Source organism: Coralloluteibacterium thermophilum (assembly GCF_042654365.1).
GTDB lineage: Bacteria > Pseudomonadota > Gammaproteobacteria > Xanthomonadales > Xanthomonadaceae > Coralloluteibacterium > Coralloluteibacterium thermophilum.
Map to the genome: position 1 here is coordinate 1 of NZ_JBHSGG010000047.1, position 42,962 is coordinate 42,962.

The following is a 42,962-nucleotide window of genomic DNA, read 5'->3' on the forward strand; positions in this document are numbered from 1 at the left end:
CCCTTTCTGTCCGCCACTGTCCGTTAAAGATCAGTGACTTACCGATGGCGCCGAGAACTCAGCGTCCGCCGCCCAGCCGGGCCGGATCGTAGCCACCGACCTCGAAGCGCAGGACCAGCGGCTCGCCGGCGTGACGCGCCTCGATGGTCACCTGGCCGGCGCCGCGCAGCCCGCGGATGAAGGCGGCATCGTCCTCGACGAACAGCGCCTGGAGGTTCTCGCGCGGCTTGTTCGCGGCGAAGGCGCGCGGCTCGGCGTCGTCGAAGGCGATGCGCACGCGGCAGCCGGGCGGGCAGTCGAACTCGCCCTCGTCGATCAGCAGGTAGACGCTCTGCCCCCACTCCGGGTGGCGACGCAGGATCACGCGCACCCGCGGCTGCGCGGGCTCGCTGGCGTAGAGATAGGCGGTGCGCTGCTCGCCGCCGGACACCGGTTCGACGTGGTAGGTCCACAGCGCCTCCAGGCGCCGCGCCTCGCGCTCGGCGGCGGCACGCGCGCGCACCTCCTCCACCGTCGCGGTCACGGCGGCAGCGGCCTCGGTGTTCGGGTAGTCCGCCAGCAGCACGTCGGAGTAGGACTTGGCCAGGCTCCAGTTGCCCTCCGCGCGCGCGGCCTCGTACTGGGCGGCCTGCTGGGCGGCCGCCGCCTCGGCCCGCTGCAGGGCGGCCTGACGCATCGCCTCGCGCTCGGCCTCGCGGTCGCAGCCGGCGAGGACGAGGACGGCGGCCAGGGCGACGGGGATGCGGCGCATGCCGGTCACTCCTGCGCGCCGCGATCGAGCAGGGCCTGCACGCTCATGCTCGTGATCGGGTGGTAGCCGGGCCGCGCGGCGGCGAAGACCTGCTCGGCGAAGGCGCGGTCCTCCGCGCTGCCCATGAGCGCGGCGTAGGTCGGCATGATCAGCTTGCGGCGGCCGATGCGCTTGAGGAACTGGCTCATCGCCGGGCGCGCCTCGAAGTAGCCGCTGCGCACGCTCAGCGGGTACCAGCGCTGGGCGATCTCGCCGTTGGGCGTGCCGGTGAAGCGGAAGGCGCCGTCCAGCTCGGTCATCTGCTGCGGGCTGAGCGATTCCGGCATGCCTTCGAGGAAGTGCACCCACTCCTGCGTGCTCCAGCCGTCGGTCTCCAGTTCGGTCGCGGCCTTGTCGCCCTCCAGCCAGGCGGTGCGGGCGGCGTCCACGCGCCGGAGGCGCTCGGAGACGAGCTGCGGCGCGGCGGGAGGAATGCCCTCGGCGTAGAGCCAGCGGTCGACCTGCTCGATCGAGACGGTGTCCGGATGCGCGTCGAGGAGATGCTCCTTCACGTAGGCGCGGAAGTCGTCGGTGGTGACGCTCTGGAAGGCATGCGCGTCGAACCAGCCGCGCAGGAAGGCATCGAAGGTCTCGCGCCCGAAGCGCTGCTCCAGGAACTGGAGGAACCAGGCGCCCTTGTCGTAGGCCACGGCCGAGAGCACGTCGTCGGCGTCCTCGCCCTCGGCCAGCGGGGGCGGCGCCAGCACTTGGCGTCGCGAGGGCATGTCGCGGATGGCCTCGACGAGCGCGTTGCGGCTGATGACGAACTCCATGTCCGCCTGCTCCTTGCCGAACACCGCCTCGACGATCCGGTTCTCCACGTAGCTGGTGAAGCCCTCGTTGAGCCAGATGTCCTTCCAGGTCGCGTTGGTGACGAGGTTGCCCGACCAGCTGTGGGCCAGCTCGTGCGCGATCAGGCTGACCAGCGACCTGTCGCCGACGATCACCGTGGGCGTGGCGAAGGTGAGCCGCGGGTTCTCCATGCCGCCGAACGGGAACGAGGGCGGCAGCACCAGGATGTCGTAGCGCTCCCAGCGGTAGGGGCCGTAGAGCGATTCGGCGACCTCGATCATGCGCTCGGTGTCGGCGAACTCCTCGGCGGCCCGCTCGACCATGGCCGGCTCCGCCCAGACCCCGGCGCGCTGCGAGATCGGCCGGAACACCAGGTCGCCGGCCGCGATGGCCAGCAGGTAGGACGGGATCGGCTGCGGCATGCGGAAGCTGTACTCGCCGTCGCGCTCGGCGTGCAGGTCGTTGTCCGCGCTCATCAGCGCCATCACCTCGGGCGGGGTGCGCACCGTCGCCTCGTAGGTGAAGCGCACCGAGGGCGTGTCCTGCAGCGGCACCCAGGAGCGCGCGTGGATGGCCTGCGACTGGCTGAACATGAAGGGCGTCTGCCCGCCCTGGGTCATGCCCGGCTCCAGCCACTGCAGGCCGGTGGCCTCGGGCGAGGTGCGGTAGGTGATCCGCACCTGCTGCGGGCGCTCGGGCGCATGGATGGTGAGCTTCTGCCCGTGCGGCGGCCGGGGCGCCGCGAGCTCGTGCCGGAGCCGGCGCCAGCGCGCATCGTCGCTGCGCCCCTCGACACGGGCGATCTCGAGGTCGCGCGTGTCCAGGACCAGTGCCTGCGCGTCCGGGTCCAGCCATTCGAGCGTAAGATCCACGGCCCCACCGAGGCGGCGCGCCTCGAAGTCGACCTCCAGGTCGAGCGCCACGTGGCGCACGACCACCCGCTCCGGCTCCGCATAGGAGGACTCGTCGCTGCGGCGGCTGTCCGGCGTGGCGGTCTCTTCCGGCGACGCGTCCTGCGCCATCGGCGCGAGGGGCAGGAGGAACAGGGACAACGCGAGGGCGGGGACGCGCATGATGCGAACGGGCGAGACGGTGGGCTCACGGGATCTTAACGCATGGCCGTGATCGCGCCGTCGGCGACGGCGCCCGATGCCGGGTCCCGCGACGGCCGGACCTGGGGTGCAGGCGCGGCCGCGCTCCGCGCCCTGCGCCTGACCGTCGGGATCGACCTCGCGCTCGCCGCGGCGCTCTGCTGGATGCTGGCCTGGGACATCGGACACGCCGCCTCCGGCGCCCACAGGCTGTGGCCGTTCGCGGTGTGGGCGGCCCTGCCCCTCACGCTGGGCGCCTTCGGCCTCCTCGCCCCGCGGCGCAGGCGGCGACACGCGATGCACCTCATGGGAGCGGGCGCCGTGCTCGGCGGCTGGGCGTTGACGAGCATCGGGCCGGCCTGGCTGCGGCTGGCCTTCACGGTGCCCGGGCTGGTCTTGACCGCGCTCGTGGTGTGGGCGCTGGTCCGGCTGCGCAGATCGGCCCGGCCGGCGGCGGCGATCCAGGCCCCGATCGGGCGGGCCACGCCGTCGTCCGCCCTCCGCATGCGCTGGCCGCGCCGGATCGCCGCCGGCCTCTCGTTCGCACTCGCCGCCCTCCTGCTGGCGAATGCCGGCGCGGAACTCGCGGAGTACCTCCGGAACTGCACGCTCGCCGCCACCACGCGGATCGAGCCGGGCTGGGCCTTGAGCGGGGGCAATGCAGGCGCGCCGATCGGAACGCTCTCCTGGCAATCCGGCCGCAACGTCTCCCGCACCCTCTCACCCGGAGAGGCGCGCTGGATGATCGCGCTCGGCCTGCTCGCCGCCACGTTCGCCCTGGCCTGCGGCTGGGCGCTGCTGCGCTCCTGGCGTCGCCGCAGCGGACTGTACGCGGGCGCCTACGCGGCCGTGCTCGGCGGGCTGGCCGGCTGGACGGCGGCCGTGCTGGGCGCCGCCGTCAATCCCGGGCTGTGGGTGGCCGGCGCGCTGCTCCTGTTCGTGGGCGAGCACAGCACGTTCGGCGGACTCTACGCGGCGATCCTGCTGGCCATCGGGCTGCTGTCGCCGCTGGCGCTGGCGACGGCGCTGCTCGTGGTCTGGCAGCGCGCGCGCTGGCGCGCCTGGCGGACCCTGCACGCCCCCGGCACGGACGGCGTCCCCGCGGAAGCCCGCGCCTAGAGCGTGTTGCGCCCTTTGAGATGAGATGCGTGGGCCGCCAGCGGTGCGGGGCCGGTGTTGTACGCTCTAGACCCGATAGCCGGAGTGGATGGCGACGATGCCGGCCGACAGGTTGCGGTGGCTGGCGCGGGCGAAGCCGGCGTCCGCCAGCATCCGCTGCAGCTCCGCCTGGGGCGGGTGCCTGCGGATGGACTCGGCAAGGTACTGGTAGCTCTCGCGGTCGCCGGCGATCAGCGTGCCCAGGCGCGGCAGCACCTGGAAGGAGTGGAAGTCGTAGATCGGGCGGAACCACTCCGGCCGCACCTGGGAGAACTCCAGCACCAGCACGCGCCCGCCGACCTTGAGCACGCGGTGCATGTCCGCCAGCGCGCGCGCCTTGTCGGTCACGTTGCGCAGGCCGAAGGCGATGGTCACCAGGTCGAACGACCTGTCCGGGAACGGCAGCGCCTCGGCATTGCACTGGACCCAGTCGAGGCCGCGCACCAGGCCGCGGTCGGTCAGCCGGTCGCGGCCGACGCCGAGCATGGCGGCGTTGATGTCGCCGACCACGATGCTGCCGGCAGGGCCCACCTTCGGATGCAGCAGCGCCGCGATGTCGCCGGTGCCGCCGGCCAGGTCGAGCACGCGGTCGCCGGCCTTCACGCCCGAGGTCGCCACGAAGTAGCGCTTCCAGAGCCGGTGGATGCCGAGGCTCATGAGGTCGTTCATCAGGTCGTACTTGCGCGCGACCGAGGAGAACACCTGGCCGACCAGTTTCTGCTTCTCGCGCGTGGGCACGTCGCGGAAGCCGAAGTGGGTGGTGCCGCCCTGCGCGGGCGCGGCCGGCGTCTCGGCGGGAAGCTGCGGACTGGAGGGCTGGGTCGGGTCGCTCATGGCGGCAAGTATCCCACGCAGCGCCGCGGCGGTGCCCGCACGGCGGCCCGCCCGTTACCATCGCCGGCCGAGACCGAGGAGCTTCCCGCATGGCCGACCCCGACTACCGCGCCCTGCTCGCCACCGCCGTCGCCGAAGCTCGGCGCGGCCTGGCCGAGGGCGGCATCCCCATCGGCGCCGCGCTCTACCGCGACGACGGCGTGCTGCTGGGCTGCGGCCACAACCGCCGGGTGCAGGAGAACGACCCCTCGATCCACGGCGAGACCGACGCCTTCCGCAAGGCCGGCCGGCAGAGGAGCTATCGCGACACCATCATGGTGACGACGCTGGCGCCCTGCTGGTACTGCAGCGGGCTGGTGCGGCAGTTCAACATCGGCACCGTGGTGGTCGGCGAGTCGGTGACCTTCTCCGGCGGCATCGACTGGCTGCGCGAGAGCGGCGTGCGCGTGATCGACCTGGCCGACCCGGAGTGCATCGCGATGATGCGCGACTTCATCGCCGCGCACCCGGCGCTGTGGAACGAGGACATCGGCGAGGCATGAGCGCGGCGACGCCCGCGGCCATGAACGCACGGCCCGCCGTCGTCGCGCTGCAGGCGCAGGACTTTCATCGCGTCTGGCCGCTGGTGCGCAGCGTGCTCGCGGGCGGCGACACTTACGCATGGCGCCCCGACACCACCGAGGCCGAGGCGCGCGCGCTGCTGACGACGCCGCCGGTGCGGCTGTTCGCGGCGGAGGACGCGGACGGCAGCGTGCTCGGCTGCTATTTCCTCAAGCCGAACCAGCCGGGCCTCGGCGACCACGTCGCCAACGCCGGCTACATGGTCGCCCCCGACGCGCGCGGGCGCGGCATCGCCTCGCTGCTGTGCGCCCACTCGCTGGACACGGCGCGGGCGGCGGGCTTCCGGGCGATGCAGTTCAACTTCGTGGTCGCGACCAACACGGTCGCCATCCGCCTGTGGGAGAAGCACGGCTTCGCGGTGGTGGGGCGGATTCCCGACGCCTTCCGGCATGCGCGGCTCGGCCCGACCGACGTCCTGGTCATGCACCGCCGGCTGTGAGGCTCAGGGATCGCGGGAAAGGCCCGCCTGCGCCAGGGCGTCGAGATAGCGCGACCACGCCGTCTCCTGCTCGCGCCCCATCGTGTACAGCCTGTCCCAGGTGAAGATGCCGCTGGCGTGCCCGTCGGAGAAGCGCAGCAGCACGCCGTAGTGGCCGACCGGCTCGATGGCGTCGATGCCCACCTCGCGCTTGCCCGCCACCAGCACCTTCTGCCCCGGCCCGTGCCCCTGCACCTCGGCGCTCGGCGACTCCACCCGCAGGTACTCCGCCGGCAACCGCCACCGCGTCCCGTCCTCGAACGCCACCTCCAGCACGCGGGACGTCTTGTGGAGAATGAGGTCGGTGGGGTGGGGCATGGTCTTGTTGGATGGAGCGGGAAGAGGGAGTCGGGAATCGGGACCTGGGGGTGGTCGCGGGGGAGCTGAGGATGGGGAGCTGGGAGAGCGTCGCGAACCGTACGACTCGCTCGCCCGTGGCGCCTACGACGGACCAGACATCGGCCGGTACGCCCTCCAGGTCCCGATTCCCGGTTCCCTCTTCCCGCCCCACCCTTCCCGCTTCACCTCAAAGGATGTACTTCGACAGATCCTGGTCCTGCACCAGATCACCCAGGTGCGCATCGACGTAGGCGCGGTCGATGGTGACGGCGTCGCCGCTGCGGTCCGGGGCCTCGTAGCTCAGGGTGTCGAGCAGGCGTTCGAGCACGGTGTGCAGGCGGCGGGCGCCGATGTTCTCCTGGCGCTCGTTGACCTCGAAGGCGATGTCGGCGAGGCGCTCGATGGCGTCGTCGGCGAAGGTCAGGGTCACGCCCTCGGTCCCGAGCAGGGCGTTGTACTGCTTGGTCAGCGCGCTGTGCGGCTCGGTGAGGATGCGCTTGAAGTCCTCGCGCGAGAGCGCCTGCAGCTCGACGCGGATCGGGAAGCGGCCCTGCAGCTCGGGAATCAGGTCGGACGGCTTGGCGACGTGGAAGGCGCCGGAGGCGATGAACAGGATGTGGTCGGTCTTGACCACGCCGTACTTGGTGCTGACGGTGGAGCCTTCGACGAGCGGCAGCAGGTCGCGCTGCACCCCCTCGCGGCTGACGTCGCCGCCGCCGAAGTTGTCGCCGCGCTTGGCCACCTTGTCGATCTCGTCGATGAAGACGATGCCGTGCTGCTCGCAGGCCTCGATGGCCGCCTGGCGGATCTCGTCCTCGTTGACCAGCTTGGCCGCCTCCTCCTCGATCAGCTGCGGCAGCGCCGCCTTGATCGTCATGGTGCGCTTCTGGGTCTTGCCGCCGGCGAGGTTCTGGAACATCTGCTTGAGCTGCTGGCCCATCTCCTCCATCCCGGGCGGCGCCATGATGTCCACGCCGCCGCTGTTCACCGCGGTCTCGATCTCGATCTCGCGCTCGTCGAGCTGGCCCTCGCGCAGCTGCTTGCGCAGCTTCTGGCGGGTGCCGGAATCGTCCGGGCGCGCGGCCGGGTCGCCGGCGTCGCCCATGGGGAAGCCGACCGGCGCCTGGCGGCGCGGCAGCAGCGCGTCGAGGATGCGGTCCTCGGCGCGGTCCTCGGCCTGGGTGCGCAGCTTCTGCTTGGCCTGCTCGCGGAACATCTTGACGGCGGCGTCGGCGAGGTCGCGCACGATCTGCTCCACGTCCTTGCCGACGTAGCCCACCTCGGTGAAGCGCGTCGCCTCGACCTTGACGAAGGGCGCGTTGGCGAGGGTCGCCAGGCGGCGCGCGATCTCGGTCTTGCCCACGCCGGTCGGGCCGATCATGAGGATGTTCTTGGGGGTCACCTCGTTGCGCAGCGCGGGGTCGAGCTGCATGCGCCGCCAGCGGTTGCGCAGGGCGATGGCGACCGCGCGCTTGGCGGCCTTCTGCCCGACGATGTAGCGGTCGAGCTCGTTGACGATTTCGCGGGGGGTGAGTTCGGACATGGGATTCTCAGGGTCGCTCGTCGGAGGAGGGCGCGCGCGCAGGCGTCAGTCGCCCAGTTCCTCGACCACGACGTTGCCGTTGGTGTAGATGCAGATGTCGCCGGCGATCTTGAGCGCCTCCTCCGCCACGCGGCGGGCGTCGAGATCGGAGTGCGCGAGCAGCGCGCGCGCGGCGGCCAGCGCGAAGGAACCGCCCGAACCGATGGCGATGATGCCGTCGTCGGGCTCGATGATGTCGCCGTTGCCGGAGATCACCAGCGAGGTGTCCCGGTCGGCGACCGCGAGCAGCGCCTCGAGCTTTCCGTAGCGGCGGTCGGTGCGCCAGTCCTTGACCAGCTCGACCGCCGCGCGCACCAGCTGCCCGCCGTGCTTCTCGAGCTTGTTCTCGAAGAGTTCGAACAGGGTGAAGGCATCCGCCGCCGCGCCCGCGAACCCGGCCAGCACCTTGCCGTTGCCGAGGCGGCGCACCTTGCGCGCGTTGCCCTTCATCACCGTGTTGCCGAGCGTGACCTGGCCGTCGCCGGCGACGACCACCCGCCCGTTGCGACGGATCGAGACGATGGTGGTGGCGTGGACGACGTTGGGGTTCTGGCTGGGATCCATGCGGCCTCCGGGGTGAAACCCGGTAGTGGGGGCGGAGGCCGGGGGGGACAAGGTCTGGTGTGTGAAGCGGGAATGGGGAATCGGGACCCGGAGAGCACGGGAGCGGTGACGCCCAAACTCCGGCCGCGGGCGGCACCGCGAGAGCCGTCCCCATCGCACCGCGCCCCAGGTCCCGATTCCCGACTCCCGATTCCCGGACCCCCTCCCCTCACCCCTCCCGCTTCCGCCTCGCCCTCGGGTGCGCTCCATCGAACACCCGCGCGAGATGCTGGAAGTCCAGGTGGGTGTAGATCTGGGTGGTGGCGATGTCGGCGTGGCCGAGGAGTTCCTGCACGCCGCGCAGGTCGCCGGAGGATTCGAGGATGTGGCTGGCGAAGGAGTGCCGCAGCAGGTGCGGATGCACGCGGGCCCAGACGCCCTGCGCCTGGGCGAGGGCGCGCACGCGCAACTGCACGGCGCGTGGGGTGATGGGGCGCCCGCCGCGGCCGGGGAACACGGGCGCGTCGTCGGCACCGCCGGATTCCGCGCGCCATGCCGCCAGCGCCTCGCGCGCGTGCCGGCCCACCGGCACCACGCGCTCCCGGCGCCCCTTGCCGAAGACGTGCACCAGCCCCTCGGCGAGGTCGAGCTGGCGCCAGCGCAGGCCGCAGAGCTCGGACACGCGCAGGCCCGAGGAATAGAACAGTTCCAGCATGGCGCGGTCGCGCAGGCCCAGCGGCGTGTCGGCAGGCACCTCGACCAGGGTGTTCATCGCGTCCGGGTCGAGCACCTGCGGCAGCTTGCGCGGCGCCCGCGGCGCGCGCAGCCCTGCGGTGGGATCGATGGCGCCCGGCCGGTCGCGGTTGCGCCAGCGGCAGAAGCCGCGCACCGCCGACAGCCGGCGCTGCAGGCTCTTGCCGGACTGCGCGCGGTCGCGGTGCTCGTGCGCGACGAAGGCGCGCAGGTGGTCGGGGCGCAGGGCGTCCCAGTCGTCGATCCCCTGCCCGCGCAGCCAGGCGGCGAGGAAGGCCAGGTCGCGGCCGTAGTTGTCGAGCGTGTGCGCCGACAGCCGGCGCTGGCGCAGGTGCGCCAGCCAGTCCTGGCGCGCGCGCTCCAGCGCGTCGTCGGGCGCCGGTGCGGCGTCCATCGCCGGCTCAGCGCCCGAAGCGCGCCAGCCCGGTCACCAGGGCGTCGGCCATCATGCCGAGGAACAGCGTGCCGACGCCCGGATAGAAGCGGTTGGGCTCGCGGCTGCCGATGGCGAGCATGCCCATGTCCTGCAGCGGCAGCAGGGCCACCGACTGCACGCCATCGTCCGGCCCGAAGAGCACCGCCAGCTTGTCGGCGTTGAGCCGGCCGCAGAGCGGCTCGCCGGCGGCGAGGAAGTCCGCGAAGGGCTGCAGCGATGCGTCCTCGCGCGGGACCACCTGCAGCCAGGCCGCATCGTCCAGCCCGTCGATCGGCCGGAACAGCACCACCCGCACCGCGTCGCCCTGGAAGTCCTCGCCCAGGCTCGCGACCATCGCGCGGAGCGTGCCGGCCGGCGTCAGCTGGCGCATCAGGCCGAGCGTGAGCTGGTGGGTCCGCACCGCCAGGCGCTCGTTCTCCTGCGCGTTGGCGGAGAGCTCCAGCAGGCGGCGGTTGAGTTCGCGGTTCTTCTCGCGCAGGACCTCGAGCTGGTAGCTGGCCAGCGAGGTCGCGGTGCCCTCGCTGCGCGGCACCACGAGGCTCTGCGCGATGTCCGGATAGCCGGCGAGGAAGGTCGGATGCCGGCGCAGCCAGGCGGCCACCTCGGCCGCGCTCACGGTTTCGGTATGCGCATCGGTGCTCATGCGGGCCACTCTCCTTCGAAGACGAATGCGACCGGGCCGGTCATGGTCAGCGGCGCGTCGTCGCGCGGCCAGTCGATCTCCAGCTCGCCGCCCGGCAGCGCCACCACCACGCGGCGCCCGACGCGGCCGCGCCGCATCAGCGCGGCGGCGGCCGCGCACGCGCCGCTGCCGCAGGCCAGCGTCTCGCCCGCACCGCGCTCGTACACGCGCAGCGCGATGCGGTCCGGCGCCAGCACCTGGGCGAAGCCGACGTTGACCGACTCCGGGAACTCCGGGCGCGCCTGCAGGCCGGGGCCCAGCACCGCGACCGGCGCGAGATCGACGCGGTCGACCTCGAGCACCGCGTGCGGGTTGCCCATCGACACCGCGTCGAAGCGCACCGCCTGCCCGTCGATGGTCATGCCGCCCTCGGGGCCGCCGCGGTGCAGGTAGGGCACGTGGGCGGGCTCGAAGTCGGGCACGCCCATCCCGAGGCGGTAGCGGCCGTCCGCGAGCACCTCGACCTCGATGCGTCCCGGCGGCGCGTCGAGCGCGAAGCGCGGCCCGCGCGCGGCGCCGTCGCGCACCAGCCAGGCGGCGACGCAGCGCGCGCCGTTGCCGCACTGCCCGGCCACGGAGCCGTCGGCGTTCCAGATGCGGTAGGCGGCGACGCAGTCGGCGCTGCGCGCCGGCTCCACGGTGATGACCTGGTCGCAGCCGACGCCGCGATGCCGGTCGGCCAGGGCCGCGGCGAGCGCTGCGTCGGGCGCCGGCGTGTCGCCCCGGCAGTCGAGAATGACGAAGTCGTTGCCCGCGCCGTGCATCTTGGTGAAGCGCAGGGGGACGCCCGCGTTCATCGCCGGGCGTCGTCCTCGGCCGGCGCCTCCGGCGGCGGCGGGCGGGTCAGGTCGCCCTTCTGGCCGCAGGCGGTGCCGGCGAGCAGGGCGGCGAGGGCGAGGCAGAGCAGGACTGGGCGCGCGCGGTTCATGCGGCGAGTATAGCGATGGCCGTGGCCGGGACGTTCCCGATGCGGTCATGAATCTCCGCACAGACTGCGCGCAACCCAGCGCCGGGAGCATGAATGACCCCCTTCGTCGTCCTGCTGGCCCTCGCGGCGATCGCCGCCCTCCTCGCCATCGTGCTCGCGGCGGGACGCCGGCGTGGCTTCGGCCGCGCGCTGCGCCTGCTGTTCGCCCTGGCCTTCCTGGTCCTCGCGCTCGGGCTGGCCCTGCTCGCGGTCGGCGTCCGCGGCTACTTCGGCCTGGACGACCGCGAGGTGGCGAGCCTGGCCATCGCACAGCGCGGGCCCCAGCATTTCGAGGTGACGCTGACCGAGGCCGACGGCCGCCGGCGCAGCTTCGAGCTGCGCGGCGACGAGTGGCAGCTCGATGCGCGCGTGGTGCGCTGGCAGCTCCCCGCCCAGCTCGCCGGCGTCCCGCCGCTCTACCGGCTGGAACGCCTCTCCGGGCGCTACCGCGACGTCGCCCAGGAACGCGAGGCACCGCGCAGCGTGCATGCGCTCGGCAGCGACGGCCTGGTCGACCTCGCCGCCCTCGCCCGCCAGTACCCGCGCTGGCTGCCCTTCGTCGACGCGCGCTGGGGCAGCGGCGCCTACCTGCCGATGCACGACGGCGCCCGCTACCTCGTGCGCATCAACCCGCGCGGCGGCCTCGTGGCGATGCCGGCGGACGCGGAGACCGAGGCGCTACTCGACGCCTCCGGCTGGTGACCCGGGCGGCGGCGCGGGCCGCCAGTGCGCCACCGGCAGCTGCAGGCCGCCGGCGACGTAGCCCCCGCCGTCACGCGCCGGCGCGAACGGGAGCCGCGACACCAGCTCCGCCACCTGCTGGTCGAGCACGGCGTCGCCGCTGGACTGGACGATGTCGATGTAGCGCGGCAGCCCGAAGTGGTCCAGGTCGACCCAGAGCACCAGCCGCCATCGGCGCCCGAGCCCCTCGGCCTCCAGGCCGTGGAGGCTCTCCTCGAGGGCCGACATCCCGAGGAACAGGGGTGACCGCCGGGCCCCCGCACCGGGACCCGGCCCCGGGGGCCTGTCCGGGTCGACGCGGGCGGCGCGCGCGACCGCCTCGACGTGGAGCCGCTCGATGGCCACCGCCTCCGCCGCAGTGTTCGGCGGCAGGCCCGCGCGGAAGCGCCCCAGCACCAGCGCGAGCGCGGCGGCCGCGTCGTCGGCGCTGCGCGGCCGCCCCACGAATTCGCCGACCGTGGCGTAGGCGAGCGCGGTGGCGGGCAGGGGAGCATCCTCGCGCGGCGGCCCGGCCTCCTCCAGCGCCAGCCTTGCCAGACCGAACCACCCGGCCGGGTCCATGGGCCTCGACCAGGTCGCCTGCTCCAGCGCGGCGCGGCGCTCGTCGGACCTGCCGTGCGCCTGGGCGAGCCAGGCGAGCATGAGCGCGGTCTCGTGGGCGTAGCGATCCCGTTGTAGCTGAGGGCGCAGGCGCGACGCGGTCTCCTCGTACTCGACGATGGCGGACCGCTCGCTCAGGCGGCGGTGCTGCAGCTCCATCTCGAACACGGCGGCCGCGCTCGCGTGACGGAAGGGCTGGGCGGCCTGCGCACGACGCAGGCGCTCGATCTCGCGGCGGAAGGTGGACCAGTCGCCTTCCCCCGCGGCCTCGGCCGCCAGCCGGACGCTCGCCCGCAGCGCCTCGGCGGGCAGCGCGCCGTAGCCCACCCGGTGGCGGTCGGCCGGCGGCGCCTCGACCTGGACAGGAGCCGGCAGCGCCGCCCTCTCGTGCCGACGCGGCGTCGACTCGACGAACGCGAGGAGCACGAACACCGCGAACGCGGCGAGCAGGACGAGGGCGGCGATCCAGCCAGCGCCGCCGCTGGCCGGCTGTGCGCCGACGCCGCCCGCGGCGGGCGGCAGACCGGCCGGACCGGCAAGCGGTGGCGCACCCTGCTCCTGCACGGCCCGGCGCTGCGGGACGGTCGCGGCGCGGACGCGGACCCGAGCGGACGGCGGCGCCGCGCGCGCCCTCGACTCCAGCCGCGCCGCACGCGCGCAGGCGGCGCAGGGCAGCCCCGCGAAATGCTGGTGCCCGGGGTCGGTCTCGCAGACCACCAGTCCGCCGCCGGTGCGCAGGGCGTAGCCGCGGAGCGCCACCGCCCATTCGCCGGCCGACGGGCGGCCCGCGGCCGGTCCGCGGAAGGCCCGGTCGAACAGCTCGCGCAGCGCCTGCGGCATGGCGGTGTGCCCGCTGCCCGGCACCGGGGCGATGGCGGCATGCCGCTTCAGTCCGTAGGCGTGGAAGCGACCGGCAATGCGTCCCGGGAGATCGGTCGGCACCCGGTCGTGGGCGGGACGCCCGCTGAAGGGGTGGATGCCGAAATTCAGCAGCTGGAAGACGACCACCGCGAGCGCGAAGCGGTCCTGCGCCTCGCCGGCCTCCGGCGGCACGCCGCGTCGGTGGAACTCGGGTGCGAGGTAGTCCGGCGTGAACTGCTCCGCAGGGAAGCGCTCGCCGTCGCCGCGGACGCTGAACCCGTCGCAGTCGAGCATCGCCACGTGCAGGCTGCGGCGGTAGAAGCGCAGATTGACCGGCTTGAGGTCCACCACGTGGTGGCCCTCGGCGTGCAGGGCCGCGAGGACCGCCGCCAGGTTGGCGGCGAGGGTGACCTTGGCACCGAGGCCGGTCGGCAGGCCCGCCGCCCGCGCCTGCCGTTCCTGCAGGACGTATTCGAGGTCGCAGGTGGCCTCGAAATCGAGCAGCGGCATGACGAAGCCGAGGAAGCGCCCCTGCGCGTCCCGGGCCAGTGCGCTCGGCCAGGCCAGCTGGACCTGGGCGGCCCCTTCGTGCTCGATATCCGGCAGCTCCGGCCGCAGGCGCAGCATCGCCTCGACCTTGCGGGCGTAGGTCTCGACGCCGACGTGCGCGTGGTAGAGCTTGGCGACGCTGTCGCCGCGCTCGGCGAGCAGGAAGACGCTGCCGGCACCGCCGCTCTTGAGCAGGCGCCCGAGCGTGAGGCGGCCGCCGTGGTCCGCGGCGACGTGGATCCGGCTGCCGGTGCGCTGGGGCATGTCAGGCCCCGCCGCGCATGTGGGGGCGCGCACGGGGCCGCGCTGGGTACACCCGGACGGGCCGCGCCAGGCCGTGCCGGCGTGTCCTGGCGTGCGGGCCGTCCGCGCACCTCGTCTCGACGCGCATGCGGTGGCCTAGCGCCTCAGCGCGATCAGCAGGGTCTTGTCGTCGGGCGTGATGGCGTCCGTGCGCGGATCCGCGAGCGTGGCCAGCAGCGCCGCGCTGCCGTCGGCCTCGCCGAGCCCGGCGAGGTGGCGCTCGACCGGCCCGATGAAGGCGGGAAACAGGGCCCGCCCGCCGCGCTCCATGGCGAAGGCCGCGGCGCCGTCGGACATCAGCGCGATGCCGCGCAGCGGCCGGCGCAGCGGGGTGATGCGCAGGCGCGCGCGCCACGCCGGGCCGGTGACGAAGTAGGTCTCGTTGGCGTACTCGCCGTTGTCCGGTGCCGAGACGATGTCCTCGCCTTCCGCGGCCATGCCGACGGCGACGCCGTCGCCGAGGTGGAACAGGAAACCGCTGCGCCCGTCGCCGACCGCGCCGACCAGGGTGGTGGCGTAGTCGCCGAGCGCGGCGCCGGCCGCGCCGGCCAGGCTCTGCAGCGCGTCGCGCACCGCCTCGATCACGTGCGCGAGCAGGTCGGCCGCGGCGTCGGGCGCGAGTTCCGCGACCTCGTTGCCGGCAGCCGCGCGCGCCAGCAGCGCATGCACCACCTGCCGCGCGACCACGCGCGCGCCGATGTCGCCGTGGCGCGCCGAACCGGCGCCGTCGCAGACCGTGGCGACCAGCACATCGCCGTGCACGCCGTGCGCGAAGGCGTCCTGACAGGGTTCGCCCCGCGCGCGATGGCCGGCGCCGGTCGCGGCGCCGGCGTGGACGTGCCAGGCCATCAGACCGGGATCGAGGACCAGCTGTCGGTGGGCGGCAGCTGCGCGTGCCCGCCCGGCACGGACTGCGAGACCACCTGCATGCTCGCGCTGAGCCACAGGAACAGCTCGCGGAACTGCAGCCCGGCGAGCTGCTTCACGCCGCGCTCGCCGTTGCGGCAGAACGCGCCGAGCTGCGCACGGTCGGCCTCGCCGACGGCGATCGGGAAGACGGCGACGCGGTTCGCGGCCTCCGCCTCGCGGCAGCGCGCGGCCGCGCCCTCCCAGTCGTCGGTCGCCACGCCGTCGGACATCAGGAACAGCCAGGGCCGCGTGTAGGCCACGCCCGCCGCGCGGAAGCGCGCCTTCTCGTCCTCGATCTCGGCCAGCGCGAGATCGACCGCATGGCCGGTCGGCGTCGTGCCGTTGGCGTCCAGGCGCGGCGCGTGGAAGTCCATGGCGTCGCACCAGGGGCCCATGAGCTCGGCCTCGTCGTGGCCGCCGTAGCGCACCACCAGGATGCGCACGCGCTTGGCGGCGATGACGTCCGCCTTCAGCTCGCGCTCGAGCAGCGCGAGGCCCTCGTTGAGGGCCGCCATCGGCGCCCCGGCCATGCTGCCCGAGCAGTCCAGGACCAGGACCAGCGGCGTCCGCTGCTCGGCGTTGTCGACCAGCGCGACGTCGGGGATCACCGCACTCATGCTCATCCTTGTTGCGTCGGAAAGGGCGGCGGACTATAGCAGCGGGCGTTCCCGCACCGCTCAGGTGCCGGACCCGGCCGGCGCCTCCACGCCGAGCTGGTCGAGCAGGAAGGCGTAGTACTCGGCGATCTCGCGGTAGCGCTGGAAGCGGCCCGAGCGGCCGCCGTGGCCGGCCTCCATGTTGGTGCGGAACACCAGCAGGTTGTCGTCGGTCCTGCGCGCGCGCAGGCGGGCGACGTACTTGGCCGGCTCCCAGTACTGCACCTGGCTGTCCCACAGGCCGGTGCCGACGAACATGGCCGGGTAGGCCTTCTCCTCGAGCTGGTCGTAGGGCGAGTAGGACAGCATGTAGTCGTAGTACTCGGGATCCTCCGGGTTGCCCCACTCGTCGTACTCGTTGGTGGTGAGCGGGATGCTCGGGTCGAGCATGGTGGTGACCACGTCCACGAACGGCACCAGCGAGACCATGGCGCGATAGTCCTCCGGCGCCTGGTTGGCGACGGCGCCCATCAGCAGCCCGCCGGCGCTGCCGCCCATCGCGGCCACCCGGTCCGGTGCGGCATAGCCCTGCTCGACCAGGAAGCGGGTGACGTCGACGAAGTCGTTGAAGGTGTTCTTCTTCCTCAGCAGCTTGCCGTCCTCGTACCACTGGCGGCCCATCTCCTCGCCGCCGCGGATGTGGGCGATGGCGTAGACCATGCCGCGGTCCACGAGACTCAGGACGTTGCCGTTGAACGCCGGGTCGATCGAGTTGCCGTAGGAGCCGTAGCCGTACTGCAGCAGGGCCCCGCTGCCGTCCTTCGCGAAGCCCCTGCGGTAGACCAGGCTCACGGGGATGCGCGCGCCGTCGCGCGCGGGCGCCCACAGGCGCTCGGTGACGTAGTTCGCCTTGTCGAAGCCGCCGAGCACGGGTTGCTCCTTGAGCGTGCGGCGCTCGCCGGTGACCACGTTGAGCTCGTAGGTCGTCGCCGGCGTGGTCAGCGAGGTGTAGGTGTAGCGCACCCACTCGGTGTCGGGCTCGGCGTTGGTCGCCAGGCCCATGGCATAGGCGGGCTCGTCGGCGCGCACGTCGCTGGGCGCGCCGTCGTCCGGCAGGACGCGCAGGCGCGACAGGCCCTCGGCACGCTCCTCGACGACCATGAAGCCGTCGAACAGCACGACGTCCTCTAGGTAGACCTCGGGGTCGTGGGGCAGCAGGTCGCGCCAGGCGCCGCGATCCTCCCAGCTGCCGTCGGCGACGGTCATCAGCTTGAAGTTCTGCGCGTTCCAGTTGGTGTGGACGACCCAGCGGTCGCCCAGGTGGTCGGCGACGTACTCGACATCGCGCTCGCGCGGCGCCACCAGCCGGAACTCACCCGGCGCGGCGGCCTCGGTGCAGCGCTGTTCGCTGGACACGGTGCTGCGCACGCCGATGCAGATGTACTTCTCCGAGCGGGTGCGCATCAGCCCCATGTAGAAGCTGTCGTCCGTTTCCTCGTAGACCACCGTGTCCTCGGCGGGATCGGTGCCCAGGACGTGGCGCTTGACGCGCTTGGTCAGCAGGGTGACCGGGTCGTTCTCGACGTAGTAGAGCGAGCGGCCGTCGCCGGCCCACTCGATGCTGGAGGACACGCCGGGAATGGCGTCGGGCAGCAGCTCCCCGGTCGCCAGGTCGCGGATGCGCAGGGTGTACTGGCGGCGGCCGACCGTGTCCTCGGTGTAGGCGATCAGGGTCTGGTCCGGGCTCACCTCCCAGTTCGAGACCTGGTAGAAGCTCTGGCCCGCGGCGAGCCGGTTGAGGTCGAGCATGACCTCCTCCGGCGCCTCCATGCTGCCCGCGCGGCGCGCGTGCACCGGGTACTCCTGCCCCTCCTCGAAGCGGGTGTAGTACCAGTAGCCCTTGTAGCGGTAGGGCACCGAGGCGTCGTCCTGCTTGATGCGTCCGACCAGCTCGTCGTAGAGGCGGTCGCGCAGGCCCGCGAGCGGCGCCATGGCGGCGTCGGCGTAGGCGTTCTCGGCCTCCAGGTAGGCCAGCATGTCCGGATCGGTGCGGGCGTCGTCGCGCAGCCAGTAGTACTCGTCCTGGCGTTCCGCCCCATGCGGGGCGACCACCACGTGGGGCTGGATCGCGGCGACCGGGGCCGGCGGAAGCGCCGGGCGGCCGGCGTCCGGGGTCGCCTCGGGGCTGCCGCGGTCGCAGGCGGCGAGGAGGCCGAGCGAGAGCAGCAGGGCGGTGGTGATGCGCACACGCGTCATTGGGGGATCCGGAGGTTTGGTGCGGTTCGGTGGAAAGAGTGCGGCCGCCCACGCTCCCGCGGGCGGCCGCACCGGCAGGTCGCTGCGCGTCCCGGGTCAGTCCTTCGGGAACAGGCGCTGCTTGAGGAAGGTGTAGGCCAGGGCCTGCATGTAGGCGCGCTGGCGGTTGTCCGCGGCGCCGCCGTGGCCGCCCTCGATGTTCTCGAAGTAGGTCACGTCGTGGCCCTGCTCGGCCATGCGCGCGAACATCTTGCGGGCGTGGCCCGGATGCACGCGGTCGTCGCGGGTCGAGGTGGTGAACAGCACCGGCGGGTACTCCACGTCGGCGCGGACGTTCTGGTAGGGCGAGTAGCGCTGCAGGAACTCCCAGTCGCTCGTGTCGGGGTTGCCGTACTCCGCCATCCACGACGCGCCGGCCAGCAGCCTGTGGTAGCGGCGCATGTCGAGCAGCGGCACCTGGCAGACCACGGCGCCGAACAGCTGCGGGTACATCACGGTCATGTTGCCCATCAGCAGGCCGCCGTTGGAGCCGCCCTGGATGCCGAGATGCGCGGGGCTGGTGACCCGGCGCGCGATCAGGTCCTCGGCCACCGCCGCGAAGTCCTCGTAGGCCTTGTTGCGGTTGGCCTTGAGCGCCGCCTGGTGCCAGCGCGGGCCGTACTCGCCGCCGCCGCGGATGTTCGCCACGACGTAGACGCCGCCCTCGGAGAGCCAGCCGCGGCCGACCGCGCCGGAGTAGCTCGGGGTCAGCGAGATCTCGAAGCCGCCGTAGCCGTACAGCAGGGTCGGGTTGCGGCCGTCGAGCGGCAGGTCGGCCTTCGAGACCATGAAGTACGGCACGCGGGTGCCGTCCTTGCTGGTCGCGAAGTGCTGGCTCATGGTCAGCCCCTCGGCATCGAAGAAGGCCGGGGTCTCCTTCACCTTCTCCGGCTGCTGGCCGACCGTGCCGTGGTAGAGGGTGGTCGGGTGCAGGAAGTCGGTGACGGTCATGAAGTACTCGTCCGACGCCTCGTCGTCGATGCCCGAGACCGCGATGGTGCCGATCTCCGGCGCGCCGGCCAGCGGCGCGCGGGCCCACCCGCCCTCGCCCGGCGTGAGCACGTAGATGCGGTTCTTGACGTCGTCGAGGACGTTGAGGATCAGGTGGTTCCTGGTCCAGCTGCTGCCCGCCAGCGACGTGGTCTCGGTCGGCTCGAACAGCACCTGGAACGCACGCTCGCCGCCCATGAAGGCGTCGAAGTCGGCCGCGATCAGCGAGCCCGCCGCGTAGCTGCGGCCGCCGACCTCCCAGGGCTCGCGCAGTTCGAGCACCAGCCAGTCCTTGTGCACGGACTTGTTGGCCGAGTTCGGCGCATCGATCTTGACGAGGCTGCCGTCGGCCTTCCGCAGGTACATCTCGTCGTTGTAGAAGGCGAGCGTGCGGCTGACGAAGTCGCGCTCGTAGCCCTCGGTGTGGTCGCGGCCCGCGCCGATGTACATGTCGTCGGGCCGGCCCTCGTAGACCACCGTCGCCTCGGACAGCGGGGTGCCGCGCTTCCACTCCTTGACGATGCGCGGGTAGCCGGACTCGGTCATCGAACCCGGGCCGAAGTCGGTGTAGACGTAGACGGTGTCGCGGTCGATCCACGACAGCGCGCCCTTGGCCTCCTCGCGGAAGAAGCCGCCCTCGACCCAGGAACGGGTCGAGATCTCGAACTCGCGGGTGACGTTCGCATCCGCGCCGCCGCGCGAGAGCGCGATCAGGCAGCGGTCGTAGTCCGGGCGCAGGCAGTTCGCGCCGTGCCAGACCCAGTTCTCGCCCTCGGCGGCGTTGAGCGCGTCGAGGTCCAGCAGCACCTCCCACCTCGGCTGCGGCTTGCGGTACTCCTCCAGCGTCGTGCGGCGCCACAGGCCGCGCTGGTGGTCCTTGTCCTGCCAGAAGTTGTAGTAGTACTCGCCCCGCTTGGAGACGAAGGGGATCTTGTCGTCGGAGTCGAGGATGGTCTGCAGGTCGCTGCGCAGCGCTTCGAAGCCGGGATCGGCCTCCAGCGCGCGCTCGGCGGTGCGGTTCTGCGCGCGGACCCAGTCGAGCGAGCGTTCGCCGGCAACGTCCTCGAGCCAGATGTAGGGATCGTCGGCGGTGGCATCGTTCATGGGCGCCTCCTGTGCGTGTGCGAGCGTGGAGCCGCCGAGGATGCCGGCGACCAGCCAGGCGAGGGTGCTGCTGCGCATGCGCGTGTGACTCCGGAATGACGGTGCGGGCCGGGCACGCTAGCACGCGGCTTCCGCGGCCCACCCATGACCAAAGTCATACGCCGCCGAGGGGCGCCGCCGCCCGCGGTGGCGCCGCGAACGCGTCCGCCTCCAGGCGCAGCACCCGGCCCGGCACCGGGCTGCCGTCGTGGGCGATGCGCGTGCGCGCGGCCCACGGGACGAAGCCGAGGCGCGCGAGCAGGCGCAGCGAGCGCAGGTTGCCGGCGGCGACGTCGGCATCGACGTGGCGCAGGCGGCGCCGGCCGAAGCCGTCGGCAAGCACCGCCTCCAGCAGTTCGCTCGCCAGGCCGCGACCCCAGTGGGCACGGCCGAGCAGGTAGCCGACCTCGGCGTTGCGGCCGTCGCCGAGGAACCACAGCGTGGCCACGCCCACCGCTCGCGCGCCCTCCTCGGCCAGCCAGACGGCGACGGTGCCGCGCGCCGCCGCCGCGCGCATCGTGCCGAGGTAGGCCTCGGCCTGGGCCCGGCTGCGCCACGGCGGATGCGACCAGTGCCGCATGGCCTCGGGGTCGGAGTACAGGGCGAACACGGCCTCAACGTCGTCGGCGGCGGGCGGGCGCAGCACCAGGCGCGGCGTGCGGAGGCGCGGCGTCATGGCGCGGGTGCCGGGAGCGCCTTCTCGAAGCGCAGCGCGTCGGCGCCGTCCTCGTAGTAGCGCATCCGCCGCCCGGCCCCGGTGTAGCCGGCCCGGCGGTACAGCGCCTGGGCAGGCAGGTTGTCCGCCCTCACCTCCAGTCCCATGCGCCGGCAGCCGGCCGCAGCGGCGCCCGCCTCGGCATCGGCGAGGAGGCGCGCACCGAGGCCGCGACCGGCGTGCGCCGGGGCCACGATGATGGAGTACAGCCGGGCGCGCGCACTGCCGGCCCGCCGCAGCACCAGGGCGTAGCCGGCCACCGCGCCCCCGGCCTCGGCCAGGCGCAGGCGCGCGCGCGGACTGCGCAGGTGGTGGCGGAACTGGCGCGGCGAGAGCCGATCGCCCGGGAAGGCCGCCTCCAGCGCGAGCAGCGCGGGAAGGTCGGCGGCGACGGCGTCGCGCAGGCGCAGGGGCGGCGTGGACATCCGGGGATCATCGACGAGGCCGGCGCGGCCGCAAAGCGGCGCCGGTGAACGGTGCCCCAACCGGGCGGGGCCGCATGCGCCCGCCGGCGCGGAACCTGCGAGACTGCGGCATCTTCCGCGACCGCCCCCATGACCCGTCTCGTCATCGTTGTCGAAAAGCCCGCCGACTGGGGCTCCTACTACCCTTCCGACAACGTCGTCGCCGCCGCGGACTACCTGCGCGAGCCCATCGGCGACGGCGAGCGCACCCAGGTCATCAACCTCTGCCGCAACTACCGCTACCTGGGCACGGGCTACTACGTGTCGCTGCTGGCGGAGGCGCGCGGGCACAAGGTCATCCCCAGCGTCCGCACCCTCGCCGACCTGCGCCGCAAGTCGCTCTACGGCGTGGACATCGAGGACCTCAACACGCGCCTGGCGAAGTTCTTCCCCGGCGACGCCAGCGACGCCACCGAGTTCGCCCTGCTGACCTACTTCGGACAGACCCGCTACGAGCCGCTGCAGGACCTCGCGCGCCAGGTGTTCGAGGCCTTTCCCGCGCCGATCCTGCGCATCGAGTTCGAGCGCGAGCGCGGCTGGCGCATCAGCGCGGTGAAGCCCGCGGGCCTGCACACCCTGAGCGACGCGCAGGAGGACGCCTTCGCCGAGGCCCTGGACGCCTTCTCGAAGAAGCTCTGGCGCAGGCCGCGCGCGCGGCGCAAGTTCCGCTACGACGTGGCCATGCTGCACGACCCGGCCGAGGCGATGCCGCCGTCGAACCGGCGCGCGCTGAAGCACTTCGTCGAGGCCGGCGCCGAGCTCGGCATCGAGGTCGACCCCATCGGCCGCCACGACTTCACCCGTCTCGCCGAGTACGACGGGCTCTTCATCCGCGAGACCACCTCGCTCGACAACCACACCTACCGTTTCGCCCATCGCGCGGAGCGCGAGGACATGGTGGTGATCGACGACCCGGTCTCGATCCTGCGCTGCACGAACAAGATCTTCCTGCACGACCTGCTGACCAAGCGCAGGCTGCCGATCCCCCGCACCGAGATCCTGATGCGGGAGGACGAGGCCCGGCTCGCCGCCCTCGGCGACACGCTGGGCTTTCCGCTGGTGCTCAAGATCCCGGACGGCAGCTTCTCGCGCGGCATCAGCCGCGTCGGCGACGCGGCGGAACTGCGCGCGGCCGCGGCCCGGCTGTTCCAGCACACCGCGCTGCTGATCGCGCAGGAGTACATGTACACCGAGTTCGACTGGCGCATCGGCGTGCTCGAGGGCCAGGCGCTGTATGCCTGCCAGTACTTCATGTCGCGCGGGCACTGGCAGATCTACGACCACGCCCGGGGCGGCGGCGCGCGCGGCAAGCCCCGCTCCGGCGGCTTCCGCACCCTTCCGGTCCGCGAGGCCCCCGCCGAGGTCGTCAAGCTCGCGCTGCGCGCGACCGCCGCCATCGGCGACGGGCTCTACGGCGTCGACATCAAGGCGAGCGGCGACCGGCTCGCGGTCATCGAGGTCAACGACAACCCCTCCATCGACGCCGGCATCGAGGATGCCTACCTCGGCGAGGACCTCTACCGCCGCATCATGGAGACCTTCCTGCGTCGCCTCGAACGCAAGCGGCTGGGCGTGCGGGACTGAAGGCGGGCTTCAGCGCACCGCGAGCGCCGCGAGCATGCGGCGCAGGGGACCGTGCGCCTGCCGGCGGATGCGCAGCGGGCGGGCCTGGTCGCCACGGCGGCGGCGTGGGCGCGCGACGAGGAGCGCGCCGCACGCCGCCGCGAGGCGATGCCGGAAGAGGAGGGCGAGGGAGGACGCCGGCGCGACGACCAGCCAGAACGGCAGCCAGCCGATGGCCTCGGCGCTGCCGCGCGCGGCCGGCAGCATCAGCACGCAGGCCAGGCCGAGGGCCAGCCACTGCACCAGGGTGCGCGCCAGACGCGGATCGGGCGCCTGCGCGGGGCTGGCGGGGACGTGCGGAGCAGGCAGCAGCGGGCGGTGCATGGCGGCAACCTCGTCGTGGCGGGCGCGCAGTCTCCGGCGGCCGCGTCTCACGGTTTAGGACGGCGGCGCGCTGCGCGCCGCGCCTCACCCCCATCCCGGCCCTCCCCGCGCAAGCGGGCAGAGGGGCTCTACAACGAGAAGTGAGGCAGGAGAAGTGAGGAACGAGAGACAACGCGACCGCCCGCCTCGTTTCTCACTCCTCTCCACTCACTCCTCAAGCAGCGCGTTGCCCGCTCCTCATCTCCCGCTCCTCGCGCCCTCCGCGTCGTTCTCGACGAGGGTGTCGAGCGCGCGGTGCGCGAGGTCGTTGCCGAGCCCCGCCAGTTCCCGCGCGCGCCAGAACTCGTAGAACGCGGCGCTGGCGCGCGGCACGCGCACCAGGACGTCGGGCGGGTCGAGCGCGGCCTGCAGCCGCGAGATCTGGCCCTGCATGGTGTCCAGCGAACGCAGCATGAGGTCGAAGATGCCCTGCTGCGAGCCGGCCGGTGCGACGCGGCGGCGCTCGGTGAGCGCACTGAGCCAGGCGCCGAGGCGCACGCGCGGGCCGGCGTCGATCTGTACGGGCTCCGGCTCGGGCTCCGGCTCGGCGGGCGCGCCGGGCATCCGCCGCGGCGTGCGTGCGTTGACGTCCACCGCCACCACCAGGTCCACCAGCGCATGCCGGGTGGCGGCGATGGGCAGCGGATCGAGCAGGCCACCGTCGACCAGGTCGCGCCCGGCGATGCGGATCGGCGTGAAGATCCCGGGGATGGCGATGGACGCGCGCACCGCGTCGAAGAGGGAGCCGCGGGTCAGCCACAGCTCGCGCTGGCTCTGGATGTCGGTGGCGACCGCCACGTAGGGGATCGGCAGCGACTCGATGGTCACGTCGCCGACGATCTCGCGCAGCGCGGCCATGATGCGCTCGCCCTTGAACAGGCCGCCCTGCCCGTAGGCGAAGTCGAGCAGCGCGAAGATCTCGCGCTTGTCGTGCCCGAAGGCCCAGGCCTTGTAGTCGTCGAGCCGCCCCGCGGCGTACATCGCGCCGACGAGGGCACCCATGGACGAACCGGCGATCGCCGCGATCTCGTAGCCGCGCTCCTCCAGGGCCTCGAGCACGCCGATGTGGGCGAGCCCGCGTGCGCCGCCGGCGCCCAGCACCACCGCGGCGCGCGGGCGCGAAGCGCCGGAGGGCCGCCGCAGGCCGGGGTCCACCAGCCCGATGTCGCCCTCAGCGCTCATACGCGGACAGCGCGAGCTGCAGCATGGTCCTCGCCTGCTCGCGCAGCGCGGGCGGATCCAGCACCTCGGCATCGGCGCCGTAGCGCATGACGTCCATCAGCAGCTCCTTGGCGTTGCCGTAGGGCAGGCGCAGCTCGTAGCGGCCGTCGGGCAGGAAGCGGCCCTCCTGCTTGGAATGCCAGTGCTCGTCCGCCACCCAGCGCGCGGCCTTGGCCGAGAACACGAGCGTCGCCCACGCCTTCGGCGGCCCCGAGAAGATGCCGTAGCTGGAGGCGAGCTGGCGGTCGAGCTCGGCATCGGGCACGTCGATGGCCGCGTCCTCCAGCGTGCGCGCCTCGCTGATGCGGTCGAGCGCGAAGCTGCGCAGGCCCTCGCGCTCGTGGTCCCAGGCGTCGAGGTACCAGTTGTCGCGGTAGTGGGTGAGGCGCTGCGGCGAGACCGTGCGGCGCGTGCGCTCGTCGGTGGAGCGCGCGCGGTACTCGAAGGCCAGCCGGCAGCGCTCCAGCACGCCGGAGGCGACGGTGCGGAACACGTGCTCGTCCATGCGCCGCACGCCGAAGGCCAGCACGCGCACGCGCTCCACCGGCCAGCGCTTGCCGCCGGCCTGCTGGGACAGCAGCGCCTCGATGCGCGCCCGCAGCGGCGCCAGCGCACCGGAGAGCACGCCGGGGCCGACGTTGTGCAGCAGCTGGTACGCGGCGAGCAGGGCGTGCAGTTCGTCCGAGGACAGCCACAGGCCCGGCAGCTCGAAGCGCTCGGCCTCGCTGGCGTCGTACTTGAAGGCCGACGCGCCCTCTGCCGACTCGATGGGAGCCCCCAGGGCGTCGCGGAGATAGGCGATGTCGCGGTAGAGGGTCGCGCGCGAGCAGCCGAGTTCGTCCATCAGCGTGCGCAGCGCGACCGGGTAGCGGGCCGCCTTGAGATGGCGGTGCAGGGCGAGAATGCGCTCGTAGCGGTCCATGCGCCCGATTATGGCCGGCGGCCGCGACAGAGGGATAGCGCCGCCGGCTAACGAAGCCTTAGCACCGCCCGGCCGGCGGCGCCTTACGCTTCGCCCCCAGCGAGCCAGGGAGGCAGGATGCACGACAGGGGGGAGCACGACCCGCGTGGGCGCGCCGGCGGGATCGACGCGGAGGGCGTGGCGCGCGCCGCGGCGCTGGCGATCTGCATCGCGCTGCACGCCGCCGTCCTGGTTCTGCTCGACGCGCCGGGCGAGCCGGCGCCGCGGGTCGATCCGCGGCCGATCGCCGCGACCTTCGTGGAGGTCGCGCCCGCGCCACCGCCCTCGCCGCCGCCCCCGGCCCCGGCATCGCCCGCACCGCCGCCGGCCGCACGGGCGCCGGCATCCGCCGCGGCACCCGCCCTGCCCGCTTCCGCCTCCGCTCCGGACCCGGACTCGGACCCGGCGCCCGGACCCGCCACGCCCACGGCGGAACCAGGAGGCTGGCGCGACTCCACCCTCGACCGCGGCGTGCGCATCGGCAGCGATCGCCCGCAGGCCGCACGCGGCCTGCCGGGGCAGCCTCCGCCGCATGCGCTGCCCTTCCGGATGCGCAGCCCGCCTTCGCCGCGGGACGTGGTGGAAGGCATCGGCGCGCTGTTCGGCGGCGGCCCGGTGGACCCCTGCCCGCAGTTGCGCTCGCGGCAGGCCGGGACGGATCCCGCCGACATCGCCGAGGCGGCCGCGGCCGCGGCGCGCTGGAACTGCCCACCCTGATCCCGCCGCCTCCACGCGACGGCGACGCGCGGACCGCTCCTGTAAGGTGCGCACCGCGCGCGCCTACCGGAAACCCATGGGTCTCGAAGCCATCCTCGTCCTCTGCGTCCTCGCCGGCGCGATCGTGCTGTTCGTCACGGAGAAGCTGCCGGTCGACGTGGTCGCCATGCTGGTGCTGGCCACGCTGCTGGTGCTCGGCCTGCTCGTCCCCGGGCGGCTGCTGACGCCGGCGGAGGCGGTGAGCGGATTCAGCAGCACGGCGACCATCGCGGTCGCGGCGATGTTCGTGCTTTCCGCCGCGCTGCAGCGGACCGGCGCCCTGCGCGCCGCGGGCCGCCTGCTCGGGCGCATCCGCAACCAGTGGCTGTTCGTGCTGGTGATCATGCTGGCGCTCGCCTCGCTCGGCGCCTTCGTCAACAACACCGCCGCCATGGCGGTGTTCATGCCGATGGCGCTGGCGATCGCCGCGGCCAATCGTTTCTCCGCGTCGAAGGTCCTGATCCCCATGTCCTACGCGGCGCAGATGGGCGGGGTCTGCACGCTGATCGGCACCTCGACCAACCTCCTGGTGCACGCCATGGCGCAGGACGCCGGCCTGCCGGGCTTCGGGTTCTTCGAGTTCACCGCACTGGGCGCGATCACCGCCGCCATCGGCATCGCCTACGTGATGCTGGTGGGTCCCTGGCTGCTGCCCGACCGGCGCGCCGCCGAGCTCACCGAGAACTACGACCTCGGCAAGTACATCAGCGAGCTGCACGTCACCAGCGACTCGCGCCTGGTCGGCAAGAGCGTGGCCGGAGCCGAGCTCGGCAAGACCTACAACGTGTCGGTGCTGGAACTGCTGCGCGGCGACGAGAAGGTCTGGGCGCCCAAGCAGCGGCGCCTCCGCGCCGGCGACGTGCTGATCGTGCGCGGCCATTGGGACAGGGTCAGCGAGCTCAAGGAGAAGGAGAAGCTCGAGCTCGAACCCGAGTTCGAGCTGCGCGATGCGCAGTTCGAGGGCGGCGCGGTGCTGGCCGAGATCATGGTGGCGCCGGCCTCGCGCTACGTGGGCCAGACCGTGGGCGCCATCGCCGCCGCATGGAGCCAGCCCGCCACCCTGCTGGCCCTGCACCGGCGCAGCGAGGTCCTGCGCGAGCAGCTGCGCGGCATCACCATGGAGGTGGGCGACGTGCTCCTGCTGCTGGTGCCCGAGGAGCAGATGGCGGCGCTGCGGCGGGACACCGGCTTCATCGTGCTGAGCGAGAAGGAGCCGGAAGGCGGCAGCCGCAAGGCGCCGGTCGCGGTGGGCATCATGCTGGCGGTGATCGCCGCGGCCGCGCTCGACTGGATGCCGATCATGGCCGCGGCCATCGTCGGCTGCATCGCCCTGGTGATCACCCGCTGCCTGAAGCCGGAGGAAGTCTACGAGGCCATCGACTGGCGCGTGATCATGCTGCTCGCCGGCCTGCTGCCGCTGGGCATCGCGATGCAGAACACCGGCGCCGCGGCGTGGATCGCCAGCCACGCGCTGGCCCTGGTCGGTCCCTACGGGCCGGTCGCCGCGCTGGCGGCGATCTACCTCATCACCTCGCTGCTGACCGAATCCATGAGCAACAACGCCTCGGCCGTGCTGATGACGCCCATCGCCATCGCCGCGGCCCAGGGCATCGACGCGAACCCCATGGCCTTCCTCGTGGCGGTGACCTTCGCCGCCTCGACCAGCTTCACCACGCCGGTGGGCTACCAGACCAACACCATGATCTACAGCGCCGGCGGCTACCGCTTCATGGACTTCGTGCGCATGGGCCTGCCGCTCAACCTGCTGTTCTGGCTGGTCGCGATCGTCTTCATCCCCCGGTTCTGGCCGCTCTGAAGGCGCGTTAACGCCGCGTCAAGAAGCCGTCGCCCTGCCTCGCTACAATCGGAGCCGCAAACGTTTTCACGGCCGCCGCGCCGCGCCCGCCCCGAAAGAGGAGACCCCGATGCGACCGTTCGCCGTCCTGTGCCTCGCCCTGGCCGCCGCCCTGCCCGCGCAGATCCGCGCGCAGGAGACGCTGCCGACCTTCGGGCCCACCCCGAAGAACGAGGCACGCTGGACCGGTGCGGGCGAGGTCGGCCTGGCCTCCGCGCGCGGCAACAGCACCACCGAGAACGCCAACGTGCGGCTGCGCGCGGCCTACGAGGACCACGACTTCCGCCACGAGGTGAACCTCTCCGGCCTGCGCGCCAGCAGCGAGGTCAACCGCGGCAGCGACGACGCGCCGGAGCGGGTCCGCGAGACCACCGCCAACCGCTACCAGTTCGGCGCGTCCAGTGCGATCAAGTACGACGACGTGTCGTTCTGGAAGTCGACCCTGCGCCACGAGCACGACGACTTCGCCGCCTACAGCTGGCAGTCGACCTTCGGCATCGGCTACGGGCGCGTGTTCATGCTCGACGGGAGCGGGCGCTTCCTCGCGATGGAGGTCGGCCCCGGCTACCGCCGCGCGCGCGACGCCGAGGAGGAGCGCACCGAGAGCGGCGCCATCGCCCGCGGCTTCATCGACTTCCGCTATCCGCTGACCGCCAACACCGACCTGATCAACACCCTGCTGATCGAGTCCGGCGACGACAACACCTTCGCCCAGAACGACTTCGGCGTGCAGGTCTCGATGACCGAGCGGATGGCGCTCAAGGCAGGCTTCCAGGCCCGCCACAACACCGACGTGCAGGACGGCCGCGAGCGTACCGACCGCCTGACCACGATGAACCTGGTCTACGACTTCAAGTAGTCGCCCGCACCGCCGGCGATCGCGCGGATCGCCGTCCGGCCGCCGCGTCCGCGACGCGTCAGCGCGGCACGCCCTGCAGCAGCGCGCCCGCGCCGCGCGCCAGCAGGTCCTCGGCCAGCGCCTCGCCGACCCGGGCGGGCGCGTCCGCCGCACCCTCCCCGGCGGCGCGCAGCAGCGCCTCGCCGTGTTCGTCCCCGACCAGGCCGATCATGCACAGCCGCCCGCCGTCGAGCGTCGCGTAGGCGCCGACGGGCGCATGGCAGCTGCCGTGCAGGCGCAGGTTCATCGCGCGCTCCGCGTCGACGCAGGTGCGGGTCGGTGCGTGCTCCAGCGCCGCGAACAGGGCGCGGGCGCCGGCGTCGTCGGCGCGGCATTCCACCGCGATGGCGCCCTGCGCGACGGCGGGCACCCAGTCCGGCGCGTCCAGCCGCGCGCGGATGCGCTCGCCCAGCCCCAGGCGCAGCAGGCCCGCGCAGGCCAGGACGATGGCGTCGTATTCGCCGGCGTCGAGCCTGCCGAGGCGGCTGTTGACGTTGCCGCGCAGGTCGTCGATGCGCAGGTCGGGGCGGCGCGCGCGCAACTGCACCTTGCGCCGCAACGAACTGGTGCCCACCCGCGCGCCCGGCGGCAGCGCGTCGAGCCCGTCGTAGCGGTTGCTCACGAAGGCGTCCGCCGGATCGGCCCGCTCCAGCACCGCCGCCAGGGCGAACGGCGCCTCCAGCGCCATCGGCACGTCCTTGAGCGAGTGGACGGCGGCATCGGCGCGCCCCTCCAGCATCGCCACCTCGAGCTCCTTCAGGAACAGGCCCTTGCCGCCGACCGCAGCCAGCGAGCGGTCGAGGATCTGGTCGCCGCGGGTGGTCATCGGCACCAGCTCGACCTCGAGCCCGGGATGCGCGGCGCGCAGCAGGCCGGCGACGTGTTCGGTCTGCCACAGGGCGAGCGCGCTCTGGCGCGTGGCGAGGCGGATGCGGGAGGGACGTTCGGACATCCGCCTATTGTAGGTGCCGCGGCGGCGGCGTGCCGGCGGCCGGGAGCGGGAGGGGCCCGCGGCCGCCCGCCCTTGCTTCCCGCTCCTCCGGCCCACTCCTCACAGGTGGCGGAACTCCTCGCGCACGCTCGGCAGGCAGCGCCGGCTCACCTCCAGCGCCGCACCGCTGCGCAGCACCGCATGGACGCGACCGTCGAGCCCGCGGCGCAGCTCGGCGATCTCGGCGCGGGCGACCAGGCAGTTGCGGTGGATGCGCACGAAACGTTCGGAGAACTCCTGCTCCAGTGCCTTGAGCGACTCCTCGACGAGATCCTCGCCGCGGGCGTGGTGCACGACCACGTACTTCTCCTCCGCCTGCAGATAGCGGATCTCGTCGATGGCGACCAGGCGCAGCGTGCCGCGCAGGCGGGCGCACAGATGCCTGCGCCGCTGCCCGTCGGCCGCCGGCGGCGCGGGAGCGCGGCGCGCCTGCACGCGCGCCAGCGCCTCGGCGAGGCGCTCGCCGCGCACGGGCTTGAGCAGATAGTCCACGGCCGCAGCCTCGAAGGCCGACAGCGCATGCGCGTCGTAGGCGGTACAGAAGACGACCGCCGGCGGCGCGGGCAGGGTCGCGAGCTCGCGGGCGGCGTCGAGGCCGTCGATGCCCGGCATGGCGATGTCGAGCAGCACCAGGTCGGGCGCGGTGGTCCGCGCCAGCGCCACGGCCTCGCGCCCGTTGCCGGCCTCGGCGACGATGTCGGCGTGGCCCAGATCCTCGAGCAGGGCGCGCAGGCGCGCGCGCGCGAGCGGTTCGTCGTCGGCGATCAGGATCTTCATGCCAGCGGAATCGTCATGCCACCGGGATCTCCAGGCCGCAGCGATAGTAGCCGCGGCCGCGCTCCACCGTCATCCGGGCGGTGCGGCCGAAGCGATGCCGCAGCCGCTGGGCGATGCTGCCCTGGGCGTGGCCGTTGATGCCCGGCCCGTCCTCGGCCTCCGGCACGGGATTCTCGACCGTGAGGTACAGGATGCGCTCGCGCACGTCCGCGCCGATGCGCACGACGCCGCCCGCCTCCAGCCGCGAGACGCCGTGCAGCACCGCGTTCTCGACCAGGGGCTGCAGCACCAGCCGGGGCAGCAGGAGATCGCGCGGCAGGGGCTCGGCCAGCCGCCACTCGACCCGCAGGCGCTCGCCCAGCCGGAGGCCCTCGATCGCGAGATAGCGCTCGGCCAGGTGCAGCTCCTCGGCCAGCGTGGCCTCGCCCTTGCCGGCACCGAGCGCGGCCCGGAACAGCTCGGCGAGGTCCTCCACCGCGCGCTCGGCGGTCGCCGGGTCCACCCGGACCAGGCTGGCGATGGTGTTCATGCTGTTGAACAGGAAGTGCGGCCGGATGCGCGCCTGCAGGGCGCGCACCTCGGCCTCGGCATGCGCACGCACCTTTGCGCGCCATTGTTCGCGTACGTAGAAGTAGCGCAGCAGGGCGGCCGTGGCGAGGGCGGCCAGCCCGGCCGTGCCGAGCAGCGTCCGCGTGCGCTGCTCGGCGGGCAGCCCGAGCTGGAAGCCGATGCCGCGGTCCACTTCGTACAGGACGGCGATGCAGACCGCCGCGACGGCGACCGGCAGCGCGCAGGCAGCCAGCGCGCCGAGCGGCAGCGGAAGACGGTTGATCGGCCCGCGCAGCAGGCAGAGGCCGACCGCCCCGATCAGCGCGATCCACAGCGCCAGCGCGCTGGCGGCGCCGAAGTCCGCGAGCGAACCGTGCGGGAACGCACCCGGCGCCAGCGCGATCACCACCACCACCGCTTCCGCGGCGAGCAGGATGATCGCCAGCCGCCCCGGCCGGCACAGGTCCGGGAGCCAGGGGTCCGTGGGTGCGCGCATCGGCGAAGCCTAGCAGGCGCTCCGCCGTGTCGACGCGGCGGACGCCGGCCTTCAGGCGACGAGGCGGGCCTGCATCCAGGTCGCCAGCGCGTCGATCTCCTCGCGGCAGACCTGGTGCGCCATCGGATAGCTGTGCCAGTCCACCTGCACGCCCAGCCCGCGCAGGCGGTCGCGGCTCATCAGGCCGAGCTGCTCGGGGACCACCGGGTCCTGGCTGCCGTGGGCCATGAACACCGGCGTGCCGCGCCCGGCCTCGGTCGAGGCGGCGACGGTGGCCTCCGCGACCGGGAGGTAGGTCGAGAGGGCGACCACGCCCGCCAGCGCGCGCGGCTGCTGCAGACCCGCGGCCAGCGCGATGGCGCCGCCCTGCGAGAAGCCGGCCAGCAGGATGCGCTCCGGCGGAATCCCGCGCTCGCCCTCGCGCGCGATGAGCTCGGCCACCTGCCCCACCGACTGCGCGACGCCGGCGGCGTCCTGACGGCTGGCGATGTCGAAGCCGGCGATGTCGTACCACGCGCGCATGCGCGCGCCGTTGTTGACCGTGATCGGGCGGACCGGTGCATGCGGGAACACGAACCGCAGCGCCGGCCAGTCCGGGCGCAGCAGCTCCGGCACGATGGGTGCGAAGTCGTGGCCGTCGGCGCCGAGGCCGTGCAGCCACAGGACGCACCAGTCGGGATTGGAGCGGGTTTCGTGTTCGAGCGTCTCGAGCATGCGCGCGGCCTTGCGTTGGGCGGAGCTTCCGATTGTCGCGGAAACGACGCTCCCGCTCAGCCCCTGCGCTGTTCCCCCGCCGGATAGACCGGCACGTCGCCGGTGTCCACCGCGGGCGGCGGCTCGGGAGGCGCCTCCACGGGTTCGGCATGCGCGTTCGGCCGGATCGGACGGCCGCGCACGGCGGCCACCGCCTCGGTCAGCTCCGCGCCGAGCAGCAGGATGATGGTCGAGTAGAAGACCCAGACCAGCAGCACCACGACCGAGCCGGCCGGCCCGTAGGCGCCGCCCACATTGGCGTGGTCGAGGTAGATGCCGATGCCGAACTTGCCGAGCGCGAACAGCGCCGCGGTGAGCAGGGCACCGTAGACGGTGTCGCGCCAGGCGATGTCGGCATCCGGCAGCACCCGGTACATGCTCGCGAACACCAGCGCGAACAGGCACAGCGAGACCAGCGCCTCGACGCCCCGCCACAGCAGGGTCCCGCTGGGCACGAACAGCGCGATCACCGCGCTGGCGAACAGCGAGATGATCAGCAGGAAGGCCAGGGTGAGGATCAGGCCGATGGCGTGCATGCGCGCACGGATGAAGGCGGTGACCGCCCGTCCGGGCTTGGCGCGCAGCCCCCAGACGCGGTTGAGCGCGTCCTGCAACTGCGCGAACACGGCCGAGGCGCCCACCAGGGTGACGCCCAGGCCGATCCAGCCGGCGATGCTGCCGACCGCGGGCGCGTCGTCGGCGTTCTCGATGACCAGGGTCAGCGCCTGCGCCGCCTGCGGCCCGACCAGTTCGCCGAGATCCTCGATCAGCCGGTCCTGCCAGGACGGCGACAGCGAGGTCACGATCCACAGCAGCAGGACGAGCATCGGCGCGAGCGACAGCGCGGTGTAGAACGCCACCGCCGCCGCGCGCGTCATCAGTTCGTCCTCGCCGAAGCCAGCCACGGCGCGCATCACCACGTACTTCGCGCGGCCGAACAGGCCCAGGTTCGCCGTCTCGTCCATGCGCCGGAGGCTAGGCGCGGCAGCGTCAAGGTTTTGCGGCGATGGTGGTGGCCGACGATCTGCGACTATGCTCCCGGCCGCACAACGCCGGAGGGCACCGCGATGTCCAGATGGATCCTGCGCGCCGGCCTGGCCCTTGCCGTCTGCGCGTGCACGGCAGTGGAAGCAGGGCCTGGCCGACCGCCGGGGCTGCCGGTCGACCTCGACCCCGCCGCGGTCGCCGCCGCGGACGATCACCTGCACCTCGAGACGCTGCACGGCGCGGAGGCGATGGCCTTCGTGGACGCCGCGAACGCGCGCGCGCGTGCCCGGCTCGAGGGCGATGCGCGGTTCGAGCCCTTCCGGCAGCGGGCGCTGTCGATCCTGACGGCGGACGACAGGTTGTCGCTGCCGCGCTTCCAGAGCCGCTTTCTGGATGAACTCCGCCAGGGCCGCGACAACCCGCGAGGGCTCTGGCGGCGCGTGCGCGCCGACGCGTTCCGGGGCGCGGACAGCGACTGGCAGGTCCTGCTCGACGTCGACGCGCTGGCGCGCGCGGGAGACATCGACTGGGTCCTCCGCGAGATCCAGTGCCTTCCGCCCGCGGCACGGCGCTGCCTGGTCGGCCTGTCCGTCGGCGGCAAGGACGCCGTCGTGGTGCGCGAGTTCGATGCGGTCGAGCGGCGCTTCCTGGACGAGGGCTTCCGGCTGCCGGAAGCCAAGCAACGCGTCCAGTGGCTGGACGAGGCGACGCTGCTCGTCGCTGCGGACTTCGGCGTGGGCACCCTGACCGAAAGCGGCTATCCCTACACGATACGCGCGCTGCGACGCGGCGAGAGGATGCAGGACGCGCCGATCGTGTACAGCGGCGCGGCCTCGGACGGCGGCTATGGCGTGGCGCCACGGGTCGTGCACGCGGCGGACGGAGCGGTCGAGGCGGTGCTGTTCCTGCGCCCGCTCGACACGTATCGGAGCGAGGTCTGGCAGCAGATCGAGGACCGCAGCGTGCGGCTCGATCTGCCGTCGCGCCTCGAGGTCCACGGCATCTTCGACGGGCGCCTCGTCTTCACCGCCAACGAGGACTGGGCGTGTGGGCGACATCCGATACCGGCGGGGGCGCTCGCCGCCGTGCCGCTGGAGGTACTGCGTGGCGAAGCCGCGCCGTCTCCGACGACGGATCCCGTCGTGGTCCTTCCCGCGCATCACGAGGCGATCTCGGGCGTCGCCGTCGCCCGGAACGCCCTCGTGGTCGCCGTGCTCGACAACGTGTCCGGCGCACTCCGGGCGATGAAGCCTTCGGACGACGGTGGTTGGCAGCGGCAGGACGTGGACGTGCCCGCCCATGCCGCCGTGCGGATCATCGCCGCCAGCCGCGGCAGCGTGGACCTGTTCTACTCGGCGGAAGGCTTCCTCTCGCCCCCGACCCTGTTCCGGCTCGACACGGACACGGCGATTCCGACCCCGGTCCAGCAGCAGGCCCGGCACTTCGAACCCGGCACCCACGTGGTGGAGCAGCACGAAGCGGTCTCGCGCGACGGCACGCGCGTGCCCTATTTCCTGGTTCGTCCGCGCAGCACCGCCGCGGACGACGAGATCCCGACGATCCTGTACGCCTACGGCGGCGGCGGCATTCCGATCCTTCCGACGCATTCGGCGCAACTGGGCGCCCTGTGGCTCGAGCACGGCGGGGCCTTCGTCCTGGCGAGCATCCGCGGCGGCGGCGAGTTCGGCCCGCGCTGGCATGCCGCGGCACTTCGGGACAAGCGCCAGCACGCGTTCGACGATTTCGCCGCGGTGGCCGAAAACCTGATCGCGCGCGGCATCACGAGCCCCCGACGCCTCGGCATCTACGGCCGCTCCAACGGCGGCGTACTGACCTCGGTCGCGATCACGCAGCGCCCCGGGCTGTTCAACGCCGCGGTGATCGAAAGCCCGGTGATCGACATGCTCCGCTATCCGGAGATGCCGCCGGGCGCATCGTGGACCGGCGAGTACGGCGACCCGCGGATTCCGGAAGAGGCGCGCTGGCTCGCCGCGTATTCCGCCTACCACCACCTCCGGCCCGAGGCCGACTACCCGGTCGTCTACATCACCACCAATACCCTCGACGACCGCGTGCATCCCGGGCACGCCCGCAAGTTCGCGGCCCGCCTGGGCGCCCAGGGACACGACCACATCTATTTCGAGGACGAGAGCGGTGGCCACGCCTACGACGCCGACCCGCCCGCCAACGCCCGACGCTGGGCGCGCCACTACGTCTACTTCGCGCAGCGGTTGATGGACTGATGCCGCTGAGCCGTACGGGATCGCCCATCCGCAGGACAGCACCGGAACGGAGCGGCTGCGGCCCCACCAGCAATCACAATCCATCTGTAAGAATCTGACTCACATTTCGACTCAATTTTTACTTGATTGCATTGGACCTTCCTGGGCGGCATCGGACATCCCAGAAGAAACTTCCAGATCGCTCGGACTCAGATTTCGGCTGATCCTCGATCGCTGGCCGCACAGCGGGCTACTGCTAGACGTGGCACGTGTCGAGAATCGCATCGTGCAGGCCGATGCCGACTGGGCGATCGCATTGTTGTAAATCGGACGATTCGCAGGCGTGACAGATCGCCTTCTGCCTCGACTCGTGCGCCCGTTACACGTGAGCGACGCAGTGGGACGCGAGCTCAAAGAAATGGCCGCCCGCGTGGGCGGAAAGGCATTTCTGCGTCAGCAATGAGCCATCCGCGGGCGACCGGACGTGCAGCTGCTTCCGCTGCACGAGCGCTTCATCGTCAGGTGGCGCAGCGCACCTTCAAAGACCGCCATTCATTTCGATTGCGGGCCGGGCGGGGTTCGATCGCGCATTGGGATGCGCCATGTTCTGCCATCTTCGCTTCTGTAAAGACTGCGCGGCGACCGTTCGTCCGTCTGGAAGCACTTGCGCGCTTGGCGCCCCTCACCGCAGATACTCCAACTAAGGGGCACACCGTCCAATTGCTCATTGATGTGAGCGAGGTCGGCACGCCGCTGCAGTATCTCGTCCAACGACGGCACCAAGACAAGGACCAGTACAATCAGGACCCCGGCCAAAGCGATCTGCGTGCCCAAGAAGATCGCCCACATACGCACACCGAGGCGATCCGCAGCATGCCTATAGCGGGCCGCCGCCTGCTCTGCGGCAGCATCTGCCTGCTGGAAGTGCTCTCGCAACAGGTCAGCCGCTCGCGAGGCGGTCATCTCGGCGGATGCCTCGATTATGCCCACAACGTCTTTTTCCAGGCTGCGCAACCGCCCATCGAGCTGGTGGCAGAACTGCATTAGCGCTTGGGTCGCCAGCTTGGACTTGAGGCCATCGTCTTTGGCGGCTTCCAGCAACTTGCCGGCGGCATCGAAGAACAACTGGACGTCATGTTCTGTTAATTCATGCTTCATCGGCTTCGCTCATGGCTTCGGTCCAGTCGCTTTGGCGACCCCCTTCTTTCGAGGCTGTGCTCTACATCTGCGGCCACCTCCAGGGTTCGCCGATACGCCAGCCACTGCTTGTTGTTCATGCGCAGCTCCATCATGTCCTTCAGTTCGACATAGGTCAGCTTGCCTCCTGCGCCCACCACGACGATCAAGCCGCTCGCGCCAGCTTCGCCCTCTCCTTGACACCAGCGCACCAACTTCAGGTAGTCGCTCACGGCTTGGGGTACTTCCCCGTCCCGATGCAAAAACACGTCATCTACCAAAGTGCCGATGAAGTCCCTCAAGCCGAGCGACGATCTCGGCCGGGCAGCACGCGCTGCATCCAAAGCATCCAAATAGGGGCCGAAGAACGCCTCGACACCCGAAGCATCCGACACAGCGGTTTCGATGTACCAGTGAACTTGGCGAGAAACCTCGCCCATTCCGCGGCGAGCTTCCACAGCCTTGGCGAGCTTGTCGCGCTTGATCTTTTCCTTCTTCGAGTAGTTCGCCGCCACCTTGAACTCGAGCAGCCGCAGCGTACCCGGGTAGGACAACAGCACATCACCTAGCGCCTTGTCCTCCGGAGTCTGCTGCAGCAGATTCACGGCCCCCGGCAGAGTACCCGTACGCAGGCGGCCGCCGATCTCGCATCCCAGGCCGTACAGGAAGTTGCCGATTACCACGTTCTCGTAGAGCTTCATCACGATCCCTTGTTCAAAATACTGAACACGTCGTCACCCGCCGACATCCACATTATCGGCTGACGCGTACGAATTTATAACGGGCCCTCCGGCGCGATGCCCAGCGAATGGACACCGCCAGCTCCAGTTGCATGACAATAGTCAAACATATCTACCTCAGAAAGCTCTTTAACTCCCCATGAGGAGTCACCAAGGTCTGCTGAGTTAGCCTATAACGGCACAAGTTCTGGAATCTTTGCGTATCACACACCGAACGATGCGTGGCGGGACGGAGCGCGCTGGATGCAATCGGATTCCAAGACAGGATCAGCCGCGTAGAACCCGATCCAAGGCCATTTATCCACCTCTTGTGGTCGATCTCGGACTACATCTGACTACAAGATGGTGGCCCACCAGCAACCACATTGTCTCCTTAACTGATTGCTGTGGAGAACGTTACTCCAGCTGATCAGCCGCCGTTACTCGCATTGTTACTCACACACCCCAGAATGGACCGAGTATGGAGCCTGGCCACTCACGTGGACGAACGTGGACACCGGGCCATAGTCCTACCTTGTACCGGGAAGATCCAGCCGCCCTTCTACCTCGTCGAAGGAGGCTTGGACTTGCCTTCAGGGGGTGACACAGCACCGGCTGCGTTGCAAAGCTGGAGGCCGAGCGATGCAAGTGCGGAAGCCGAGCGTCACTGCCCGCCCGGAAACACGAGGCGGCGCGAGGGCAATGCCGCAGGCACCCCGGCGTCGCTATCAGCAATTGCGTCGCGCCGCGCCGCTGGAGGCCAACCAGCGTAATACGGAGGGCCCTAGCAGGAGGACTGGACTCATTGATCCGGAACGTCAAAGCAACTCATGAAGGACCACGACCAAGACGTAGGCCAAGGCACCGCTTCGACTAGTCAGCGCCGCATTCGTATCCTTAATAGCCATGGCAGTGAAGAGCGGAAGGTGATGACACGTCAACACAGTGCAGACAAAGCCCCCAAGTACAAGCCCCGCTTCGACTTTGATGAGAACAACAGTTGGAATGCACCTCAGACGGCAACAATCAACGAGTTATTGGATGAACTGAACTATGAGGAGACCCGGACATCCCAAGGGTCAATGGCGGCAAATAGTCAGTCGAACGGGAAGCTCATCACCATGCAGGCGCTCGAATCCACGCTGAGCTTCATACGAGAAGCAGTCGGAGAAGAGCTCAATGGAACGACCCGCCACCATCCCATCAAGACGATCAAGACCATCAAACTTCTGTACGCGAAGAAAGATGACAGCGGCTCGCATCTTTTCCGTCGTTTAGCGCGACCCAAAGATGACAGCGCAACAATGGAGCACTGGACAGCCAGAAGCACCACCAGGAACGAGTACACAATCAAGCTCGCAGACGAACTCATGCAAACCCTGAGCTTAGAACTAGAGCCAGAACGGCTCAGGCGAATAGAAACTTCACTTCTGACGACGTCCAAGCTTCTGGAGTGCATAGAGCATGAAACCTTTGAGATCCTTGAGCCCATCTACTACCGACTTTCAGGCAACGATGAAGCCTTAGCGGCAGCGTTCAAGCTCATGGAACTGGCGGCATCCAGTTACGTTCCTGACGCGTCGCCACTTCAGTACACAGCTCCACCACTGCATGAGCGGATCTACATCTACCTGAGGACTCTTCCCTTCTACCATTTCATCGGAGAGTACAAGCGAATCGTAAAGGCTCAGGAAGACGTCGTCTCGCATGTGCAGTCGGTACGTGAGCAGATGGGTGAATTTTGCAAGCACCTTTCCAAGGAAATCGGTACGGACGTCGATGCAGACACGCCGATCACTTCCATCATGGAGTTCCCGGAGTTCCTAGCTCGGCACTCGCTTCCTTTGGGAAAGTTGGTCCAGCTAGCGACAGGCATCAAGAACAATCAGCGCGATCTAACTGGCATCACCGGCGAAACCAAGAAACTCTTGCATGCGTATGTCTTCCATCAGTGGCACAAGACTTCCGCAGACGTGACGAACCTTTCAGCCGCCGACTGCGTCGCCGCACTGTGCACGATTCGGCACCAGCAGAAGGTCAAGACACCCTACACGCCATCATGGATCGGGCAGGAGTCCGCAGAGAAGACCATCTCCCGGCTACTGACCCACCTTGGCCGCGACCGCAGCATCAACGAACTATATGAGGATGACTACATCCCCCAAGGAGCAATGCAGATTTTGTATCACCGATTCTGTCTTTTCCACGCAAGAATGTCGGACCGTTACGCTAGGCAACAGGCCTGGATTGACTTCCAGTTGGAACGGCTGGAAAAGTACGCTGAGTGCTTCAACCACAGCGACATTGACTGTATTGATCGGTCAGTTAGCGGTTTCAACCTGTTCTGCTGCGAGAAGGCTTTAGAAGCATGCACGTTGATCAGAGCGTGATAAGTAAGTTTTTTTCTACATCGCTATCCGTATCTATATGGAGATGAAGCCAACGGTCCGCTAGAACAGTCAGTTCACTGAACTAATGCATCGGAGAGGGGGAGGAAAAGCACGCGCACTTACCCTTTCCTCGAAAGAGTACAGAATCGGGCGAAATACTCATCTCCAAGGCAGCCGGCAAGAGCGATCTTGCCGGCTTTCGTTTACTCATGGAGAAAGGGTGATCCACCGATGGTAAGCTTCCATTACAGCATCAAGAGTGGCAAGAAGGGCAGTGCCCGCAGACACGCCACTTACATCGAACGAGAAGGCTCACATAGGAACCGCGAGGACCTGGTTCACTCCAGTCACGGAAACATGCCCGACTGGGCCCAAGGTAATCCCGCTCTCTTCTGGAGCATGGCCGATCGCCATGAGCGCACCAACGGAGCGGCCTATCGGGAGCACGAGATCGCACTGCCGAACGAGTTGAGCGAGACGCAACTCATCGACCTCACGGAGCGACTGGTCCGTAATCTGATCGGAAATAAGCCATACCAGTACGCGATCCACGCGCCCGACGGCAAGCTGGGCGGGATTCAGAACCCACATGTGCATCTGATGTGCTCGGACAGGATCCCCGATGGACTCGACCGGAGCCCGGAGCAATGGTTCGGGCGCTACAACCCTGCAGAGCCCCAGGCCGGCGGGTGCCGCAAAGACAGCGGAGGAAAGAGCCCGATGGAGCTGCGCCAGCAGGTGACCCTCAGGCGCAAGCTGGTTGCCGACATCAAGAATCAGGTCCTCGCCGAACACGGGCACGAGGCCCGGGTCGACCACCGTAGCCTTCGTGACCAAGGTCAGGATCGGCGCCCAGAGCGCCATCTGGGGCCTCGCTTCATCGCCGGCATGGCCGAGGCCGAGAAGGCGCTGTATGCTGCGTGCCGGCCCGGTGCTACGAGAGCACCCGTCGGCAGTTGATCGTCCTAGCCAATCCAGTAGGACGGTGATTTTGCGACAAGGTCGCAGAATCGCATGCAACGCCCGCCTATTTCACGGCAAAAGCCCCGGCATGGAGCCGGGGCTGGGTTTCAAGGTTGCCTCCTACAGAGCCATAGGGGTCTGACCGAAGAACGTGTTGTGAAGGCGCACATAGGTCCTCTTGTCCCGAGCGCCTGTCCAGATCCAGATGGCTCCCCTCGCCGCAAGCAGACCCAGAGCGGCGTTCAGCCGGTTTCTCTCACGCACGGGGCCGTTGCGCAGCACATGATTCTTCGGGATGTGTGTATCCGACGTAGGCCCCTGCCAGACGCGCGAGTGGAGGTAAGCCGCGACCGCTTGAGCATCGACCAGGTCCTGGGGCACCACGAACTGCGGTGAGAAGAGAAATTTGTACTCTTCGATGTGCCAGCGGACGATGGCGAAGGCGCGCTCCAGGGTGTCAAGCGTGATGTCCCCAACCTCGCCGCTGAAGTGGTGCATCGTGGCGGCAAGCCGGGCGAGAATCTCCATCACCTTTGAAGCGAAGTCGTTGATGTCGCTGAGGTACTCGCCCTGACGCAGAAGACCCTCTGTCTGGCTAGCCAAGTCAACCCAGCGCGCCTTGGCATCAACCGTGAAACCGACAAGCTTCCGCTCAACCTGGCCTGACTCGATCATGGTTCGGTGTTGTGCCAACAGCTCCCGGACGCGCGCGTGGAAGGTCGGCAGACAATCCCAAGTCGGTTCGTCAGCGTTGACGAGGCGATAGCCCATCCTCGACGGTGGCGATCCAACAAGATAGCGTGCCCAGTGCCCGCTTTCCCTGGCGATTGCCCCTCCCTTCTCAAGGAACTCCTTCAGCGGCCCGGGCTGCGTCATGATGCTGACGGAGACGCGCGGGTTCATCACCAGCTGGTGATCGTCATCCGCACGGTCTCGGGGCAGCACTTCGGGCGAGTCCCACAGACGATTCAGCAAGCCGACGTGACGCATGGCGTCGCCCTTGAACAGCATGTGACCTTCGTCGGTCGTGATGGCGATCGACTCGCCATCGCCCTGCAACGCCTCCCTGATGGCTGTGACGGTGATGTCCTCGCGCAGAATGCGACGAAGACGCGGCTCGGAAGGCTTCGCCAACGCGTGGTCGATAAGCTGCCTGTCCAGTTCCTCGGTCGACTGGCCCTTGCTGGTCGCCCTGCTGATTGCGCTCCGCATTCCCTTCGCCTTCGCCCTCCACAACCCAAGCTCCGCTTGATACTGGTCCACCTTCTGCTTATGGGCAGCCTCCGCCTGGCTATCTGCTTCGCTAAACGGTGACATCACAAGCTTTGCCACCGTCGACTTACGCTCACCCGATGCGGCTACGAGCAGGAGGTTCTGCGAAACGGGCCGCACCTGCCCCGTCGGCAGCCTCACGTCGATCAATCCTTGGCAGGCCATGGCCATCGCGTTGATGAGGCTCATTCCGACGAGCGCGTCAGCTGCCTGCACGTTGCGGATGAGCTCGTTTCCGGCATCACGAACGACCGCAAGGAACGCGTCCATGGGGTACATCGGTGGCAGCCTGGAGAACATCGTAGTCATCACGCAGCCTCCATCGTGTCCGTGGCCGCTTCGGCGATCAACGGTTGGCCACAGGTTGGGCATTCCAGCACGTCGCCGGTTGCTTTACGGCGGTCACGTTCCGCGTTCAACAACTTGCGGAACTGGACCAGGTTCAACTCATGCTTGAAGACAGCGTTGAATCGGTCCATCAGCTTGCGCTTGCGCAGTTTCTGCGCAATGCCCTGTTCGAGCAGTGGATAGGCCTCTTTGAAGTCGACTTCGACCTTACTCCTGCCCCCAGTGAGTTCCTGCTGCAAGGCCAGCTCAAGCTCCTTCAGCGGGTTGCTCGGATCTGGCCGGGTTTCAGTGAGGATGCTCATGATCAGTTGCCCTCCTGCTGCCTGCGGAACTTGGAGGCGCGGCCTTCGATCGGGTTCTACCCCGAAATCACGGACGGTTGTAAAAGGGCTGAGAACTTCTGGTCTTGC

40 protein-coding genes are annotated in these 42,962 nt (G+C 70.5%); 11 read left to right on the top strand and 29 right to left on the bottom strand.

What is annotated here, in order from left to right; genetic code table 11:
- Positions 1 to 58 precede the first annotated feature (58 nt).
- Together ACFO3Q_RS15460 and ACFO3Q_RS15465 are read right to left on the bottom strand one after the other, a co-directional pair.
- Complete coding sequence (locus ACFO3Q_RS15460) at positions 59 to 751, bottom strand: hypothetical protein (RefSeq protein WP_377005589.1); 693 nt, start codon at positions 749 to 751, stop codon at positions 59 to 61.
- Between the two features lie 5 nt (positions 752 to 756).
- The gene (locus tag ACFO3Q_RS15465; RefSeq protein ID WP_377005590.1) at positions 757 to 2,655 is read right to left on the bottom strand and encodes a M1 family metallopeptidase; all 1,899 of its coding nucleotides are present in this window, start codon (positions 2,653 to 2,655) and stop codon (positions 757 to 759) included.
- 42 nt (positions 2,656 to 2,697) lie between these two features.
- On the opposite strand from ACFO3Q_RS15465, the gene ACFO3Q_RS15470 reads away from it, so the two are divergent.
- On the top strand, positions 2,698 to 3,792 hold the full coding sequence (locus ACFO3Q_RS15470) for a hypothetical protein (protein ID WP_377005592.1): 1,095 nt from the start codon (positions 2,698 to 2,700) through the stop codon (positions 3,790 to 3,792).
- A gap of 66 nt (positions 3,793 to 3,858) precedes the next feature.
- On the opposite strand, the gene ubiE is transcribed toward ACFO3Q_RS15470, so the two are convergent.
- Entirely contained in the window at positions 3,859 to 4,665 is an 807-nt protein-coding gene (gene ubiE, locus ACFO3Q_RS15475) for a bifunctional demethylmenaquinone methyltransferase/2-methoxy-6-polyprenyl-1,4-benzoquinol methylase UbiE (RefSeq protein WP_377005593.1), read from the bottom strand.
- Between the two features lie 89 nt (positions 4,666 to 4,754).
- On the opposite strand from ubiE, the gene ACFO3Q_RS15480 reads away from it, so the two are divergent.
- A complete protein-coding gene (locus tag ACFO3Q_RS15480; protein WP_377005594.1) occupies positions 4,755 to 5,207 on the top strand; it encodes a nucleoside deaminase in 453 nt (150 codons plus the stop codon).
- Complete coding sequence (locus ACFO3Q_RS15485) at positions 5,204 to 5,725, top strand: GNAT family N-acetyltransferase (RefSeq protein ID WP_377005595.1); 522 nt, start codon at positions 5,204 to 5,206, stop codon at positions 5,723 to 5,725. Before ACFO3Q_RS15480 ends, ACFO3Q_RS15485 begins: the two co-directional genes overlap by 4 nt.
- A 3-nt stretch (positions 5,726 to 5,728) precedes the next feature.
- On the opposite strand, the gene ACFO3Q_RS15490 is transcribed toward ACFO3Q_RS15485, so the two are convergent.
- From ACFO3Q_RS15490 to ACFO3Q_RS15520, 7 genes are all read right to left on the bottom strand, one after another.
- Complete coding sequence (locus tag ACFO3Q_RS15490; protein WP_377005596.1) at positions 5,729 to 6,082, bottom strand: gamma-butyrobetaine hydroxylase family protein; 354 nt, start codon at positions 6,080 to 6,082, stop codon at positions 5,729 to 5,731.
- Between the two features lie 208 nt (positions 6,083 to 6,290).
- A complete protein-coding gene (gene hslU, locus ACFO3Q_RS15495) occupies positions 6,291 to 7,646 on the bottom strand; it encodes an ATP-dependent protease ATPase subunit HslU (RefSeq protein ID WP_377005598.1) in 1,356 nt (451 codons plus the stop codon).
- Between the two features lie 45 nt (positions 7,647 to 7,691).
- Positions 7,692 to 8,249 (bottom strand): ATP-dependent protease subunit HslV, encoded by a 558-nt coding sequence (gene hslV / locus ACFO3Q_RS15500; RefSeq protein WP_377005599.1) that lies wholly within the window; start codon positions 8,247 to 8,249, stop codon positions 7,692 to 7,694.
- A 208-nt stretch (positions 8,250 to 8,457) separates the two neighbouring features.
- On the bottom strand, positions 8,458 to 9,375 hold the full coding sequence (locus tag ACFO3Q_RS15505) for a tyrosine recombinase XerC (RefSeq protein WP_377005600.1): 918 nt from the start codon (positions 9,373 to 9,375) through the stop codon (positions 8,458 to 8,460).
- Positions 9,376 to 9,382: 7 nt separating this feature from the next.
- The gene (locus ACFO3Q_RS15510) at positions 9,383 to 10,060 is read right to left on the bottom strand and encodes a DUF484 family protein (protein WP_377005601.1); all 678 of its coding nucleotides are present in this window, start codon (positions 10,058 to 10,060) and stop codon (positions 9,383 to 9,385) included.
- A complete protein-coding gene (gene dapF, locus ACFO3Q_RS15515; protein ID WP_377005602.1) occupies positions 10,057 to 10,896 on the bottom strand; it encodes a diaminopimelate epimerase in 840 nt (279 codons plus the stop codon). The genes ACFO3Q_RS15510 and dapF overlap by 4 nt, the downstream gene beginning before the upstream one ends.
- Positions 10,893 to 11,027, bottom strand: coding sequence for a hypothetical protein (locus ACFO3Q_RS15520; RefSeq protein ID WP_377005603.1), 135 nt, complete (start codon positions 11,025 to 11,027; stop codon positions 10,893 to 10,895). The genes dapF and ACFO3Q_RS15520 overlap by 4 nt, the downstream gene beginning before the upstream one ends.
- A 93-nt stretch (positions 11,028 to 11,120) precedes the next feature.
- Here ACFO3Q_RS15520 and ACFO3Q_RS15525 point away from each other — a divergent pair, with 93 nt between their 5' ends.
- Entirely contained in the window at positions 11,121 to 11,768 is a 648-nt protein-coding gene (locus ACFO3Q_RS15525; RefSeq protein WP_377005604.1) for a hypothetical protein, read from the top strand.
- Here ACFO3Q_RS15525 and ACFO3Q_RS15530 read toward each other — a convergent pair.
- The 7 genes from ACFO3Q_RS15530 to ACFO3Q_RS15560 all read right to left on the bottom strand — a co-directional run bounded on the left by ACFO3Q_RS15530 (position 11,745) and on the right by ACFO3Q_RS15560 (position 21,193).
- The gene (locus tag ACFO3Q_RS15530) at positions 11,745 to 14,081 is read right to left on the bottom strand and encodes a hypothetical protein (RefSeq protein WP_377005605.1); all 2,337 of its coding nucleotides are present in this window, start codon (positions 14,079 to 14,081) and stop codon (positions 11,745 to 11,747) included. The two genes, ACFO3Q_RS15525 and ACFO3Q_RS15530, sit on opposite strands and share 24 nt — an antisense overlap.
- Before the next feature lie 135 nt (positions 14,082 to 14,216).
- Entirely contained in the window at positions 14,217 to 14,969 is a 753-nt protein-coding gene (locus tag ACFO3Q_RS15535) for a PP2C family serine/threonine-protein phosphatase (RefSeq protein WP_377005606.1), read from the bottom strand.
- Entirely contained in the window at positions 14,969 to 15,646 is a 678-nt protein-coding gene (locus ACFO3Q_RS15540; protein ID WP_377005607.1) for a vWA domain-containing protein, read from the bottom strand. Before ACFO3Q_RS15540 ends, ACFO3Q_RS15535 begins: the two co-directional genes overlap by 1 nt.
- 60 nt (positions 15,647 to 15,706) lie before the next feature.
- Positions 15,707 to 17,881: a S9 family peptidase gene (locus ACFO3Q_RS15545; protein WP_377005608.1), complete on the bottom strand. Its 2,175-nt coding sequence runs from the start codon at positions 17,879 to 17,881 to the stop codon at positions 15,707 to 15,709.
- A 96-nt stretch (positions 17,882 to 17,977) separates the two neighbouring features.
- Positions 17,978 to 20,092 (bottom strand): prolyl oligopeptidase family serine peptidase, encoded by a 2,115-nt coding sequence (locus tag ACFO3Q_RS15550; RefSeq protein ID WP_377005609.1) that lies wholly within the window; start codon positions 20,090 to 20,092, stop codon positions 17,978 to 17,980.
- 76 nt (positions 20,093 to 20,168) lie between these two features.
- The gene (locus ACFO3Q_RS15555; protein WP_377005610.1) at positions 20,169 to 20,729 is read right to left on the bottom strand and encodes a GNAT family N-acetyltransferase; all 561 of its coding nucleotides are present in this window, start codon (positions 20,727 to 20,729) and stop codon (positions 20,169 to 20,171) included.
- The gene (locus ACFO3Q_RS15560; protein ID WP_377005611.1) at positions 20,726 to 21,193 is read right to left on the bottom strand and encodes a GNAT family N-acetyltransferase; all 468 of its coding nucleotides are present in this window, start codon (positions 21,191 to 21,193) and stop codon (positions 20,726 to 20,728) included. The genes ACFO3Q_RS15555 and ACFO3Q_RS15560 overlap by 4 nt, the downstream gene beginning before the upstream one ends.
- A 129-nt stretch (positions 21,194 to 21,322) precedes the next feature.
- On the opposite strand from ACFO3Q_RS15560, the gene ACFO3Q_RS15565 reads away from it, so the two are divergent.
- A complete protein-coding gene (locus ACFO3Q_RS15565) occupies positions 21,323 to 22,816 on the top strand; it encodes a RimK family protein (RefSeq protein WP_377005612.1) in 1,494 nt (497 codons plus the stop codon).
- 9 nt (positions 22,817 to 22,825) lie between these two features.
- Here the strand turns inward: ACFO3Q_RS15565 and ACFO3Q_RS15570 are convergent, their stop codons facing one another.
- The 3 genes from ACFO3Q_RS15570 to ACFO3Q_RS15580 all read right to left on the bottom strand — a co-directional run bounded on the left by ACFO3Q_RS15570 (position 22,826) and on the right by ACFO3Q_RS15580 (position 25,361).
- Complete coding sequence (locus ACFO3Q_RS15570) at positions 22,826 to 23,179, bottom strand: hypothetical protein (protein ID WP_377005613.1); 354 nt, start codon at positions 23,177 to 23,179, stop codon at positions 22,826 to 22,828.
- Between the two features lie 237 nt (positions 23,180 to 23,416).
- The gene (locus tag ACFO3Q_RS15575; RefSeq protein WP_377005614.1) at positions 23,417 to 24,400 is read right to left on the bottom strand and encodes a patatin-like phospholipase family protein; all 984 of its coding nucleotides are present in this window, start codon (positions 24,398 to 24,400) and stop codon (positions 23,417 to 23,419) included.
- Positions 24,390 to 25,361, bottom strand: coding sequence for a helix-turn-helix transcriptional regulator (locus tag ACFO3Q_RS15580; protein WP_377005615.1), 972 nt, complete (start codon positions 25,359 to 25,361; stop codon positions 24,390 to 24,392). Before ACFO3Q_RS15580 ends, ACFO3Q_RS15575 begins: the two co-directional genes overlap by 11 nt.
- 117 nt (positions 25,362 to 25,478) lie before the next feature.
- On the opposite strand from ACFO3Q_RS15580, the gene ACFO3Q_RS15585 reads away from it, so the two are divergent.
- The 3 genes from ACFO3Q_RS15585 to ACFO3Q_RS15595 all read left to right on the top strand — a co-directional run bounded on the left by ACFO3Q_RS15585 (position 25,479) and on the right by ACFO3Q_RS15595 (position 28,870).
- On the top strand, positions 25,479 to 26,117 hold the full coding sequence (locus ACFO3Q_RS15585) for a hypothetical protein (RefSeq protein WP_377005616.1): 639 nt from the start codon (positions 25,479 to 25,481) through the stop codon (positions 26,115 to 26,117).
- A gap of 76 nt (positions 26,118 to 26,193) precedes the next feature.
- Complete coding sequence (locus tag ACFO3Q_RS15590) at positions 26,194 to 27,972, top strand: SLC13 family permease (RefSeq protein ID WP_377005617.1); 1,779 nt, start codon at positions 26,194 to 26,196, stop codon at positions 27,970 to 27,972.
- A 109-nt stretch (positions 27,973 to 28,081) separates the two neighbouring features.
- Positions 28,082 to 28,870 carry a DUF481 domain-containing protein gene (locus tag ACFO3Q_RS15595; RefSeq protein ID WP_377005618.1) on the top strand — a complete coding sequence of 263 codons (789 nt, stop codon included), beginning with the start codon at positions 28,082 to 28,084 and terminating at the stop codon, positions 28,868 to 28,870.
- A 58-nt stretch (positions 28,871 to 28,928) separates the two neighbouring features.
- Here ACFO3Q_RS15595 and hemC read toward each other — a convergent pair whose 3' ends face one another.
- The 5 genes from hemC to ACFO3Q_RS15620 all read right to left on the bottom strand — a co-directional run bounded on the left by hemC (position 28,929) and on the right by ACFO3Q_RS15620 (position 33,440).
- Entirely contained in the window at positions 28,929 to 29,861 is a 933-nt protein-coding gene (hemC, locus tag ACFO3Q_RS15600) for a hydroxymethylbilane synthase (protein WP_377005619.1), read from the bottom strand.
- Positions 29,862 to 29,960: 99 nt separating this feature from the next.
- Positions 29,961 to 30,677, bottom strand: a complete 717-nt coding sequence (locus tag ACFO3Q_RS15605; RefSeq protein WP_377005620.1) for a LytR/AlgR family response regulator transcription factor — start codon at positions 30,675 to 30,677, stop codon at positions 29,961 to 29,963.
- 13 nt (positions 30,678 to 30,690) lie between these two features.
- The gene (locus tag ACFO3Q_RS15610) at positions 30,691 to 31,722 is read right to left on the bottom strand and encodes a sensor histidine kinase (protein WP_377005621.1); all 1,032 of its coding nucleotides are present in this window, start codon (positions 31,720 to 31,722) and stop codon (positions 30,691 to 30,693) included.
- A gap of 51 nt (positions 31,723 to 31,773) precedes the next feature.
- Positions 31,774 to 32,436: an alpha/beta hydrolase gene (locus ACFO3Q_RS15615; RefSeq protein ID WP_377005622.1), complete on the bottom strand. Its 663-nt coding sequence runs from the start codon at positions 32,434 to 32,436 to the stop codon at positions 31,774 to 31,776.
- Positions 32,437 to 32,492: 56 nt separating this feature from the next.
- Positions 32,493 to 33,440 carry a YihY/virulence factor BrkB family protein gene (locus ACFO3Q_RS15620; protein WP_377005623.1) on the bottom strand — a complete coding sequence of 316 codons (948 nt, stop codon included), beginning with the start codon at positions 33,438 to 33,440 and terminating at the stop codon, positions 32,493 to 32,495.
- A 102-nt stretch (positions 33,441 to 33,542) separates the two neighbouring features.
- Here ACFO3Q_RS15620 and ACFO3Q_RS15625 point away from each other — a divergent pair, with 102 nt between their 5' ends.
- Entirely contained in the window at positions 33,543 to 35,705 is a 2,163-nt protein-coding gene (locus ACFO3Q_RS15625; RefSeq protein ID WP_377005624.1) for a prolyl oligopeptidase family serine peptidase, read from the top strand.
- 531 nt (positions 35,706 to 36,236) lie between these two features.
- On the opposite strand, the gene ACFO3Q_RS15630 is transcribed toward ACFO3Q_RS15625, so the two are convergent.
- Both ACFO3Q_RS15630 and ACFO3Q_RS15635 read right to left on the bottom strand, forming a co-directional pair.
- Positions 36,237 to 36,842 carry a hypothetical protein gene (locus tag ACFO3Q_RS15630; RefSeq protein ID WP_377005626.1) on the bottom strand — a complete coding sequence of 202 codons (606 nt, stop codon included), beginning with the start codon at positions 36,840 to 36,842 and terminating at the stop codon, positions 36,237 to 36,239.
- Positions 36,839 to 37,561, bottom strand: coding sequence for a hypothetical protein (locus ACFO3Q_RS15635; protein ID WP_377005627.1), 723 nt, complete (start codon positions 37,559 to 37,561; stop codon positions 36,839 to 36,841). The genes ACFO3Q_RS15630 and ACFO3Q_RS15635 overlap by 4 nt, the downstream gene beginning before the upstream one ends.
- An 848-nt stretch (positions 37,562 to 38,409) precedes the next feature.
- Between ACFO3Q_RS15635 and ACFO3Q_RS15640 the strand changes: the two genes are divergently transcribed.
- Both ACFO3Q_RS15640 and ACFO3Q_RS15645 read left to right on the top strand, forming a co-directional pair.
- Positions 38,410 to 39,969: a hypothetical protein gene (locus ACFO3Q_RS15640; protein WP_377005628.1), complete on the top strand. Its 1,560-nt coding sequence runs from the start codon at positions 38,410 to 38,412 to the stop codon at positions 39,967 to 39,969.
- A 231-nt stretch (positions 39,970 to 40,200) separates the two neighbouring features.
- Positions 40,201 to 40,929, top strand: a complete 729-nt coding sequence (locus ACFO3Q_RS15645) for a MobA/MobL family protein (protein ID WP_377005629.1) — start codon at positions 40,201 to 40,203, stop codon at positions 40,927 to 40,929.
- 123 nt (positions 40,930 to 41,052) lie between these two features.
- On the opposite strand, the gene ACFO3Q_RS15650 is transcribed toward ACFO3Q_RS15645, so the two are convergent.
- Both ACFO3Q_RS15650 and ACFO3Q_RS15655 read right to left on the bottom strand, forming a co-directional pair.
- A complete protein-coding gene (locus tag ACFO3Q_RS15650; protein ID WP_377005630.1) occupies positions 41,053 to 42,474 on the bottom strand; it encodes a YfjI family protein in 1,422 nt (473 codons plus the stop codon).
- Between the two features lie 38 nt (positions 42,475 to 42,512).
- A complete protein-coding gene (locus ACFO3Q_RS15655; protein WP_377005631.1) occupies positions 42,513 to 42,854 on the bottom strand; it encodes a hypothetical protein in 342 nt (113 codons plus the stop codon).
- Positions 42,855 to 42,962: the final 108 nt, after the last annotated feature.

Bases quoted from the DNA above. Each gene is read 5' to 3' on its own strand.
- ACFO3Q_RS15620 (WP_377005623.1), bottom strand. From the start codon at position 33,440: ATGGACGAGACGGCGAACCTGGGCCTGTTCGGCCGCGCGAAGTACGTG.
- ACFO3Q_RS15470 (WP_377005592.1), top strand. From the start codon at position 2,698: ATGGCCGTGATCGCGCCGTCGGCGACGGCGCCCGATGCCGGGTCCCGC.
- hslU (WP_377005598.1), bottom strand. From the start codon at position 7,646: ATGTCCGAACTCACCCCCCGCGAAATCGTCAACGAGCTCGACCGCTAC.
- ACFO3Q_RS15465 (WP_377005590.1), bottom strand. From the start codon at position 2,655: ATGCGCGTCCCCGCCCTCGCGTTGTCCCTGTTCCTCCTGCCCCTCGCG.
- ACFO3Q_RS15630 (WP_377005626.1), bottom strand. From the start codon at position 36,842: ATGAAGCATGAATTAACAGAACATGACGTCCAGTTGTTCTTCGATGCC.
- ACFO3Q_RS15530 (WP_377005605.1), bottom strand. From the start codon at position 14,081: ATGCCCCAGCGCACCGGCAGCCGGATCCACGTCGCCGCGGACCACGGC.
- ACFO3Q_RS15605 (WP_377005620.1), bottom strand. From the start codon at position 30,677: ATGAAGATCCTGATCGCCGACGACGAACCGCTCGCGCGCGCGCGCCTG.
- ACFO3Q_RS15480 (WP_377005594.1), top strand. From the start codon at position 4,755: ATGGCCGACCCCGACTACCGCGCCCTGCTCGCCACCGCCGTCGCCGAA.
- ACFO3Q_RS15640 (WP_377005628.1), top strand. From the start codon at position 38,410: ATGAAGGACCACGACCAAGACGTAGGCCAAGGCACCGCTTCGACTAGT.
- ACFO3Q_RS15575 (WP_377005614.1), bottom strand. From the start codon at position 24,400: ATGAGCGCTGAGGGCGACATCGGGCTGGTGGACCCCGGCCTGCGGCGG.
- ACFO3Q_RS15610 (WP_377005621.1), bottom strand. From the start codon at position 31,722: ATGCGCGCACCCACGGACCCCTGGCTCCCGGACCTGTGCCGGCCGGGG.
- ACFO3Q_RS15595 (WP_377005618.1), top strand. From the start codon at position 28,082: ATGCGACCGTTCGCCGTCCTGTGCCTCGCCCTGGCCGCCGCCCTGCCC.
- ACFO3Q_RS15520 (WP_377005603.1), bottom strand. From the start codon at position 11,027: ATGAACCGCGCGCGCCCAGTCCTGCTCTGCCTCGCCCTCGCCGCCCTG.
- ACFO3Q_RS15545 (WP_377005608.1), bottom strand. From the start codon at position 17,881: ATGACGCGTGTGCGCATCACCACCGCCCTGCTGCTCTCGCTCGGCCTC.
- ACFO3Q_RS15505 (WP_377005600.1), bottom strand. From the start codon at position 9,375: ATGGACGCCGCACCGGCGCCCGACGACGCGCTGGAGCGCGCGCGCCAG.
- ACFO3Q_RS15485 (WP_377005595.1), top strand. From the start codon at position 5,204: ATGAGCGCGGCGACGCCCGCGGCCATGAACGCACGGCCCGCCGTCGTC.
- ACFO3Q_RS15635 (WP_377005627.1), bottom strand. From the start codon at position 37,561: ATGAAGCTCTACGAGAACGTGGTAATCGGCAACTTCCTGTACGGCCTG.
- ACFO3Q_RS15525 (WP_377005604.1), top strand. From the start codon at position 11,121: ATGACCCCCTTCGTCGTCCTGCTGGCCCTCGCGGCGATCGCCGCCCTC.
- hemC (WP_377005619.1), bottom strand. From the start codon at position 29,861: ATGTCCGAACGTCCCTCCCGCATCCGCCTCGCCACGCGCCAGAGCGCG.
- ACFO3Q_RS15580 (WP_377005615.1), bottom strand. From the start codon at position 25,361: ATGGACCGCTACGAGCGCATTCTCGCCCTGCACCGCCATCTCAAGGCG.
- ACFO3Q_RS15655 (WP_377005631.1), bottom strand. From the start codon at position 42,854: ATGAGCATCCTCACTGAAACCCGGCCAGATCCGAGCAACCCGCTGAAG.
- ACFO3Q_RS15535 (WP_377005606.1), bottom strand. From the start codon at position 14,969: ATGGCCTGGCACGTCCACGCCGGCGCCGCGACCGGCGCCGGCCATCGC.
- ACFO3Q_RS15550 (WP_377005609.1), bottom strand. From the start codon at position 20,092: ATGCGCAGCAGCACCCTCGCCTGGCTGGTCGCCGGCATCCTCGGCGGC.
- ACFO3Q_RS15510 (WP_377005601.1), bottom strand. From the start codon at position 10,060: ATGAGCACCGATGCGCATACCGAAACCGTGAGCGCGGCCGAGGTGGCC.
- ACFO3Q_RS15585 (WP_377005616.1), top strand. From the start codon at position 25,479: ATGCACGACAGGGGGGAGCACGACCCGCGTGGGCGCGCCGGCGGGATC.
- ACFO3Q_RS15460 (WP_377005589.1), bottom strand. From the start codon at position 751: ATGCGCCGCATCCCCGTCGCCCTGGCCGCCGTCCTCGTCCTCGCCGGC.
- ACFO3Q_RS15555 (WP_377005610.1), bottom strand. From the start codon at position 20,729: ATGACGCCGCGCCTCCGCACGCCGCGCCTGGTGCTGCGCCCGCCCGCC.
- ACFO3Q_RS15560 (WP_377005611.1), bottom strand. From the start codon at position 21,193: ATGTCCACGCCGCCCCTGCGCCTGCGCGACGCCGTCGCCGCCGACCTT.
- ACFO3Q_RS15565 (WP_377005612.1), top strand. From the start codon at position 21,323: ATGACCCGTCTCGTCATCGTTGTCGAAAAGCCCGCCGACTGGGGCTCC.
- ACFO3Q_RS15615 (WP_377005622.1), bottom strand. From the start codon at position 32,436: ATGCTCGAGACGCTCGAACACGAAACCCGCTCCAATCCCGACTGGTGC.
- ACFO3Q_RS15650 (WP_377005630.1), bottom strand. From the start codon at position 42,474: ATGGACGCGTTCCTTGCGGTCGTTCGTGATGCCGGAAACGAGCTCATC.
- ACFO3Q_RS15625 (WP_377005624.1), top strand. From the start codon at position 33,543: ATGTCCAGATGGATCCTGCGCGCCGGCCTGGCCCTTGCCGTCTGCGCG.
- ACFO3Q_RS15645 (WP_377005629.1), top strand. From the start codon at position 40,201: ATGGTAAGCTTCCATTACAGCATCAAGAGTGGCAAGAAGGGCAGTGCC.
- ACFO3Q_RS15490 (WP_377005596.1), bottom strand. From the start codon at position 6,082: ATGCCCCACCCCACCGACCTCATTCTCCACAAGACGTCCCGCGTGCTG.
- ACFO3Q_RS15590 (WP_377005617.1), top strand. From the start codon at position 26,194: ATGGGTCTCGAAGCCATCCTCGTCCTCTGCGTCCTCGCCGGCGCGATC.
- ACFO3Q_RS15540 (WP_377005607.1), bottom strand. From the start codon at position 15,646: ATGAGTGCGGTGATCCCCGACGTCGCGCTGGTCGACAACGCCGAGCAG.
- ACFO3Q_RS15570 (WP_377005613.1), bottom strand. From the start codon at position 23,179: ATGCACCGCCCGCTGCTGCCTGCTCCGCACGTCCCCGCCAGCCCCGCG.
- hslV (WP_377005599.1), bottom strand. From the start codon at position 8,249: ATGGATCCCAGCCAGAACCCCAACGTCGTCCACGCCACCACCATCGTC.
- ubiE (WP_377005593.1), bottom strand. From the start codon at position 4,665: ATGAGCGACCCGACCCAGCCCTCCAGTCCGCAGCTTCCCGCCGAGACG.
- dapF (WP_377005602.1), bottom strand. From the start codon at position 10,896: ATGAACGCGGGCGTCCCCCTGCGCTTCACCAAGATGCACGGCGCGGGC.